The sequence below is a fragment of the Bradyrhizobium sp. WBOS07 genome (genome assembly GCF_024585165.1).
Lineage (GTDB): Bacteria > Pseudomonadota > Alphaproteobacteria > Rhizobiales > Xanthobacteraceae > Bradyrhizobium > Bradyrhizobium japonicum_B.
This window is the reverse complement of sequence record NZ_CP029008.1, coordinates 3,098,793-3,154,665: the sequence shown is the minus strand read 5'-3', so window position 1 is coordinate 3,154,665 and position 55,873 is coordinate 3,098,793. Positions and strand designations below refer to the sequence as shown.

The following is a 55,873-nucleotide window of genomic DNA, read 5'->3' as shown; positions in this document are numbered from 1 at the left end:
GCTTCCCGCGCCCGATCCTGCACGGCATGTGCACCTACGGCATCACCTGCCGCGGTGTGCTGCAGACCTATGCCGACTACGACGCCAGCGCGTTCCGCCAGCACGTCGCGCGGTTCTCTTCGCCGGTCTATCCCGGCGAGACCGTGACCATGGATCTCTGGAAGGACGGCAACACGATCTCGTTCGAGGCCAAGGTGAAGTCCCGCGGCGTCACCGTGATCAAGAACGGCAAGACCGTGCTGGGTTAGGGACGATCTCGTGCCCCGGACGCAGCGCAACGCCCCTGGCGATGCGAAGCATCGTCCAGTGCGGTGCGCTGCGTCCGGGGCCCAGAAAGCCCAGGCGAAGAAAGAACTGGGTCCCGGCTCTGCGACGCAGCGTTTCACGCTGCATCGCGTCCGGGACACGCAAAAAATAAAAACAAACAGGGAGAAGCCACCATGGGACTGCTCGACGGCAAGGTTGCGCTGATCACCGGTGCGGGCGGGGGGCTCGGCGAGGCCTACGCAAAACTGTTCGCGCGGGAGGGGGCCTCGGTGGTCGTCAACGACCTCGGCGGGCCCCGTGACGGTTCCGGCGCCGACAAGTCCATGGCGCAGCAGGTCGTGGACGCGATCAAGGCCGAGGGCGGCAAGGCGGTCGCCAACGGCGCCGATATCTCCACCATGGAAGGTGGCCAGTCGGTGTTCGACGACGCCATCAAGCATTTCGGCCGTGCCGACATCCTCGTCAACAATGCCGGCATTTTGCGCGACCAGACCTTCGCCAAGGCCTCCGAGGCCGACTGGGACAAGGTCATCAAGGTTCATCTCAAGGGCACCTTTTGTTGCACCCTGCCGGTGTTTCGCTGGATGCGGGAAAACGGCGGTGGCGTCATCGTCAATACCTCCTCGACATCCGGGCTGATCGGCAATTTCGGCCAAAGCAACTACGGTGCGGCCAAGGGCGGCATCTGGGGCCTGTCCAACGTGCTGGCGATCGAGGGCCGCAAGTACAACATCCGGGTCTGGACCCTGGCCCCGGGCGCCCTGACCCGTATGACCGCAGACCTGCCCCGCTATAAGGAGAACCCGGGGGCGGCGCTGGGGCCGGACGGCATCGCGCCGGCCGTGCTATACATGGTCAGCGATTTGTCGGGCGACCAGACCGGCAAGGTGCTGGGCGTGTCCGGGCCCCGCGGCGTGCGCGAAATGCGGATGATGGAGATGGAAGGCTGGAAACCGCCGCATTCGGGCTGGAACGCCCAGGACATCGTCGATCACGCCAAGGAGATCTTCTTCTCCGAGGAGCAGATCAAGATGGGCGCGCGGCGGTTTTAGCTACACTGTCATTCCGGGGCGCGACGAAGTCGCGAGCTATGATACGCAATTGCGTATCTGAGAATCCATAACCCCGACTTGTGGTTATGGATTCCGGGCCTGTCCCTTCGGGCCATCCCGGAATGACGAGCAGAGAAAGACGAGACTGATGAAACTCACCGCCGACGCCAAGGGCACTTTCGCAATCGCGCCGACGCCGTTCCATGACGACGGCCGCATCGACGAGCGCTCGATCGACCGCTTGACCGACTTCTACGAGGAAGTCGGCTGCGACGGCGTCACGGTGCTGGGCATCCTCGGCGAGGCCCCGAAGCTCGATGCTGCCGAGGCCGAGCAGGTGGCGGTGCGCTACGTCAAGCGCGCGAAGAAGATGCAGGTCATCGTCGGCGTCTCTGCGCCGGGCTTTGCCACCATGCGCTCGCTGGCCAAGGCTTCGATGGACGCAGGCGCCGCCGGCGTGATGATCGCGCCGCCGCCGAGCTTGCGCACCGACGACCAGATCATCGGCTACTTCAAGCAGGCGGCCGAGGCGATCGGCCCCGACGTGCCCTGGGTGCTCCAGGATTATCCGCTCACCTTGCAGGTGGTGTTCACACCGTCCGTGATCCGCAAGATCGTCATGGACAATCCGAACTGCGTGATGCTCAAGCACGAGGACTGGCCGGGCCTGGAGAAGATCTCGACGCTGCGCGGCTTCCAGAAGGACGGCTCGCTCCGTCCGCTGTCGATCCTCTGCGGCAATGGCGGCACCTTCCTAGACTTCGAAATGGAGCGTGGCGCCGACGGCGCCATGACCGGCTACGCCTTCCCGGAACTCCTGATCGACGTCGTCAACCTCTCCATGGCCGGCAAGCGCGATGCCGCGCATGACATCTTCGACGCCCATCTGCCGCTGATCCGCTACGAGCAACAGCCCGGCGTCGGCCTGACCGTGCGCAAATACGTGCTGCAGAAGCGCGGCATCATCGCCTCCAGCGCGCAGCGCAAGCCTGGCGCGACGATCACGGCGACGGCGAAGGCCGAGGTCGACTATCTCTTGTCGCGCGTCGCCCGTTTCGACAAGCGCGCCAATCTCGGCCCGCAATCCAGCGCCGCAGGCTAGTTGCATGGCCGAGACATCAGCATCACGCCCGGCCTCGACGATCCTCCTGCTGCGCGATGGCGCAGAGGCCGGCGGCAACAGCCGCGGCGAGATCGAGGTCTTCATGATGGTTCGCCATCATCAGATCGAGTTCAACTCGGGCGCGCTGGTGTTTCCCGGCGGCAGCGTCGATGCCGGCGACAACGAGATCGTGGCCCATGCGGACCTCTATTCGGGCGGCGAGGGCTTGAGCGAGGCGGACCGCGGTTTCCGTATTGCCGCGATCCGCGAGACATTCGAGGAGAGCGGCATCCTGCTGGCGCGATCCAGGGACACGGGCGCTCCCGTCGATGCCAGGCGTGCCGGCGAGATCGCCGACGCGCACCGCATCCCGCTCAACGAGCACAAGATCAGCTTCCTGAACATTCTGGCCGACAACAAGCTTCAGCTGGCGCTCGACACGCTGGTGCCTTACGCGCACTGGATCACGCCGGAGGGCATGCCGAAGCGTTTCGACACCTGGTTCTTCCTGGCAGCCGCACCGCCGGACCAACTCGGCGCCCATGACGGCCGGGAGTCCACCGACTCGATCTGGGTCTCGCCGCGCGAGGCGGTGGAGGGTGGCGAAAGCGGCCGCTTCAAGCTGCCGTTCCCGACCACGCGCAACCTGATCCGGCTGGCAAAGCAGCCGACGGTGCAGGCCGCGATGGAGCACGCCCGCAGCCTGTCCATCGTTACGGTGATGCCGGTCATGACCAAGACCGATACCGGCCGTCAGCTCCGTATTCCCCGCGAGGCCGGCTATGACGGCGAGGTGTTCGAGGTCGGGGCGCTCGGCTAATACACTTCGACGTCTGCCGAAGTATTGAGGGCCGCGGTCGCGCTAGGTTCCGTCCATCATGAAGGACGGAGCCAGTCGATGAATGTCAGGCAGGACACCCACATCGCCGTCGAGCTGGCGCTGCTGGTCGCGCTTGCGACGCTGTGGGGTGGCTCCTACACGTTCATCAAGCTGGGCGTTGCCACCATTCCCCCGATCACGCTGATCGCGGCGCGAACCGCGATCGCCGGCCTCCTGCTGCTCGGCGTCATGGCGGCACGTGGCATCAGGATGCCCAGCGACGCCGCGACCTGGCGGCGCTTCGCCTTCCAGGCCGTGCTCAACAGCGTCGTCCCCTGGACGCTGATCGCCTGGGGCGAGCGCCATGTCGATGCCGCCCTCGCCACCATCCTCAACTCGGCCGGGCCGATCTTCACCTTCCTGCTCACGGCCGTCGTCACCCGCCACGAGGCGACGCCTCCGCGGAAACTGTTCGGCGTGGTGGCGGGGATGGCCGGCATCCTGCTGATCGTCGGCGTCGATGCCTTCCACGACGTCGGCGACAGCCTCCTCGCAGAGGCCGCCATCGTCGCCGCCACCATCTGCTACGCATGCGCCGCGATCTTCGGCCGCAGCTTTGGGCGCCTCGATCCGATGGCGCCGGCTGCCGGCTCGCTGCTGGCCGGGGCCGCCGTCCTGATCCCGGCCTCGCTCGTGGTCGAGCAGCCCTGGACGCTGTCGCCGTCGCTGAGCTCCGTGCTGGCGTTGCTTGCGCTCGCCGTGTTCTCGACGGCCGCGGCGTTTGCGATCTACTTCCGCCTGATCCAGACCCTGGGTTCGGTCGGCACCACCGCGCAGGCCTATCTCCGGGTGCCCATTGGCGTGGCCATCAGCGTCGCCTTCCTCGGCGAGAGCCTGAGCCGGACCGCCTGGGTTGGGCTGGCCTGCGTCGTCCTCGGTGTCGCCGCCATGACGATCCCGGCCCGGCGGCTTGCGCGCGTCAAACCGTCATAGGGCGGGAAGGGGCTCCGGGACCGCGATATTAAGCATCATCGGCCTCCGGAGGCATGTTCCCCCCGGGCGGCAATACGTCGTATATTGGGCCTCCAATAGCTCGGTCCTCTCATCACCCCAATGTCCGCCGAATTGACGCCGATCCCTGAGAAAAAGCGAACCTTCTCGCTCTCCATCGGCCAGCTCACCTTCGGCAGCTTCCTGTTGGTGCTGGCGGTGATCATCGTCACCTCGACCGCGAGCGTGATCGCGATCCGGCACATCGACACGACCTTCGCCGAGCTGCAGCGGCTCCAGAGCGTCGGCGACCTTGCCGAGGACATTGACCGCCGCATGAACGAGCTGCGGCTCGCCGCGCGCGACTTCGTCACCGATCCCGGTGCCGGCATCCAGTTCCAGCAGGTGGGCGAGGCGGCCTCGACGCTCAGCGACATCCTGAAAAAGACCCGTATCGAGCTCGCGCCCGAGCAGCAGGACATGATCGACGGGGTCACCGAGCGCCTCGCGACCTATCGGACCGGCCTCGAGCGGATCTCGACCCTGATCGACCGCCGCGCCCAGCTGCTCGCCGGCCTGCCGCCTTTGCGCGAACGGTTCGATGCGGCGGTCTCCGGCACCGCCGATCGGGAGCTGGCCTCGCGCCTGTCGGAGACCCAGAGCCGCATCGCGCTCGGGCTGCTCGCGCGCAACCCGTCCGCCGCGGAGCAGGCCGCCCAGAACATGCGGGCACTGGACATCGGCGATGCCAGGCTGAAGGAAGCGGTGAACGACTATGCCGAAGCCATCATGGCGGTGGCCGTCCGCGAGCGGCAGATCGCCGATATCGACCGCGAGGTGCTGGGAACCGAGGGGCGGCTGATCGGCCGCGTCACCGAATTGCTGCGCGAAGTCAGCGACCGGCGCGGCCATGTGCTGTCGCGCGACTTTGCCCGCACGCTGACGGAGGCGCGATGGCAGAGCATCGTGCTCGGCAGCATCGGCGTTCTGATCGGCATTCTCGCGGCCGGCTTCGTGGTGCGGCGGACGGTTCGTCCGCTCGCTCAGATCGCACGCTCCATCCGCGCGCTTGCGGCGGGCCGGAAAGACACCTCGATCCCGTCGGCCGACCTCGACAACGAGATCGGCGACATCGCGCGGGCCGCCGAAGTCTTCCGCCGCGCGCTGGAGGAGGCCGACACGGCACGCGAGGCGGCGGTGCACGCGCTCACCGAGCAGCGCCTCGCCGAAGAGAGCTACCGGAAGCTGTTCGAGGGCTCGATCGACGGCATCTACGTGACGACTCCGGCCGGCGAGCTCCTCAACGCCAATCCGGCGCTGGCGCGGATGATGGGCTACGACAGCCCGCAGCACCTCATCGCCAGCATCAACGACATCGCCCACACGATCTACGTCCATCCCGAGGCGCGCGCCGAATACCAGCGGCTGATGGCGCGTGACGGCATGGTGCGCGAATTCGAGTATCAGGTGCGCCAGCGCAGCGGCGACATCCTGTGGCTTTCCGACAGCGCCACCGGCGTGCGGGACGAGGCGGGCAACATCGTCCGCTACGAGGGCACGCTGCGCGACATCACCGACCAGAAGCGGGCGGAAGACGCCATCGCCGAAGGCCGGCGCCTGCTCCAGCAGGTCATCGACACCGTTCCGGCGGTGATCAATGTCAAGGACCGCGACCTGCGCTACGTGCTGATGAACCGCTACATGGCCGGCATCTTCGGCATCGAGCCCGGCGATGCGCTCGGCCGCACCACGGCGGACCTGATGTCGCGCTATGGCGCGGCCAAGACCGACGAGAACGACAAGCGCGTGCTGGCGCTGCGGAAGGGGCTCGGCTTCTACGAGGAGGAGTACAAGGACGTCTCCGGCAACATGCGGCAATGGCTCGTCAACAAGCTGCCGCTGCTCGATGCCGAGGGCGAGATCGAGCGCATCGTGACCGTCGCGCTCGACATCGGCGAGCGCAAGCGCGGCGAGCAGGAGATGCGCAAGGCCAAGGAAGCCGCCGAGACGGCGCTGCGCAATCTGCGCGAGACCCAGGCCTCGCTGATCGAGGCCGAGAAGCTCGCCGCGCTCGGGCGCCTCGTTGCCGGCGTCGCCCACGAGGTCAACAATCCCGTCGGCATCAGCCTCACCGTCGCCTCCGCGCTGGAGCGCAAGACCGCGATGTTCACCGCCGAGGTCGAGCGCGGCGAGCTCCGCCGCTCCACGCTCAACGATTTCCTCAGCACCAGCCGCGATGCGTCCTCGCAGCTCGTTTCCAATCTCAACCGCGCCGCCGAGCTGATCCAGTCGTTCAAGCAGGTCGCCGCCGACCGCAACTATTCGGACCAGCGCACGTTCGATCTCGGCGACCTCACCGAGCAGGTGGTGATGAGCCTGCGACCAGGCCTGCGCAAGCACAATCTGACGCTCAATGTCGAGTGCCAGCCCGATCTCGCCATGAACAGCTATCCGGGCCCCTATGGCCAGGTGCTGACCAATCTGTTCCTCAACTCGGTGGCGCACGCCTTCCCGGACGGCCGGCCGGGAACGATCGACATCCAGGTGCGGGAGTCCGGCAAGGACAATGTCGAGATCATCTTCTCCGACAATGGCTGCGGCATGTCGCTCGACGTTCGCCGCCGCGCCTTCGATCCGTTCTTCACAACGCGGCGCGACCAGGGCGGCACCGGCCTCGGATTGCACATCGTGTACAGCATCGTCACCAACCGGCTCGGCGGGCGGCTCGATCTCGATTCCGAGCCGGGCGGCGGCACGCGCATCCAGATGATCTTGCCTCGCGTGGCGCCGCTGGAGCAGGCGGCCGAATAGCTAGTCGACGTCAGCGAGCTTGTGCAGGGTCGCGCCGAAGATCAGGCTGGCCTTGCCGACCAGCGCCGTGCCCGTCATCTCCGCGCGCGTGTCGGTGTAGGTGCCGCTGACACCGATGCCGACCGGGGCTGGGCCGCCGAACAGCGGATTGTCGTCACCCCGCGGCGAGGTGTGCCGCTGCACCAGCACCTCGCCTTTGAAGGTGGTGTCGTCCTTCACCACGTAGCTGCCGGTGTAATAGAGGTAGGCATCGCCGCCAAGAATCTTGCCGTCGCGAAAAAGGATCACGCCGCTACCCTTGCCGGCTCGACCATCGAGCAGGGTCACGTGAATCGAATAAAGGCCGTTCTTCATAACGTCCCACGGGCCGGCCGCCATCGCCCAATGGCGTAACCGGTCCGGCATTTATGCCAAAGCGTCTCGCAACGCGCAACGCGGCAGTTTGCCGGCCGGCCGCGGAGGGTTGTCGCCGTGAGCCGTAATTGTCCCGACTTGTGCGTGACGCCGTCATGACGGCCTGATGATGCGGCGGGGCCGGTCGTTGCGAATCAGAGTTGGCCCGCAGATCTATTCGGAAAACCGCTGCGCAATTATCCCGATCATGCTTTAGCCGCGTTGGCTGCATGTTGCCCGGTGGGTCGACGCGGCATGCGCGGTGTCAGGTATATTTTGTGTCCCGCTCGAGCAGCTCGATGGAGATGCCTTCGGGGCCGCGGATGAAGCAGATGCGCACCCCGGGCCGGATCGTGGTCGGCTCGCGCGTGAAGGTGACGCCCTTGGCCTTGATCTCGGCCGCGACGGCATCGATGTCCTTCACCGTCAGCCCGAAATGGTCGAGGCCCTGATGCGGGTGCGGAGGCGGCGGGTTGACCGCGCCGTCGCCCTCGAGCGGCGCGATGAAGATCCTGGCACCGCCAAGATTCACGTCGATCCGTCCCGGCGCGTGGACGATCTCGCCACCGAGGATGTCCCGCAGCCAGGCTGCGGTCGCCTCCGGATCGGGGCTGCGCAGGTGGACGTGATCCCAAGTGACGACTGGCATTTCGATGTCTCCCGATGCTGCTTCGCGATATTGCAGTGCATGTTAGCGGCCGTGGTCGGCGATCGCCACCGTCCTTGCCGGATTCGCAAGCGGGCGGGAACCTTAGGTCGTCTTCCGGATTAAGGTAAGCAGTGGCCCATTCCGTCGTCCGACGGCTTCGGCTGCGATCGGTGAAGCAAATGAACGCCAGGCTCGACCGGATCGGATTGGGGCGCTTTGCCGGGACCGGCGAGCGACTGGCGCGGGCCGTCACGATCGCGAGCGTCTCATTCGGCCGCAGCCTGCTGTGGATGCTGGCCGCCATCATCGTCGGCTGCGGCGTCTGGATGCTGCTGCCTCTGTCCAAAGGCAACAGCGCCGAGCAGGTCAGGTCGGAGGTGGCAGCCGTCGAGACGGCTCCTTCGGACGATCCGGCCGCGTTGGCGTCGCTGGCTTCCGAAGCTCAGGTCCCGGCCATGGCGGACCTTGGTCGTCTCAGGATTTCTTCGCAGACCTGGCGTCGCGGCGGCCTCGGCTCGAAAGCCTTGGTGACGTTCACGCTGCGAAACGACAATGACTATGCCGTAAAGGATGTCGAGATCGTCTGCGCCTTCGCGCGGCGTGATGGTAGCCATCTCACCGATCGCAGTCGCGTGCTGGCCGACCCTGTCGGCATGAAGAGCCGCAAGACCTTCGCGCGGATACCCGTCGGCTTCGTCAACGTGAATGCTGATCAGGCGAAATGTTCGTTGGTTGCGGCACGCCGCGCATAAAGGCCGCATGTTCCGGTAGCGGAAAAGTTACCCTCCGCGGCACTCCGCGACCCCTTGGCCAAGAAACTTCGCGTCGCCATTTGAACCGAACGGCTGGGCCAGGAACCAATTGAGAGATCGCCTGTTGAGGCGGAGAGCCCACGCGGGGATGCGGGGGGCGGAGCGCGGCCAATGCCAATCTTTCGATATTTCGTCTTCGTCGGTGGAGCTTTGCTCGCACTGCTGCTCGCAGTGGACTTCGTTCTGCCATCGCAGCCGGTCGCGCAGGCCGTCGCCACAACCGTAAGCAATGACCAGCCGCTGATCCGGATTCGCTCCAACCGCCACCTGCCCGAGCGCGTCGTGCTCGACACCACCCAGCCCACGATCAGGCCGCCTGCGGTGACAACCGCCGCTGTCGTTGCGCCTCAGCCGCCGGTGCAGGACAGCACGGCAGCCCTCGCCGAGATGTCGGCCAAGGCTCGGGTGCGCGAGACGTTCGCCCAGTTCACGCCGGGAGCACCGAAGGCGGGCGCCGCCGCAGCGACCAAGGCGGATGCCAAGCCGCAGGTTCAAGCGAACGCCCAGCCTGCTCAGGCGCCTCAGGCGCAGCCGCCGAAGCGCAAGACCGCCAGGGCGTATTCGGCACCGCAACAGCAGGACCGGCCGATGATGGTCGCGCAGCGCCCGCAATTCGGCTTCTTCGGCAACACCTGGTAAGAACGCTACGCCCCGCTTCGAAACGAGGCGGGGAGGGCTTTTTATTGGTCAGCCTCTCTGCTAATTCCAATCCATCCGAACGCCGATCGGAGCGCTGGCTTGGCCAGCCGCGGTGCGGCGTTTCCCGGTTCTGGCCCGATCGGGCCCAGGCGCTCGTAGCTCAGCTGGATAGAGCATCGGATTTCGATTCCGAGGGTCGGAGGTTCGAATCCTTCCGAGCGCGCCAGACCTCATTGGCGTTCCAGATATGTCCCGAACCGGAGCTGAGGGGCCGCGCACCGTCGCAAGGGCTCGCTGGGTCAGTCAGCCCTAGCGGACGCCGCTTTGCCGTCCACGCGCCAGCGTGTCGGAGGGCATCTCGTGGAAGATCGCGCGGTAGGCCGCGGCAAATTCACCCAGATGATGGAAGCCCTGGGCGCGCGCACACGTGGCGACCGTGGCGCCGCCGCCCCTGAGGAGGCGGGCGCGGGTCGCCCACAGCCTCTTGAGCCGGATGTACTGGTGCAGGCTCATGCCCCGCACCCTGCTCACCGCCCCGCCGAGCGTCCGGATCGAGACGCCGAACTCGCCGGCGAGATCGGCGGTATAGATCGGCGCGGTGGGACGGGCCGCGACGTACTCGTCGATCCGCTGCACGAGCTTGATCGCCCGCTCGGCCTGCACCGAGGCGCTCAGGTCCGACATCGAATCGATCCGAAACAGATCGTCGAGCGCGAGCAGCAAGCCCTCCTGGAGATGGAGCGCAACCTCGGTGGTTTCGAACAGGAGCGGCTGCACCGAGGCGGTCCGCAGGATGTCGAGCAGGAGCTGCCGCGTGTGGAGCAGGGCGGGCCGGTTTGCGACACGGGCCCGCAGATCGTCGGCGCGATCGAGCCAGCCCCGGTCTTCCAGCTCGGGGGAGAAGATGATCATGGCATAATGATTGGTCTGCGGCTCGACGAAATGGCATTCATCGCTGCCGCGGAGCGCAATGAAGAAGCGCGCATCGAGATCCAGGCCCTTGAAGTTGGCCTGAAGATCGTCGGTCATCGGCAGGATCACCATCCCGCCTGGCATCCGATAGGCCGTGTCCAGGATGCGCGCGAACGATCTCATCATGATGATGCGGCACGCCGGAAGGGAGACGACGGCACGGACCGCGGCGAAGCTCGGGATGTCGAGCGGAATGCTTCGGGCGTCCTCCATCGACTCGATCGGTCGAAACGCGTCGACGTCGGCAAAGCCGATCAGCTGAAGCGCTGAGGACGGAGTGAGAGCGTCGAACAACATGGGTCTGGCTGCCGCCGAAATGTGACAATCAAATGAACGTCGATGCATCGCCATCAATGGCGAAACATCGCGTTCCAGTAAATCGAATTTCAGGCCGTAGTATTGCGGACATCATGCCATAATGTCCATCGGATCAATGTCACGGTCCACGCTCCTGGCCCATCGGCCTTCCGGTAGCGAGGTCGACGAAGTGCAGCCGCGGGCAGACGGGGCAGGCAAAGGATGCAAAGCTTCGCCCCTCCGTTCTCTCCTGCTTCTCTAGATGCGTCTGCACGTTCATGCCCGTCTCGGGGCATCGAAAGACGATCAACTCGGCCATCGCCATAGAATGACGGTGTGGGCAGTTTCATCTTTGATCTGGATCAGTCTTGCCATCGCCCCGGGGCTGGCGACAACGGCGCAAGATGTTATCTCGCAAAAGCGAGGGGCCCCGGAGGGCCCCTTCACATGTTACCAGCGGCGATAGCCGTAATAGCGCGGGCCGTAATAGCGTGGCCCGTAATAGCGCGGCGGCCCATAATATCGAGGCCGGTAATACGGCCGGGGCCCGTAATAGCCATAGTAGTTCGGGCGCCACCAGCAGCGCCCCCAGACGTCGCAGACCATACGCACCTGCTCGACGCCGGCGACGTCAGGTGTTGCAGGCTTGGGTGCGATAGGCATGGCGGACGCCGTCGGCGATGTCGCCAGGGCACCGAGCAGGGCACCGAACAGGCTTGCGGCGACGAGGCCAATCTTGCGAGTCATGATGTCTTCCTCCGCTTACGGACAACAGGATATCGAAGGTGTTCGGATCAAATTGTGGCGGAGCCGAAATGTAATGCTGATGAACAGATCTTCAGCAGACCCGCCCGGTCGGGCTGGCCCTGGCCGCATGGCCAATGCCGTGCCGACCTTGATCCTGCGCAATTCGCAAGTCTGCCTCGGCTCATAGTGTTGCTGCGTGGCAGCGGCATGGGGCTACTGCGGGGCAAGGTGAATTGGATGAGAGTCATTCCAAATCTGTCGATCTCGCCGGAGAAAGTCTTCTTCGTCATCTCGAAATCGCGCCGGTCCGACAGCGAGGCGGCCGGAGGTGGCGTCATCCTGGACTCGGGCGACGATGACATGAGCTACGGCCGCAATGGGCGCGGCGGGACCACAGACCGTGCGGAGCTCGCGGGCTTTATCCGCGATCTCAATGTCGACGAGCAGATCGATCTGGTGGCGCTGACCTGGCTTGGTCGCGGCGACGGCGATCTCTCCAATTGGCGCGAATTGCATGTCCAGGCCGCGCAGGCGCACAACGAGCGCACGGCGTCCTACCTGATCGGCACGCCGATGCTCGCCGACTATCTGGAGGAGGCGATGGCGCAATTCGGCAAGTCGTTCGAGGAATTCGAAGAACATCTCTGATGCCGGATACGGCGTCGGCAAGTTTCAAGGAGAGCTGCAATGGATAAAATGAGAATCGACAAGGGCGACTGGCTGGTGGTGTGCGACGGGCGCAAGGCGCTGATTCTGGAGAACGTCGGCGACGGGATGTTTCCCAACCTTCACACCAAGGAGGTGCACGAGCAGCCGAACCCGTCGACCAGCGCGCAAGGCAGCGACGCGCCGGGACGATTGCATGCCGCTGCGGGCGGCGCCCGCAGCTCGGTCGAGCAGACCGATTGGCACGACGAGGCCGAGCGCGCCTTCCTGCGAAGCCTGGCCGGCCGGCTCGATGCCGCCGTCAGCTCCGGCGAGACCACGGCCCTGACCATGGTCGCCTCACCGCGTGCGCTTGGCATGATCCGCGCCGACTATTCGGACCTTGTGCGCAAGGCGCTTCAGGGCGAGGTCGGCAAGGATCTCGTCAAGCTGCCGGTCTACGAGATCGAGAAGCAATTGCTGCTGTCGGGCACGCCCAAATAGGCGCGCCCGGTAACAGGCCGCGCCGGCGCCCTCAGTAGCAGGGGTGCCGGCGGCGGTCCTGGCCGAGATAGGCGGCCGCGCTCTGGTAGCAGTGGTTGGTCGAGGGGCCGTCGTAGTAGGCGAAGGTGCCGGGGGTGATGCCGGGCCCGTAATTGTGCAGATAGCTGATCGGGTAGGGCAGCGGGTTGGCATAGGCGCGGTGGTGCCGGTGACGACCCCCTGCCTCCGCCAGGCCAGGGGCTAGGATTGCGGCCGACAGGGCCGCAACCGCGGCGACTAGCGTCAACTTGCTCATCTCGATTCTCCGGGACCCGCGCGAATAGGTCAGCCATCTATAGCCATTTCGGACCGCCGGGGCACCCGTCCGGCGCCTGGAAATCCCGGATAAACCCGCGGATTCCCGGGTGGGTGTGACAGAATTGCCGAGATGGCGGCCAGGCCTGCCCATTTTTGGCCTTCTCAGGATGCTTAACGAATTCCCCACACAAGTATGACCAAAAACTATTCGGTTAAGAATCCTGTCGCCGGCCTTTTGGGGGCTCCTTCGAGGCCGGTGCATTCCTGAAGGCCATCGCCGTCACCTCGCCATGCGCATCACGCTTCTGAGCCTGCTGTTGCTCTGTCTCGCCGCCGCCACGCCGGCGCGGGCCGAGCTGCATATCACCCGCGACCACGGCGGCTATGTCGAGGAATACAAGGCCAAGTACAAGCGGGTCCGCGAGAAGGGCGAGCGGGTCATCATCGACGGCATCTGCAATTCGGCCTGCACGCTGGTGCTCGGCATCGTGCCGATGAACAAGATCTGCGTGACGCCGCGTGCAAGCCTTGGTTTCCACCAGGCCTATTACGACAAGGCCTTCACCTTCGGCATCAAGGTCACCAGCTCCGAGGGGACCTCCGACCTGATGTCCTACTATCCCAATACGGTGAAGGACTGGATTCGCCGCAATGGCGGGCTCACGACGGACATGAAGAAGATCAAGAACGGCGTCGAGCTCTGGAAGATCGTCGATCCCTGTCCGGAAGAGTGGTGAGCGGCTGCGCTGAGCCGCACGTTTCCGTCGCAACGCAGCATCGTCCGGACGAAATTCGCATTGCCGCATAGCCCCCGCTGGGGCAATGAGGGCGGCAATGAACCATAATCAAGAAGCCCTGACCGCCCGCGCCGCGCCGATCCTGTTCGTCCTGCTCTGGAGCACCGGCTTCATCGGCACCAAATACGTCGTCGACAACGCCGATCCCTTGACCTATCTCGCCATCCGCATGGCGATCGTGGTCGGCCTGATGGCGATCATCGCCGGCCTCGCGCGGCCGAAATGGCCTGACAGCACCGGCATCGCGCATAGCGCGGTCGCGGGCATTCTCGTCCATGGCTTTTATCTTGGCGGCACCGCGATCGCGATCGCGCATTCGATTCCTGCCGGGCTCTCCGCGCTGATCCCGGGCCTTCAGCCGATCCTGACCTCGACCATCGCCAACCGCTGGCTCGGCGAGAAGGTGACGCCGGTGCAATGGGCCGGGCTCGTGCTCGGCCTCGGCGGCGTGGTGATGATCCTGCACAACCGTCCCATGACCGGGGACGCCGGGCTGGGCTGGCTCGCCTCGGTGGTCTCGCTGATCAGCATCACGCTCGGCACGCTCTATCAGCGCCGCTATTGCAACCAGATCGACTGGCGCGCCGGCAATCTCGTGCAATATGTCGCTGTCACCATTTTCTTCACGATCGGCGCCTTCCTGTTCGAGGACCGTGTGGTGCACTGGACGCGGGAGTTCGTGCTCGCGCTCGCCTGGCTCGCTGTGGCGCTCTCGATCGGATCGATCGGACTGCTCTACTGGCTGATCCGCCACGCCGCGGCGACCTCGGTCGCGAGCCTGTTCTATCTGGTGCCGGCCGTGACTGCGCTGATGGCCTACCTGCTGTTCGGCGAGAAGCTCGATGCGCTGGCGATCGCCGGCATGGCGATGTGCGCCGCTGCGGTGTTCGTGGTCAACCGCCGCTTCTAGCGTGAAGAGGAAAGAGTCTCCGGAGGCGCTCGCATCCGGAGACCCTGCTGAGCGCCGATCAGCGCTTCGCCTTCTTGGCTTTCTTCTTCGTCTTTGCAGCTTTCTTGGCGGTCTTCTTCACGGTCTTCTTGGCCGCTTTCTTCGAGGATTTCTTGCCGGCCTTCTTGGCGGCCTTCTTCGAACTCTTCTTCGCGGCCTTCTTGGCCTTCTTCTTGGAAGCCTTCTTCGGCGCTACTTTCTTCGCGACCTTCTTGGCGGCTTTCCTGACCTTCTTGACGGCGGTGACTGCCGCGTCCTTGGTCGCCTCCACGGCATTGGTGATCGTCTCCATCGCCTGTTCGGTGATCGGCTTGTCGTCGTCCATATCGTGTCCCCCACGGTTTGTATGGCGCGACGACGATAGCGCGTTTCATAATTGTGTCAAAGCAGCGCTCAACCTTTGCGAATCTTCGCGTAGGCTGCGAGCGCGCGTTCGCGTCCACTGGCATGATCGACGATCGGGTGCGGATAAGTCTTGCCGAGCGTGATGCCTGCGCCCGCAAGCTCGATCGGCGTTGCCTGCCAGGGGCGGTGGATCAGCTTGGCCGGCATCTGTTTCAGCTCCGGCACCCAGCGCCGGACATAGGTTCCATCCGGATCGAACTTCTCGCCCTGCAGCTGCGGATTGAACACGCGGAAATAGGGCGCCGCGTCGGCGCCGCAGCCGGCGACCCATTGCCAATTGGCGGGATTGCTGCCGGCGTCCGCATCGACCAGCGTGTCCCAGAACCAGGCCTCGCCCTCGCGCCAGTCGATCAAGAGGTGCTTGACCAGGAAGGAGGCCACCACCATCCGCACCCGGTTATGCATCACACCGGTGTGCCAGAGCTGGCGCAGGCCGGCATCGACGATCGGATAGCCGGTGCGGCCGCGTTGCCAGGCGGCGAGCGCCTTGATGTCGCGCTTCCAGGGAAAGCCGTCGAAATTCGCTTGCAGGTTTTCGGTGGCGAGGTCGGGGTGATCGTGGAGCAGGTGACGGCAGAACTCGCGCCAGCCGAGCTCGCTCATGAATTTTTCGATGCCGGGCCGGAGTGCCGGATCCTGGTCCGCCGCGAACCGTGCCGCATGCCAGATCTGGCGCGGGCTGAGTTCGCCGAACCTCAAATGCGGCGAGAGCCGCGAGGTCCCGTCCCGGTCCGGACGGTCGCGATCGCCGACATAGGCGCGCGCGGCGTGCTCGAGGAAGTCGCGCAGGCGCGTCCGGGCCGAGGCCTCGCCCGGGGTCCATGTTTCGCGCAGGCCGCCCGCCCAGTCCGGCTTGCCTGGTTCCAGTCCCCAGCTCTCCAGCACATCGCCGGCGATCTTCGGCGCGGGGCGCAGCTGTTTCGGAGCAGGCAGCGGTTTTGCCGGATCGCCGAGCGACAGCACGCGCCGCCAGAACGGCGTGAACACGCGCAAGCCGCGGCCCTCCTTGGTGCGGATGGCCGAGGGCGGGGCCAGGAGATCGCCGGGGAAGCTTCGCGAATCGACACCGAGCTTTGCCAGCGCCGCCGCGAGCCGGCTCTCGACGGCCTGATGCGGCGCCTGCGCAATTCCGTTCCAGTAGACGGCGCGGGCACCGCTTTCGCGCGCCACGTCCGGAATGATCCGGGCCGCCGGTCCCTTGCGCAGGATGAGCGATCCGCCGCGCGCAGCGATTGCGGCACCGAGCGCCCGCAGCGACTGCGCCAGCCACCAGCGCGTCGCGGCGCCGGGCGGTCGGGCGAGGGCGTCGTCGAGCACGTAAAGGCAGACCACCGGCGCACCGGTCTTCGCAGCGGCAAGCAGGGCGGGATGGTCGGACAGGCGAAGGTCGTCGCGGAACCAGACGACGATAGGCGGCACGCTCGGCTCGGTCAGGGGAATCCTCGTTTACGATTTGGAAAGCATGCCGGGGGCGGCGGTATAATCATCATTAAGGGGACTGTAATACCACTGCACGATTATGCAGGGATTACGGGGGTAGTTCCATTCATGTCCAAGATTTCGACTGGGAAGTTCCTGCCGCAGTTCAAGCTGGGCACCAAAGCGGTTCTGTGCGCCGTGTTGCTGATCGCCGTGAACACGGCCCTCGTGGTCGGCGCCGGCTATTGGTCGCTGACCTCCGCCTTCAATGACCGCGCCTTGCGCGACATCGAGGTCAACCTGCGCACGCTGGCGCTGGCCTTCACCGAGATCGTCCCGGCCGCCAAGATCACGATGCGGGACGGCGCGGTGGTGCGGGCCGAAATTCCGACGATGCCCGAGATCAAGGATCACGCCATCGTCGACCGCGCGGTGTCCTATGTCGGCGGCAATGCGACCCTGTTCGTGTTCGACGATGCGAGCGGGCAGTTCGTCCGCCGCTCCACCAACGTGAAAAAGGAAAACGGCGACCGCGCCGTCGGCACCCAGCTTGCCGCCGACCATCCGGGACAGGCGCCGCTGCGCCGCGGCGAGGCCTATAAGGGTCCGGCCACGCTGTTCGGCAAGACCTTCATGACCGCCTATTTCCCCATCGCGAACGCGGCCGGCAAGGTCGTCGGCATTCTCTATGTCGGCATCCCCATGGTCCAGTACGAGAGCATGCTGGCCCGCGCGATCGAGAGCATGGCTGCGGCCGCCGGACTTGCCGCGCTTCTGGTGCTGGGCCTGACCCTGCTGGTCGTCCGCCGCGTCACCCGACCGCTCACCTCCGTGACGCACTCGCTCACCGCACTAGCCAACGGCCAGAGCGACGTCACGATCGAATGCGAGGACCGCGCCGACGAGATCGGCGAGATCGCGCGCACAGTCGCCGTGTTCAAGAGCAATTCGCTGGAGCGGGCGCGCATGCGCAGCGAGCAGGCGGCGGCCGCGGCCGCGGCGGCCGAGCAGCGCAAATCCGACCTGCGCAACTTCGTCGAGGAGTTCCGCGGCAGCGTCGGCGGCATCCTCGACAAGGTGCTGACATCGTCGGGCGAGTTCGAGCGCGTGGCGCGACAATTGACCGACGTCGCACGCTCCACCGCCGATCTGTCGGCGCAGTCCGCGGGCGCTTCCGACAATGCCTCCGAGCACGTGCGTTCGGCGGCCTCGGCCTCCGACGAGCTGTCTCAGTCGATCACCGAGATCACCCGGCGCGTGCAGGAATCGAACGAGATTTCCGCCGAGGCCGTGCGGCAGGCCGAGGCCACCGACCAGCGCATCGCGCAGCTCTCGGAAGCCGGCGCGCGCATTGGCGACGTCGTCAAGCTGATCACCTCGATTGCCGAGCAGACAAACCTCCTGGCGCTGAACGCCACCATCGAGGCCGCGCGCGCCGGCGATGCCGGCCGCGGCTTTGCGGTGGTGGCCCAGGAGGTCAAGACGCTGGCCGGTCAAACCGCGAAGGCGACCGACGAGATATCGAACCAGATCGAGAGCATGCAGCTTGCGACCGAGGAATCGGTCGCCGCCATCAAGGCGATCAGTCAGACCATCGAGCGCATCAGCGGGATCGCCGGCTCGATCTCGGCTGCGGTCGAGCAACAGAAGGGCGCGACCCAGAACATCGTGTCGAGCGTCCGCGCGGCGGTCTCTGGCACGGCCGAGGTCGCCGTCAACGTCCGGCACGCCGCCAAGGGCGCCAGCGAGACCGGCGAGACCTCGAGCCGGATGTTTGCCTCGGCCCAGGCACTGTCCGGCGAGAGCCTGCATCTGAAGGCAGAGGTCGACGGTTTCCTCGACCGCGTCAGGACGGCCTAATTCAGCGTTGTCATCCCGGGGCGGTGCGAAGCACCGAACCCGGGATCTCGAGATTCCGGGCTCGGTCCTTCGGACCGCCCCGGAATGACTGTCGACTATTTCGGCTGCGGCACGATGCGCAGGTAGGGCTTCGGCTCTTTCCAGCCCTGCGGGTAGATCGTCTTGGCTTCGTCATTGGAGACCGAGCCCGCGATGATGACGTCGTCGCCCTGGGTCCAGTCGGCAGGGGTCGCGACGCGATGCTTGGCGGTGAGCTGCAGCGAGTCGATGACGCGCAGGATCTCCTGGAAGTTCCGGCCCGTGGTCATCGGATAGACCAGCACCAGCTTGATCTTCTTGTCCGGCCCGATGATGAAGACGTTGCGGACGGTCTGGTTGTCGGCGGCGGTGCGCTTCAGGGGATCGCCCGAGATCGCGGCCGGCAGCATGCCGTAGAGCTTCGAGACGTTGTAATCGGTGTCGCCGATCATCGGGTAGTTCGGCGCTGCGCCTTGCGTCTCCTTGATGTCCTCCGACCAGCGGGCATGGTTGTCGACCGGGTCAACCGAGAGGCCCATCAGCTTGACGCCGCGCTTGTCGAATTCCGGCTTCAACCTGGCGAGAGCGCCGAGCTCGGTCGTGCAAACCGGCGTGAAGTCCTTGGGGTGCGAGAACAAGAGCGCCCAGCTGTTGCCGATCCAGTCGTGGAACTTGATCTTCCCTTCGGTGGTCTCGGCTTCGAAGTCGGGCGCGGTGGCGCCGATCGGAAGTGTCATGATTTTACCTCATCGCATTGAACTGACTGGGAAATTCGTCTCTGGCCGTCACCCGCATTATAGGGGCCTTGCCAGACCAAGTGAACGCCCGCTGAACCGGTTCGAGTAAAATGTGAATTCCTTCCTTGAAGGCCCGATTTCCTAGCAACTTATTGTTACAGCAGCGCCTGCGGCGAAACATCTCCACCCGGGGTCGCACGGCCTCGCTCGCCCCGATAATGCCTTTTATGACTTTCATCACGCTCGCCCGGCGCGTCCGAGAACCAAAACGGTCCTGACAGCGACCAATTGGCAACCATCTCGAAAAGTCGCGATCGCCGTATCGAATCGTTAACCACCCCTTTACGCCGGCATGAAAATGCTGGCCGGTCAGAAGAAGTCTGGAAGTGAACTATGTCTGCCGCTGCGCCTAAATCTGTCGAACCCTCGTCCCTCGAACCGTCCTGCCGCGATACCGCGGCCCATGCACTCTCCATCGTGCGTGACGGCGTGATCACCGGGGAGGGGCCGACCACCAAGGGAAGGGTGCACTTCTCCCGTTCGCTCGATGCCGATGACACCGCCTGGTGCACGCGGATCCTGACGGCCACCGCCGTCAACGACCAGCCGGTCAGCCGCGCCGAGGCCGAGGTCCTGTTCGAGATCAACGAGGCCGCGACCGAGCGCAGCGATGGCGGCCGCTTCGACGATTTGCTCGCCAAGGCCGTTGCCCATTATGCCGCCAGTGCCTCGGGCCTGAAGGTGCCGCCGCGCAGCGTCGCGCTGTCGGCCGATACCGAGATCGAGAGCTGGGCGCCGTCCTATGCCTCCAAGGTCAACAGCGAGATGCTGGAGTGGATCGCCGGCCAGATGCGCGGCAAGCGCCACAACAACCGTCGCCTGATGGCGATGGTGGCGACCTTCCTCGGTGCCACCGCGCTGCCGCTGGCGGGCCAATTGCCGAACGTGTTCGACATCGGCATGTAAGACTTTTTGCATGTAAGACTCAGGCATGTAGCATCCACGCGTCTGTTGATGAGGACGCGATCGAACGGCGGGGTCATTTCCCCGCCGTTTTTTCTGTGCCGGCGTCCTGCTCGAGGCCGACGGCGCATGTGGTGATTGCGCGCGTCTCTCGCGTGTCCCGGACGCGCTGCAGCGCTCTTGCGCTGCTGCGCAGAGCCGGGACCCAGCGAGCCGCGTGCTCGCTGCTGCATGGGCCCCGGCTCTGCAGCGCATCACTTCGTGCTGCGCAGCGTCCGGGGCACGAGAGTGGTGAATGATTGACATGGGATCGCATCCTCGCGGCGCATGTTGCCCGAGCTTTGCTTGATCGCTTCGCCCTCTGAACGAGGGCGCAGGGAAGGCCGGGCGCCGGTGGCTCCCATGGACCGCCATGCCAAGGGCAGACTGCGTGTGCTGCTGCATAGCGGAGAACAGGGCAACCGGGACATCCCGGCCTTCCCTGCGCAGTGGTTTGACGGCTTATGTCGTGCTCTCCCCGGGGAGCGTTGCACTATTGCCCCCGTCGCCTTGCGGATGATCGATGCGCGGCCCGGTCGGGCCGCCACATCACCGCAACACTTGGCGCACAGACCCCGGGCGCCAGGACCACACGATTTTGCCGTACGCCGATTGCACCGGTCGTGTGCGCGAGGCGCCTTGCTCACGGTTGCCCGCCCTGCAAAACCCTTCGCGCCGATGCCATCGGCGTCCACCGCCGCCCGGCCCGCGTTCGTGACGATCGCGATACGCCCCTCTTCCTTGGGCCGGGTTGCGCGACACATACGTCATTTCCGAAATTCGGTAAAGCGGAATATTTTCGGCGAGGACGATTGACCGAGGGCTTGGGTGTTTTGCCGTCGGATAGCGCAAGGGATAGGGGAAGAACGCTCGATCCGGCGCGCGGTCAGCTGCGCCGGAAGCTGCTGACGCACGAAGGCCCACCGTCCGGTGTGGACGGTGGGCCTCACGCGTTCGCGGCTTGTGTCGGGGGCCAATGGTGGCACTGCGGGAGCGTTCCGGAACCTGGTTGGCGGAGGCGATCAAGTCCGATCAACTGGTTGTGAGACGCTGTTTTGGAGCGAAGTGCCCATCGGCGGCCATCGGGGCGCTCTTTGCCGCACCGGCTCCCCGGCTAATCCCGTGCCTTAACCAATAATTAATTATACGTTTGCGGCTGGGCGACGGCCCGGCCTAGCGTAGCTGCGGGGAGCCGCCGAAGCCAAACGAGTTGGTGCGTATCATGACCTACACAATGCATGGGGCGATGCTCGCCTCGCTCAGCGCAGCCGCGCTGCTCCTTAGCCTCAGCGATAGTTCTGCTCAACCCGGCGGCGCTGCGCCGCACGGGCTGAGTGCGGCGCCGTCCGGCGCGATCGCGCGTCCGCCCATCGCGCCGGGCGCCCGGTTCCACCGGCGCAACACCCCCTTCGTCTACTGGCCCGGCGGCGGCTTCTTCCGCGACAGCGGCGGCAACAGCCAGTCTTTCGTCGATATCGCCCAGTCGCTCTCCGCCGACGTGCGCTACACCTACACGTATGACGTGCCCTGGGATTGGACGCATCGTTTCCCGCCGAACGTCGTGCCGTCCGACCGGCCCTACGTGCCGAGCTGCCCGACGGAGCAGGTGAGGGTGCCCGGCCGCGGCGGCAGCGAGCACACGGTCAACATCACGCGCTGCTACTGAGCGGTGCCAAGGCATGATCCGGAAAACTGCGCAGCGGTTTTCCGGAACGGATCATGCGCAAAGCTTTAGCCGAGCTCGAAGCTGCACACGCCGAAGACGCGATCGATGCGCAGCGGCGGGATCGCGCCGGTGTACATCCGCGCCGTCTCGAACACCGGCTTGAGCCCGAGCGCCTCCGCGAACGCGATGGCCTCGCGATTGACGGCGGGGACGTCGAGAAACACCTCGCCATGCGCGCTTGCCAGCAGGGCCTGCACGATCGCCTCGGCCGCCGTGCGATCGTCGGCGACCAGCGGGCCGATCTTGGAGCCGGTCCGGCACGGCCGGATCACGCCCCAGGCGGCGAGCTTGCCGTCGCGCCATAGCGCGCGGCCGACATGGCCTGGCGTGTTGATCCAGGCGCGCAGGAAGGCGCTGCGCCGCGCCGGGAAGACGGTGGTGTCGTCGGCTTCCACGAGCGCAAACGGGATCGTGTCGAGTGCGACGACATCGGCTGGCGGCTTCACGGGCGCGGCGACGACGCCGCCATAGCGGATGTTGGCGTAAGCGAGCTGGAACCCGGACTTCCTGTAATTGTCCTGCTGCGCCACCACGCCGTCGAGCCCGATCACGCGGGAGCCCGCATGCGCGATCGCCGTGTTCCAGATCCTCAGGCCGTGGCCGGAGCCGCGAAGGTCTGCACGCACCATATAGAACCCGAGGAAGGCGAAGCGGTCGTCGTAATTGACGCAGGAGACGGTTGCGGCCGGCTCGCCATCGATCTCGCCGACGAAGAAGCCTTGCGCGTCGGGGATTGCGAAGCAGGCGGCATCGTAGCGGCCGGGATTCCAGCCTTCGGCTGCGGCCCAGTCGATGGCGAGGGAGATTTCCTCGGGGCGCAGATTGCGGATCTGCAAGTCATTCATCGCGCGTTGCTCATCGGATGCGTCCCTTCGACCATGGACCTGCCGACAGGTCTGGCTGTAGAAGGCCGCATGATAGGCCGAGCCTGCGGCTCGCCTCAACTCAAGGGGATGATGGCTCATGGCAGCAGAGAAGGTTGCGCTCGTCACCGCCGGCGGCAGCGGCATGGGGGCAGGGGCTGCGCGGCGGCTGGCCGCGGACGGATTTCACGTCGCGATCCTGTCGTCCTCCGGCAAGGGCGAGGCGCTGGCCGCCGAGCTCGGCGGGTTCGGCGTCACCGGCTCGAACAAGGAGAACGACGACCTCAAGCGTCTCGTCGACGGGGCCATGGCGAAGTGGGGAAGGATCGACGTGCTCGTCAACAGCGCCGGCCACGGGCCGCGCGCTCCCGTCACCGAGATCACCGACGAGCAATGGCACGCCGGCCTCGACACCTATCTGCTGAACGTGATCCGCCCGACGCGGCTGGTGACGCCGCTGATGCAGGCGCAGAAGGGTGGCGCCATCATCAACATCTCGACCGCCTGGGCGTTCGAGCCAAGCGCGATGTTCCCGACCTCGGCGGTGTTCCGCGCCGGCCTTGCCGCCTTCACGAAGATCTTCACCGACACCCATGCGGCCGACAACATCCGCATGAACAACGTCTTGCCGGGCTGGATCGACAGCCTGCCGCAGCAGGACGCGCGCCGCGACAGCGTGCCGCTGAAGCGCTACGGCAAGGTGGAGGAGATCGCGGCGACGATCTCGTTTCTGGCCTCCGACGGCGCCGCCTACATCACCGGCCAGAACATCCGCGTCGACGGCGGCCTGACGCGCTCGGTCTGAGCCGCGGATCCGCCGGGGTCCAACCGGCGATCCGGATAAAGTTAGCCTGACGGATAAGTATTTCTTGACGCCCGCCGTTATGGGAATATAGTTAGCTTCATGGCTAACCAATTGACCCACCTCGACCAGGTTTTCGCAGCGCTTGCCGATCCGACCCGGCGGGCGATCGTGATGCGGCTGTGCGCCGGCGAGGCTTCGGTCGGCGAGCTCGCCAATCCCTTCGACATGGCGCTGCCGAGCTTCATGAAACACATCCATGTGCTGGAGACGAGCGGTCTCGTTCTGTCGGAGAAGACCGGCCGCGTGCGCACCTGCCGCCTCAGCCCGGATGCGCTGCTCGGCGCCGAGGACTGGTTCCAGCAGCAGCGCGCGATCTGGGAGGCGCGGCTGGACCGCTTCGAAGCCTACGTGATGAAGCTCAAGAAGGAGAGGGCGGCCGCCAAGCGGCCGTCCCGAACAACCAGACGGAAAGGTTCTGAGTCATGACGAAGTCTGCCAATCCCGCTTTGTCGCAATGGTCGCTCGACCGCGAGATCGTGATGTCGCGCGTGATCGACGCGCCGCGCGATCTGGTGTTCGAGGCCTGGTCCGACCCGAAGCATCTGCCGCAATGGTTCGGGCCGAAGGGGTTCAAGGTCGAGACCTTCGAGATCGACGTGCGCGTCGGCGGCGTCTGGCGCTTCAACATGATCGGCCCCGACGGCACGGTCTATCCGAACCGGATGCACTTCCGCCGCATCGAGCGGCCGTCCCTGATGGAGATGGATCACGGCCACGACCAGGACGACGATCCCGGCATGTTCCGCTTCACCGTTACCTTTGCCGAGCAGAGCAACGGCAAGACCGTGCTGATGATGCGGCAGCTGGCCTCGAGCACCGAGCAGCGCGACGGCATGATCGGCTTCGGCGCCGTCGAATACGGCTATCAGACGCTGGACAAGCTCGCGGCCTATGTGGCGGGCATGAAGCGGTGAGCTACAGTCTTGGTCGTCATGCCCGGGCTTGTCCCGGGCATCCACGTTATTCGTGCTGCGCGGTTAGGCGTGAATGGCCGGGACAAGCCCGGCCATGACGAGAGGTGTGGGGGAACGGCGCCTAACCCGGGTCCTCACTCCTTCGCCTCGTCCGACACGATGTCTCCGAGCTTCTGCCAGCGCTGGCCGTCGAACTGCACCATCTGGAACTGCTTGTTGACGCGGTAGTCGGTCGGCGTCGTCGTGACGGAGATTCCGGGAAGCGTCAGATCGAGCACGACGTCCCTGAGGCTCGCGGCCTGCCGCATCACGTTCTCACGGGTCAGATCGTCGCCGCATTGCTTCAGCACCTGCACCAGCAGCTGGGCCGTGATGTAGCCGTAGACGTTCAGGTTCGAATCCCTGTCGCCCTCGGGATAGTACTTCGCCATGAAGGCGAGGTAGCGCTTCATGCCGGCATCGTCCTTCCATTCCGGATCGGCGGCATCCTTGACGTAACCGACGCTGATGACGCCCTTGGAATTGTCCAGACCCGCCGGCTTCAGCACGGCGCTGAGCGAGGAGGCGTTGATGTCGATGATGTGCAGCGGCTTCCAGCCGATCTCGGCGACCTTCTTGATCGCCTGCGCCGCCTGCTTCGGCGTCGTGGCGCTGAACAGCACGTCGGCGCCGGCGTCCTTCAACCGCAGGATCTGCGAGTCGATGGTCGGTTCTGAGATCTCGTAGGAGGTCTCGGCCACCACCATCTTGGCCTTGTCGCCGAGGCCCGCCTTGAGGCCGGCGAGATAATCCTTGCCGAGGTCGTCGTTCTGGAAGAGCACGCCGATCTTGGCGTTCGGATAATTCTTCAGGAGATATTGCGCGTAGATCCGGCCCTCGACGAGGTAGGAGGGGTTGAAGCCCATGGTCCAGGGGAAGTTCTTGGGATCGGTGAAGCGGGCCGCGCCGGTGGCCGCGAACAGCTGCGGGATCTTCTTGGCGTTGAGATATTTCTGCACGGCGACGTTCGGCGCGGTGCCGATGATCTGGAACGTCAGCAGCACCTCGTCGCTTTCGACCAGCTTGCGGACCTGCTCGACCGTCTTCGGCGGCGAATAGGCGTCGTCATACTGGATCAGCTCGACCTTGCGGCCGTTCACGCCGCCCTGGTCGTTGATCATCTTCATGTAGGCCGCCTGGGTCTTGCCGATCACGGCATAGGCCGAGGCGGGGCCGCTCAGCGGCACGGTCTGTCCGACCTTGATCGCGGTGTCGGAGGCGCCGGGATCGTATTTCTTCTGCGCGTGAGCCTGTGCGATCGACAGCGCCAGAGCGAGGGCGGAGGCGGCGATGCGTTCGAGAAGACGGTTCTTCATTTTCATGCCCTGTTCGCACACTGTCATTCGCCCTTGAGCCCGGCATCGCGGATCAGCTTGGTCCACTTCTGCGTCTCGGCATCGATGAACTTGCCGAACTCGGCGGCGGTGCCGGCGCGCACCTCGAGGCCTTGAGCCGTCAGCTTGTCCTTGATGGCCGGCTCGGCGAGCGCGCGCAGGACTTCGGCCTGGAATTTGTCGAGGATCGCACGCGGCGTCGTCGCCGGCGCCATGAAGCCGTACCAGCCGGCGGCCGCGACGTTGGGAAAGCCTTGCTCGCGCAAGGTCGGCGCCTGCGGATAGAGCGCGCTGCGCTCGGGCGAGGCGACGCCGAGCACGATGAACTTGCCGCTCTGGATGTAGGGCAGGGCGGTCGGCAGCGCCGTCAGCGTGGCATCGACGCGGCCGGCGAGCAGCTCGGTGTAGGAGGCGGCATCGCCCCGGAACGGGATGTTGAGGCCCTTGACGCCGGCGTCGCGGAACAGCAGCTCTCCGGCCAGGTGCGGCTGCGAGCCGGCGCCGGGAGAGGCGAAGGTCAGCCCGTCGGGCTTCGATTTGCCGTAGGCGATCAGCTCGGGAAGCGTCTTGAACGGTGCGTCCGCGCTGATGATGAGAAACAGCGGCGCGACCACGACCATGGCGACCGGCTGCAGTTCCTTGCGGTCATAGGTCAGCTTGCCGAACAGCGCCTCGGCGGTGGCGTAGGGGGCTGCGGCATACAGAAGCGTGTAGCCGTCGCCGGGCGCATGGGCGACCATGTCGTTGGCGATGCGGGTGCCGGCACCGGGCTTGTTCTCGACGATGAACTGCTGACGCAGACTGCGGCCGAACTCTTCGGCCAGCAGGCGCAGCGAGATGTCGTTGGAGCCGCCGGGGCCGTAGGGCGAGATCAGCCGCACCAGGCGCGACGGCCAGGCGTCCTCGGCATGCGCTGCCAAGCCCGATCCTGCTGCGAGGCCGCCTGCGATCGTGCCCAGCAGGGTTCGGCGTGAGACCTTGAATGATGCCACCGTTTTCGTCCTCCCTTTTGTCGTTGGTCTTCTTGTGTCGTTGGTCTTGTTGCGGCGTCAGATCACCTTTCGTTGGGTGAGCCGTTCAATCTCCTGGTCCGACAGGCCAAGCCAGTCCCGAAAGACCTCGTCATTGTCCTGGCCGACGTCGCCTGCGGCGTGACGCATTCGCGTCGGATCGACGCTGAAGCGAGGAACGACATTGGCCATGGCAACCGTGCCGAAATCGCGGTCGGCCACGCGGGTGATCACCTCGCGCGCCTTCACTTGCGGATCGTCGGCGATCTGGTCGATCGAATAGATCGGCGCCAGCGTTCCCTGCGCGGCATTGAACCTCGCCAGGACCTCGTCGAGGGAATGGGCGGCGCACCAGCCGGCGAAGATGTCGTTGAGCTCGGAGGCGTGCTTGACGCGGCGGTCGTTGGTGGCGAAACGCGGGTCATCGATGAGGTCGGGCCGCTCGATCGCCCGGCAGTTCGCCGCAAACAGTGCGTTGGTCGAGCCTGCGAGCGTCACCCAGTGACCGTCGCTGGTGCGAAACACGGCGGCCGGCGCCGAATAGCCGTTGGCGTTGCCGATCCGCTCTCGAACCGCGCCGAGCTGATCGTGCTCGATGGCGAGAACGTCGAGCAGGCGGAAAGTGGCTTCAGTCAGCGAAAGATCGATCTCCTCGCCGGGGGCATTGGGGTCTCGTGCCCGTTTCCACAGCGCCGCGAGCACGCCGACGGCGCCGAACAGGCCGCCGATCGAATCCCCGATCGGATATCCCGGATGGGTCGGCTCGCCCTCGCTCTCGCCGGTGATGTAGGTGAGCCCGCCCATGGCCTCGAAGATGCGGGCAAAGCCGGGCCGCTCGCGATAGGGGCCATCCTGTCCGAAGGCGGTGGCGCGCAGGATCACGAGGCGCGGCTGGATCGACCACAGCACCTCCTTGGGCAAGCCCCAGCGGTCGAGCGTTCCCGGACGGAAATTCTCGATCAGCACGTCGAAGCGCGGAAGCAGCTGCTTGAACAGCGTAAGTCCTTCCTGCGTGCGCAGATCGAGCGTGGCGAACTTCTTGTTGCGATTGGCCGCTTTCCACCACAGCGGCTTGCCGTCCTTGAACGGCGGAAACGACCGAACGCCGTCGCCTTGGCCGGGCATCTCGATCTTGAGCACCTCGGCGCCGTAATCGGCCAGCAGCGTTGCGGCAAAGGGCGCTGCGATGATGGTCGCGATGTCGAGAACCTTCAATCCTTCGAGCGGTCCAGCCATGTCACGCCCCGGTCCTTGCGATCTTCTTGGTCTTGCGCGGCGGCGCGAGCTCAGCCTGCCCGACGATGGCGCGGATGCTGTCGGCGAGCGCGGCGATGCGCGGACCGATCTCGGCTTCCAGCTGGCCCGGCTGGAGGCGGAACGCCGGGATGCCGCAATTGATCGAGAACGACTGCTTGGATTCGCCGGCGTGAAACAGCGGCGCCGCGACCGCATGGATCGAGGCCATGTACTCGCCCCAGCAGGTGCAGAAGCCGCGGCTTCTGCATTGCGCGATTCCGGCGCGGTACTTGTCGCGAAAGACCGACCATAGCTCGGCGTCTTCGGCCGCGATGTTCCGCTCGAGCCGGTCGGCATCGGCCGCCGGCAGGGTTGCCGCCGCGGCGCGTCCCATCGCGGTCAGCACCACGGGAATCGGCATGCCGATGTCGGGCACGTGCGGTCCGACGTCACCGGAGCGCGCGGTCTCGACATAGATCATCGAGGTGGCGTCGAGCAGGCCGATCGAGACCGTGCCGCGGACGCTGAGCGCCAGCTCCTGCATCATCGGCCGCGCCACCTGGCGGAACTGCATCCCGGCGAGCAGAGGATGCGCGATCCGCAGCGCCCGCGCACCGACGCGGTACTTGGCCCGTTCGGCGTCGTAGCGGAGGTAGCCGAGCTCGGCCAGCGTGTGGGTGAGCCGCGCCACCGTCGGCCGCGGGATGCCCGTCAGCGTCGACAGCTCCATGTTGCCCAGCAAGGTGCTCCCGGTTCTGAACGCTTCGAGCACGACGAGGCCCTTGGCCAGCGTCGTGGCGAAGGCAGCGTCATCGGCGCTCTCCGCCAGCACGGCGGCGGCAGAGGAGAGCGGATGTCGCGGCTTGGATGAGTCTGTCGGCGCCATGACCTAACTATCAGACGAGGCGAGGAGCTCTGTCCAATAGATTCGACGATCCCGACAGAATTGTCCGATATGTGGACAGGCGCGTCGACCCGGGCATTCCGCTGGAAAGCGCGCGCGACAGACCCAGCACACAGATTTTTTGTCGTGATTGCATGCCGTCTTGTGACAGGATTATTACGACGACATGTCAGATCGATTATTTGCGGAGCGGCTCATGTTGCAGTGGCAGGCGCGGTCAAATCCCCTCGCGTGGTGGTGGGGATCGCTCACGCTTGTGAGCGGCGCCAATATCCTCGTCTGGTTCATGCTGTACCGCGAGTTCTACGCGACGCCGTCGGGCAATCTCAGCGGCGGCTCGGACATCGGGCTGATGTTCCTGCTCTGCGCCGGCTATGTGTTCGGCTGCGCCTTCCGCTCGTTCCTGCCGCGCGCCGACGTGCAGCGCATCTGCCTGTTCGACACCTGGCTGTCGAGCGTCGTGGTCGGCCGGACGGTCGCGACCGTGGCCGAGCTCTGCTTCGTGGCGCAATGGGCCATCATCCTGCATCAGCTCGGCAAGATGACCGGCGCGGAGACCGCGGTGAACATCGCGCTCGTGATCGTGCCGATCATCATCATCGCGGAGTGCTTCTCATGGTACGCGGTGGTGACGACCAACTTCCTCTACAACGCGATCGAGAACTCGCTGTGGGCGGTGACCTTCTTCCTCGCCGGCATCGCATTGTGCCGCCTGATGCCGGAATTCCAGGGCGTGGTGCGCTGGGCGCTGATGTCAGGCATCGTCGGCATCGCCTGCTTCCTCGCCTTCCTCGTCACCGTCGACGTTCCCATGTATCTCAGCCGCTGGCGGGCAGGGCACGCCGAAGGCAATACGTTCCTCGGCTTCCTCGAGGGACTGCATGACGTCTCGACCCGCTGGGTGGTGACCCACGACATCGCGCATTGGAAGGGCGAGCTGACCTGGATGTTCCTGTATTTCAGCGCCGCGGTGTGGTCGAGCCTCGCGCTCTGCGCGCTCTATGCGATGCAGGGCTATCTGGCGCTCTATCTGGCGTGAACGATTGGCGAGACGTGGTCAGGCCGGCTCGGCGATGACCGTGTTGCGCAAGATTCCGATGCCGGAAATCTCGACCTCGACAATGTCGCCCGGGCGCATCCACAAGGGCGGCGTGCGCCTGGCACCGACGCCGCCGGGCGTGCCCGTCACGATGACGTCGCCGGGATCGAGCGGGCAGATCGTGGAGATGTAGGCGATCAGCTCGGGAATGGCGGTGATCAGGAGATCGGTGGTGGTGTCCTGCACCACGGTGCCGTTGAGGCGCGTCTGCAAGCTGAGCTTTGAGGGATCGGGAATTTCGTCGGCCGTCACCAGCCACGGACCGAAGCTGCCGCTATCGGCAAAGGTCTTGCCGGACAGGAACTGGCTGGTGTGGCGCTGCCAGTCGCGGACGCTGCCTTCATTGTAGCAGGAATAGCCGGCGACGTGCCCGAGCGCGCGGTCAGCGGGGATGTGCCGGCCCTGCTTGCCGATGACCAGCGCGAGCTCGCCTTCATAGTCGAAATCGTCGCTGACCTTCGGCTTCACGATCGGCCGGAGATGGCCGACCTGGCTGCAGGCAAAGCGCGCGAACAGCGCCGGCTTCTCGGTGACTGTACGGCCCGTCTCCACGACGTGGTCCCGATAATTGAGGCCGACGCAGATGATCTTGCCGGGATCGGGGATGACGGGAAGGAAGGTGATGCGGTCGAGCGGATGATCGGGCGCGGTGGACGCGACCAGCTTTGCCGCCTCGGCCACGCCGCCGGTTTCGAGCAATTGCCGCAGCGTCGTGCAACCGGTCATCCGCGCGCCGAGATCGACAACGCCATTGTCCTTGACGGCGCCGAACGAGGTGCGGCCGTCGGCGATGAAAGAAAGCAGCTTCATGAGATCATCCCTGGGAAAAAGTTGGGTCAGGCCGCGGACGGCACGCAGGTTAAAGGCTGTGTCGCCGCGATCAACTGGTCAAGCTCGGCTTCGTTGCGGGCGGTGCCGCGCACATAGCGGTCGGGGCGTAAGAGCGCGGCGATGATGTCGTGCTTGCGCAGCCAGTCGCCGATGGCCGGCGCGTCATCGCCAGTCAGGATCTTGAGTCCTGCCTGGGCAAGCGCCGCGCATGCGGAGGGGGCGACCGCGTTTGCGACCAACAGCACGTGGCCGTAGCCGACCTGGTCGTCGCTGCGACTGCCGTCCCGCAGCTCGAACTGCGGCGCCAGGTCTCCGGCGAGAGGCACCTCGCGCGGTGCCAGCCCGGGGCCGAGCTTGGGCTTCTTCACCTCGAGCTTCACCGGCGCGTTCTCGCGCGGCTCGCCCGCAGCCAGGCCCGCTTCGATCGCCTTGGTGTTGATCAATCCGCCGAGACGAATGGCGAGCTCGATGAATTCGCGCACATGCGGCAGGCGCTCGCTCTGATAGGTGTCGAGCAGCTCTGACCCGGCGCCGCCCCGGATGACCGCGTCGAGCTTCCAGGCGAGGTTCGCGGCATCGCGGATGCCCGCGCACATTCCCTGGCCGAGGAAGGGCGGGGTCTGGTGTGCGGAATCGCCCGCGAGCAGCAAGCGTCCATTCCGCCATTGCTGGGCAATCGCGGAATGAAAGGTGTAGACCGCCGCGCGCTCGATCTCGGCGTCGTCGGGCGTGATCCAGCGCGACAGCAGGTTCCAGACCTTTGCGGTCTGCACGACCTCCTGGGAATCCTCGTCCGGCAGGATCGTGATCTCCCAGCGCCGCCGCACGCCGGTGCCGCGCACATAGGTCGCCGGGCGCGCGGGATCGCAATGCTGCAGGCTGTAGTCGCCGAGATCGTCGCGCGCGCGCTTGAGCAGCACGTCGATCACCAGCCAGCGCTCGTGGAAGCCGAGATCGTGCATGCCGGAGCCGATGAAGCGGCGGACCAGCGAGCGGGCGCCGTCGCAGCCGATCACATAGGCTGCGTGGACTTCCTTGAGTTCTCCAGTTGAGAGGTCTTCATAGCGGACGCGCACGCCGCGCTCGTCCTGATCGAGCGCGAAGACGTCGCAGCGATTGCGCATGGCGACGCGGGGCCAGCGGCAGAGGCCGCCGATCAGGACATCCTCCAGATCGGGCTGGTGGAAGCGGTAGCTGAGATGCCAGCCCATCGGGGTCAGCGTCTGCGGACGGGACCAGTCCAGCAGCATGCGGCCGTCGGCGTCGAGAAACAGCATCCCCGGGCTCAGGATCACGTGCGGCAGGATGGCGTCGGCGAGGCCGATGCTCTGGAACACGCGCATGCATTCGTCATCGAAATGCACCGCGCGCGGCAAATGATAGGTCCGCGCCTCGCGCTCCAGCACCAGCGTGCGCACGCCGCACAGGCCGAGCAGGTTGGCGAGCGTGGCGCCGACCGGGCCGCGGCCGACGATCACGACGTCGAAGTCTTCGGGGGTGGAGCTATCTTGCATTGCTTATCTCTTCCCCGAGCTGCGCCGCAGCATCAACGCCGCCGGCCGAAGTGTCCGCCCAGCGGACGCCGGTCCCACCTTCTCCCACTGTCCACCAGCCGGACAATTCGACGATGGCGCTAAGCACTTCAGGCTCCATGTGGCTAAGGAGGGTCAGTGCAACAGCAATAAAGTGCAGGCCGTCCGCGAGGCGGCCGCCGGGAGGAGATGGCGATGCTGCGATCGATGCTGGGCGTGTGCCTGGCGGTGCAACTCTGGGCCGCGCCGGGTTTCGCTGCCGATATCAATGTCGGGATCATCCTCTCGGCAACCGGACCGGCCGCAGCGATCGGCAATGCCGAGCGCAACGGCACGGCTTTCGGCCCGACCGAGATCGCCGGCAGGAAGGTCAACTATCTCTTCCTTGACGAAGCCTCCGACAGCACCGCGGCGGTCAGCGCGCTGCGCAAGCTCTACCAGGAGAGCAAGATCGACATCCTGGTCGGGCCGACCTCGACGCCCGGCTCGTTTGCCGTGATCGACCCGGCGGTCGAATACAAGCTTCCGGTGATCACGCTTGCGCCCGTCAATGCCTTGGTGGCCCCGGTCGATGCCAGGCGGCGCTGGATATTCAAGACCACGACCAATGACGATCACGAAGCCGCGCCGCTGTTCGCGAACATGAAGAAGACCGGCGTCAAAAGGCTCGCGCTGATCGGCTTTGCCGATTCCTATGGCGATGCCTGGAGCAAGGTGAGCGCCGACATGTCCGCGGCCGCGGGGATCGAGCTCGCCGCCAACGAGAAATACGCCCGAACGGATACCACGGTCGTCGGGCAGATCCTCAAGATCATCGCAGCCCGGCCGGATGCGGTTCTGATTGCGGCCTCGGGCGCACCGGCAGCCCTTCCGCTGCTGCAATTGCGGGAAAAGGGATATGAGGGGCAGATCTACGGCACGCTCGGCGCCACATTCGGCGATTTCCGCAAGCTGACCGGCACGCAGGGCGACGGCATTTTCGTGCCGCTGAGCCCAGCCGTGGGCGCTGCATCTTTCCCGGACGATTATCCCGCCAAGAAGGCGGCGCTCGAATTCATTCAGCGCTACGAGGCCAAGTTTGGACCCGGCAGCCGCAACATCTTTGCCGGTTCGGCCTACGACGCGTTGATCCTGATCGAGCAGGCGGTGCCCGCGGCATTGAAGACGGGAGAGCCGGGAACCGCGGAATTTCGCGAAGGTCTGCGCAGCGCCATCGAGGGGCTGAAAGGCGTGGCGGGATCACGCGGCGTCTACAATTACGGGCCGAACGACCACACCGGGCTGGATCCGAGCGCGCTCAGGCTGGGCAAGCTCGACAAGGGCGAATGGATTGCAGTGCGCTGAGCGGCAGAACGGAGCGGGGTCATGGCTGTCGCGGAATGTCCGGTCTATGACGTCGATCTCTACGCCGACGACGTCCTGCGCCAACCTTATCCGCACTATCGCGCGTTGCGCGATCTGGGGGCAGCCGTCTGGCTCCCGCGCAACGGGCTCTACGCGGTCGGCCGTTTCGAGGACGTCCGCGCAGCCTTGCGCAACCCCGGCCTGTTCTCCTCGGCCCAGGGCGTTGCCGCCAACGATCACGTCAACGAGATGTCGCGGGGCACGACGCTCGCGAGCGATGCGCCGTTGCACGATCGCTTGCGGGCGATCATCGCCGCTCCCTTGCTGCCGAGAGCGCTGGAGCAGATCGGACCCGAGATCAGGAGGGAGGCGCGGCGGCTCGTCGAGGACCTCGTGAGCCGGGGGCGGTTCGACGCCGTGACGGATCTGGCGCAGCACCTGCCGCTGACCATCGTATCCAAGCTCGTGGGCCTGGAAGACTATGGACGCGGCAGCATGCTGCGATGGGCGTCGGCGACGTTCAACGTGCTCGGCGCGATGAACGATCGCGCCTGCGCGGCCATGGCCGATGTGCAGGAGATGCGTCACTATCTCGGCGGCTCCGCCATCCGCGAGCGCCTGCGGCCGGGCAGCTGGGGCGACAGGATTTTCGCGGCCGCGGACCGCGGCGAGGTCGAGCCCGAGCGTTGCCCGGTCCTGATGCGCGATTATCTGGGACCGAGCCTCGACACGACGATCTTTGCGACGGCCAACCTGATCCTGTTGTTCGGCAAATATCCCGATCAATGGGATCTCGTGCGGCAGGACCCCGGCTTGATCCCGGGCGCGATCAACGAAGCATTGCGCCTGGAATCTCCGATCCGGGGATTTACCCGCCATCTGAGCGATGACGCGACGATCGGGGAGGTTACCCTCCCGAAAGCAAGTCGCGTGCTGCTGCTCTATGCATCGGCCAATCGCGACGAGCGGAAGTGGCAGGATCCGGAGCGCTTCGATGTGCGTCGTCGCGCCAGCGATCATCTCGGGTTCGGCAATGGCACCCACATGTGCGCCGGCCTGCATCTGGCCCGGTTGGAGATGACCGCGCTTCTCGAAGTGTTGGTCGAGAAGGTCCGGCACTTCGACATCGGCGAGCCCGTGCTGGCGCTCAACAACGTGTTGCGGGGCCTGGCATCCTTGCCGGTGCGGGTGAGCTGATCGCATCGCGCTTCAGGGGTTGACGGGGATCGCCTCGGAGGTGTCGCGCATCGGCCCGACGAACTGCGCAATCGCGTCCTCGATCGCCAATGCCGAGCGGATCCAGATGATGGAGATGCAGCCGAACACCGCGCCGCCCCGCACGATCGGCACGGCAATCGACGCGGTCTTCGCATTGTACTCTCCTTCGCTGCGGATGGCGTAGCCGCGCGATTGCGTCTCGGCGATCATGCGGTCGAGCCGACCGGTCTCCAGGAAGGGGCGGTCGTCGGCCTCGTCGATGCGGCGCAGGTGATTGAGGATCAGCTCGCGCTCGTGGTCGGGGCAGGCGGCGAGATAGGCGCGGCCGGCCGAGGTGCGCAGCATCGGGAGGCGCTTTCCGATCATGCCGCGGTCGATCGAGAGCGGGCTGCGTGCGTGGGTGGTCTCCTGCACCACCATCGCGGCGTTCTCGTAAGTGGAGAGATCGACCGGCCAGACCAGGGTCTTGCTGAGCTCGGCGAGATAGGGGGCCGCCGCCTGGCAGATCACCACGCCGGGATCGTAACCGTCGCCGAGGCTCAGCGCCCGCCGGGTCACGCGAAACCGGTCGTCGCTGGCGCTGCGGGCGATGTAGCCGAGTTCCTCCAGAGTTTCGAGCAGGCGATAGACGGTGGGGCGGGGCAGGTCGAGCGCGCGGGCGACGTCGCCGGCACGGATGCCGCCGGAGCGATTGACCTCCCGCAGCACGTCGAGCCCGCGCTTGAAGGCGCGGACGCCTTCCGACTGCCGCGGCGCTCTCGGCCCCGTCCGCTCCTTGGACACTTCGCATTTCCTCCCTTGTGGTGCACGGTCCCGCGATTATCGTTGCGAGCGCGAAGCGATTGCGGAACGCCACGTTAAGATCGTGCGCGGCCGGTATCAAGTTCGCCGCATGACGGCACACGCGATGCCTTCGGGAGGACTTTCGATGGAAATCACCGCGCTCGGCTATATCGGAATCAAGTCGTCGCAGCTCGACCAGTGGGGCCGGATGGCGACGGAGCTGCTCGGCATGCAGCAGGTCGACCGCGGCGGCAAGATGCGCGCCTTCCGGATGGACGACCGCAAGCAGCGGCTGATCGTCGACGGCAGCAGCGATGCCGGGCTTGCCGTGATGGGGTGGGAGGTGCCGTCAAGCGCAGAGCTCGACCGTCTCGCCGGCCGGCTGGAAAGCCACGGCGTCAAGGTGACGCCTGGATCGCGCGCGCTTGCCGATGAGCGGCATGTCACCGAGCTGATCTCGTTCGCCGATCCGGCGGGCAATCGGCTCGAGGCCTTCTGCAAGCCGGAGCTTGCGAGCGAGCCCTTCAGGCCGGGCCGGCCGATCTCGGGCTTTCGCACCGGCGCGCTGGGCATGGGGCACGTCGTGCTCAACGTGGAAAATGTCGAGCTGCTGTTGCCGTTCTACCGCGACGTGCTCGGCTTTCACGTCTCCGATTACGGCTTGAAGCCTTACGGGCTGTACTTCTTCCACGTCAACGGCCGCCACCACAGCTTTGCGATGGTCGGCTCCGGGCGCAAAGCGATGCATCATTTCATGGTCGAGCTCGGCAGCCTCGACGACGTCGGTCAGGGCTACGATCTGGCGCAGCTGGACGAGGGGCGTGTGGCCTACACGCTGGGCCGCCATACCAACGATCACATGACGTCGTTCTACGTGAACACGCCCTCCGGCTTCTTCATCGAATATGGCTGGGGCGCACGCGTGATCGATCCCGAGACCTGGCAGCCGCACGAGACCTTCGACGGGCCGTCGCTGTGGGGCCATGAGCGGCTCCATATGCCGGAAGAGCAGCGCAAGCGATTGCGCGACATGCGGCTGGATGCAGCCGCGCGCGGCGTGCGTGTCGCCGATCCGCGCGTGCCGCCGCTGAACTGCGCGTGGCTGGACCAGGTGGTCGCGCGCGAATGACCGTGGCCGCCTGCGGCGCCTGAACGATCAGGTCTCGCCGAGATCGGGCTCGGTCAGCAGGCCCTGGCGGAGCGCGAGGCGGACCAGCTCGATATCGGAGCCGACGCCGAGCTTGTCCTTGATCAGCGAATGCAGGTTCGCCACCGTCTTGGGGCTGACGTGGAGCGTGCCGGCGATCTCGTCCGTCGTCTTCTCGGCGAGCAGCAGCCGCAACACCTCGAACTCGCGCGCGGTGAGGACGTCGGCGGCCGAGCTTTCGCCGCCGAGCCGGCTCAGCGCGAGCTCGTGGTCGATGTCGGGACTGATGGCGATCTTGCCGGCGAGCACGTCCATCACGGCGCGCACCAGCGTTTCCGGCGGGCTGGTCTTGGTGACGTAGCCCCTGGCACCTGCGCGGATCGCCTGCACGGCGAAGCCCGCATTCTGGTGCATGGTGAAGATGAGGATCCTGGCGCCCTTGTCCCATTGCCTGATGCGCCTGACGGCCTCGATGCCGCCGATGCCGGGCATGCTCAGATCCATGATGACAAGATCCGGCGCCTCGGACTTGTACAGCCGGTAGGCCTCGGCGCCGTCGGCCGCTTCGGCGATGACGCGCAGGCCCGGCTGCTTCTGGAGCACGGAGCGATAACCCTCGCGGACGACGGAATGGTCGTCGACCAGCAGGATCGACGCATCGGCCACGCTCATGCCGCGTGCTCCAGCACCTGCGGCCCCGTGGCGGCGAGCGGAATGACGACGCGCAGCGCCGAGCCGCCGTTGGGGCCGACCTCAAAGCTCATCCGGCCGCGCAAGGCCGCAACGCGCTCTCGCATGCCGAGCAGGCCCATGCCTGACTTGCTCGAGGCATCGCCGGGCCGGCCGTCGTCGTCGATGGCCAGCGCGATCTCCTCTCCGGCCATCGTCAAATGGACGCCGACCCTGGTGGCGCCGGCATGCTTGGCGGCGTTCGTGAGCGCCTCCTGCACGATGCGGTAGAGATTGGCGCTGATCGCGGCGGGCAAGGTCTCGAACGCGCCATCGAACTGGATTGTGAAGCGCGTCTCGCCGCGGCTGCGGCCGTTCCAGCCGGCCACAAGGCCTTCCAGGCTCGCAACGAGGCCGAGCTCCTCGACGTCGGGCGGCCGCAGCCGGAACAACGCGCCGCGCAGCGTCTCCATCATGCCGGTCGCGGTGCGCGCGATGCCGTCGCATTCCGACAGCAAAGCCGGGCAGTCCTGCGCCGCGGTGTGGCGGGCAGAGGAGGCCAGAGCGCGGATGGCGGCCAGCGACTGACCGAACTCGTCGTGCAGCTCGCGGGCGAGATGGCGGCGCTCATCGTCCTGCAGTGCGATCAGCTTGCGCGTCAGCTCGTTGCGTTCGGCCAGTGCGGTGTCGAGGCTTTCGGCGAGATGGTTGAAGCCGTCGCGGATCGCCGACAGCTCGGCGAGATCGAACGGCGGCAGCCGCGCCGTGAGGTCGTTGGCCGCGATCCGGTCGAGGCCGGTGCAGATCAGGCGAGTTGGGCGCAGCGCGCGCGCCAGCGCGGCGTAGACCAGGAGGCACAACAGCGGCAGCGCGATCGCAAGCGCGATCGTCAGACGGCCGGCGTCGTGCCAGGCCTCCGCCGTCCGCACCGCCGGATCGACCGACACCACAATCTCGCCGAGCCTGACGCCGCGCACCATCACGGGCCGTGCCGCCTCGCGGCCCGGATCGAACAGGCTGCGATAGAAGGCCGCGAAGGCCTGCGGCGGCGGGCTCTCCGGGGCCGGCGCACCGCTGCAGAACCGCTGGAGCATCTCGCCGCTCGCGCCGCGGAATGCTAGGCACAAGCCGGGTGTCATCACATAGGCCGCGACGGGATCAAGGTTGGGAAAGTCCGAGCGCGGACCGGCCACCCATTGCATCTTGCCTTGCTGCAGCTCCAGCGACTTCGCCACGATCGCGGCGACGCCGTCGATGCGGGCATGGGCGTCGCGGTCGGCGGCGATCAGGAAATAGGCGGAGATGACGGCGAAGCAGGCCGCGGTGATGGCGGCCACGCGCAACGTCAGACGGACCTTGAGATCGAATCTCGGGCGGTTCCACATCGGGGCACCTTGCGCGAACGGTTTGTCGCCTCGGCATTAAACGGCAGAACGCCGCCCGCGGAAAGCGCCGGGCGCTACCGCAGTGCAACGTCGTGAAATTTTCCCGGGCCTCGCCGGGACGGTCCCCGTTGCGGGGGCTCGGGCTGGCCGCCGAGATTTCCCGATCGCGCCAATCTGCGAGGCCCCGCTCATGCACGTCTCCCGGTCGATCCTTGCTGCCGTTCTCCTCTTCGTCCTGCCCTATGCTCCTGCTGCCGCCGAGGCCGCCATTGGCGTTGCCATGGAGGATTTCAGCTATACCGACACGTCGGGCGAGCCGACCAACCAGATTGCGGCCCACGAACGGCGCCTTCAGGCGTTCATGGCCGCGCTCAGGCGGGATATCGGCGAGGGTGGGCGCTATCGGCTGGTGCCGTCCGCCCAGGACGGCGCCGCGTTCAAGGTCATCGGCGGCATCCAGAAGACGAGCACGCTGGTGCAATGGGCCAAGGTCGCGGTGATCGACGTCGGCGCCAAGAGGCTGGTGATGGACAAGCTCTACAGCTTCCGCGGCGACAATGATGAAGCCTGGGAGCGCGCCGAGATCTTCGTCTCGCGCGAGGTCATGGCTGCGCTGGCAAGCCCTGTGCCGGTCGCGCTGGCGGTGTTCGAGTTCGAGCTCGAGGATACGACCGCAGCCTCGGTGGGCGCGTCGGCTGCCTCGGACGCATCGCACCTCGCGGAGGTCACCGGCGCCGTGCGCGAGGCGCTCGGCCAATCCGGCCGTTACCGCATCGTCGATGTCGGCCGCGAGGCGGCGACGGCGGGCGACTTGCGCGACTGCGGCGGCTGCGAGGCGGCAATGGCGAAGAAGCTCGGCGCGGATCAATCGCTGATCGGCGTGGTGCGGCGGGTCAGCCGCACCGAATACACGCTCGGCTTCCAGCTGCGCGACGCCGGCACCGGCGCGGTGCTGGCGCGCGGCGACAGCGGCCTGCGCCTCGGCGCGGATTATTCCTGGAAACGCGGCGCGGTTCGGCTGGTCAGCGACCGGCTGATCGACAGCCAGCAGGCTGCCGAAGGGATCAGAAAGTAAGCTGCACCTTCATCGACCGCGAGCGGTCGCTGGCGAGGTCGAAAGCGGCGACCGCGTTCTCGAACGGCATGGTGGCCGTGATCAGCGGCTTGACGTCGATCAGGCCTTCGCCCATCAGGCGCACCGCCAGCTCGAACTCGGGGTCGAAGCGGAAGGTGCCGCGCAGCTGCAATTCCTTGGCGACGATGGAATTGATCGGCAGCGTCATCTCGCCGCCGAGGCCGAGCTGCACCAGCGTGGCGCCGGGCCTGAGCACGTCGAGCGCGGTCCGCAGCGCCGCCTGGTTGCCGGAGGCTTCGAACAATGTGTCGAACACGCCCTTGCCGGCGCGCCAGGGGTCGAGCGCTGTGGCATCGGCCGCGACGTTGATGGCGTGACTGGCGCCGAGCTTTCGCGCAACTGCAAGCGGCGCCTCGGCGACATCGGTCACCACGATCTCGGCGGCGCCGCCGAAGCGCGACACCAGGATCATCAGCGCGCCAATCGGGCCGCAGCCGGTGATCAGCACGCGCTTGCCGAGCAGGGGGCCGGCCTGCTTGCCGGCATGAAGGCACACTGCCAGCGGCTCGGCGACCGCAGCCTCCGCGAGCGAGAGCTTGTCCGCGATCGGTACGGCTTGCGCGGCGTCGACCGTGATGAACTCACGGAAACCGCCTTGCACGTGGGGAAACCTCATCGCGCTGCCGAGGAAGCGCATGTCGAGGCATTGGTTGCGCATGCCCTCCTGGCAATGCAGGCACTGCCCGCACGGTCTGCTCGGATTGACTGCAACGCGCGCGCCCGGCTTCACGCCGGTGACGCTGTCACCGACGGCGGCGACGACGCCGGCGATCTCATGCCCCAGCGCCATCGGCTGCTGGATGCGGACGACGCCGAAGCCGCCGTGATGGTAGTAATGCAAATCGGAGCCGCAGATGCCGCCATTGGCGATCTTGACGCGGACCTCACCGGGGCCGGGCGCCGGATCGGGATAATTGTCGATCCGCAGGTCTTTCGGGGCGTGGATGACGACGGCGCGCATGGGTTCGGTCCTTGTTCGCGATTACATCGCGGCGATCATGCCGCCATCGACATAGATGATTTGGCCGTTGACGTAGGTGGAGGCGTCCGACGCCAGGAAGATCGCGGCCCCCACCAGCTCGTCCGGCCTGCCCCAGCGCTTGGAGGGGATGCGGCCCATCAGCCAATTGTTGAAGTCGGTGTTGTTGACCAGCGCCTCGTTCATGTCGGTCAGCATGTAGCCGGGGCCGATCGCGTTGGCCTGGATGCCGTGCTGGGCCCATTCCACCGCCATCGAGCGGGTCAGGTTCCTGATGCCGCCCTTGGCCGCGGTGTAGGGCGCGATGGTGGGGCGGGCGAGCTCGCTGCCGAGCGAGCCGATGTTGATGATCTTGCCGTGCTTGCGCGGGATCATGCGCTTGGCCGCCTCGCGGCCGATCACGAAAGCGCTGGTGAGGTTGGTCTCGATCACCTTGCGCCATTCGTCGGTGGTGAACTCGACCAGCGGCTTGCGGTGCTGGATTCCGGCATTGTTGACGAGGATGTCGACCGCGATGCCTTGCCTGTCGAAGTCGTTGAACGCGGCGAGGATGGCGGGCTCGTCGGTGACGTTGAACGCAGCGCCTTCGGCCTGATGGCCGGCGGCACGGAATTCGGCGACGGCCTGCTCGACTCGCTTGGGATCGACGCCGTTGATGATGATCCTGGCGCCGGCCTTGGCCATGCCCTCGGCGATGGCACGGCCGAGACCGCGGGACGAGCCGGTCACGAGCGCGGTGCGGCCGGAGAGATCGAACAGGGAAGTGCTCATGTCGAGAGATCCTTAGACGTTGGAGCGGCGCACGGTGAGATCGGAGCGGTCGAATACGGCGGGCAGAAGGTCGACACCGAGGCCGGAACCTTCCATCGGATAGACGAAACCGTCCCTGATGTCGGGCATCGTGGTGAGGAGCTCATAATACCAGCCCTTGTAGAAGGCGCGCACCGATTCCTGAATCAGCGTGTTGGCTGGCTGAACGACATGTGGATAGCGGCGATGAAGCCGATCGGGCCGATGCAATCATGCGCCGCGAAGGGCCGGTGATGGGTTTCGGCCATGGCGGCGATCTTGCGGCCTTCGGTGAGGCCGCCGGTCCAGCACAGATCGGCCATCACCACGTGCATGGCGTCGCGGTCGAGCATGTCCTCGTAGGGGAACCGCGGGCCCAGCGTCTCGCTGGCGCAGACCCAGACCGGCGACTACGGACCCAGGAAGACCGGATCGATTCCCGTGCCATGGCCGAGCAGGCCGATCGCCTGAAGCTGGGCGGAGTGGAGGTCGATCTCCACGATGGCGAACAGGGTGAACAGCACCAATGCGGAGATGACCAGCAGGGGGTGGGCGGTCTCGGCGCCGCTCTCGCTCGATGCGGTGAAGCTCCGGATCGCGCGGCGCAGAAGGGAGCTCCGCGGCAGCGCCTTCGATTGGATCGGCATGATGAACCTTCCTTGCCGCGCGATATCCATCTGATTTGCGCGACGCTGGATTCTTAGCCACGGTGTCGCCACCGGCATTGACGCACCGCAAATAGCTGCACTTCTTTCGAGAGCTGCGTAGAGCATGCCTTACCTGATGGCCGCCGCCAAGGCCGCGATCAAAGCGGGCGGCGTCACCAGGAGGCCGAGCTTGAGGAACGGCCAGGCGCCGACCTCGATCTTTTCCCGGCGGAGCGCGACCAGCCAGAGGATGGTGGCAAGCGATCCCGTCACCGACAGGTTGGGGCCGAGGTCGACGCCGATCAGGATGGCGCTGACCACAGGCGCGGGCAAATGATCGCTGGCCGCGACCGAGCCGGCGACGAGGCCGACCGGCAGGTTGTTGGCGATGTTGTCGGCGAGCGCGGTGGCGATGCCGACGCTCCAGGCCGCCTGCGGGACCGAGTGCGCCACCGCCTGGTGCAGCAATGCGCTGAGCTGCGCGATCACACCGGTCCTGATCAGCGCCTCCACCATGACGAAGAGCCCGCCGACCAGCGGCAGCACGCTCCAGGACACGCCCCGCAGCACCGGCAAGGGCGACTGCCGGCTGAGCAGCAGCACAATCGCGGCCGTCACGCCGCCGCAGATGAAGGTCGGCAGGCCCAATTGCCTGTCCAGCGCCGACGCCGTCACCAGCACGACTCCGATCGCGACGATGCCGACGGCCGTCAGCTTGCCGCCGCGGCCGAGCCTGGGATGCGGCACGCTGCGGGCGATCGTCTCCTCCTTCAGCGCGCGGTGCTGGGTCAGGCGCAGGACCACGTAAGTGAGCAGGATCGAGGCCGCCGAGGGCAGGGCGAACAGGCGCAGCCATTCGGTCAGCGGCGGCATGCGCGCGCCGAACACGACGAGATTGGCCGGGTTGGAGATCGGCAGCACGAAGCTCGCGGCATTGGCGATGAAGGCGCAGACGAACAGATAGGGCAGCGGCTTTGCGCCGGCGGCGCGGGTCGCGGCATAGACGGCGGGCGTCAGCACGATCGCGGTGGCGTCGTTGGAGAGCAGCACCGTCACCAGCGTGCCGACGAGATAGATCAGCAGGAACAGCCGCTGCGACGAGCCGGCCGCATATTCCACCGCGAGCGCGGCGAGATAGTCGAACAGGCCTTCGAGCCGCGCCAGCTCGGCGATCAGCATCATGCCGATCAGGAAGAGGTAGACGTCGAGGCCTTTCTCGATGCCGGTGAGCGCGTCCTGCCATGGCAGCAGGCCGAGCAGCACCAGCGCGCACGCGCCGATCACGGCCCAGACCGCCTCGGGCAGGCGAAAAGGGCGGATGATGACGCAAGCGGTCGCGACGACGATGATGCTCCAGGCCCAGATGGCGTCAGACGGCACGGTTCAGTTCTCGAATGAAGATCGATTCATTCGGCAGCGATAACCGATGCCGGCGCCGCTGTCTTCCCCCGCGGGCGCGGATCGCTGCCGCCGCTTTGCCGCGTCTCGGGCAAGGCGAGGAGGCAGATCGCGGCGCCGATCGCCGCCACGGCGCCGAGCGTGATGAATGCTGCGCTGTAACCGGCGCCGACCACGACGAGGCCCGCCAGCGTCGTGGACAGCGCCGCGCCAATGCTCTGGGCCGTGATGACGGCGCCCTGTGCGACGTTGAAGCGGCCGGTGTTTCGCATGAGGTCGGCGACGATGACGGGAAATATTGCCCCGAAAATGCCGGCGCCGACGCCATCCAGCAACTGCACGCCGACCAGCCAGAACGGATTGTCGGAGAGCGTATAGAGCGCACCACGGATCGGCAGGATCAACAATGCGGCAAGGAAGAACCGCTTGTGCCCCCAGCGGTCGGCCCGTGCGCCAACCAGCATCGCGAACGGCACCATCACCACTTGCGCCGCAACGATGCACGCCGACATCAGGCTGGTGCCGAGGTTCTTGTCCTGGAGCGCGAGCTTTTGCCCGACCAGCGGCAGCATCGCCGCGTTGGAGAGGTGAAACAGGACGACGCAGACCGCGAAGATGAGCAGCGGGCGGCAGGTCAGGAGCACGCCAAGGCCCGAGGGTTGTTCGGGTGCGCTGTGGATACGAGGCTGGTGCAGTCCGCGCGCCAGATCGTGGTCGATGGCCCGTTCGGGGATCGCCAGGATGCTGACGAGGCTCGCGATCGCCATGGCGCCGAGAAGGTAGAACACGACGGTCGGTCCGAACCAGTAGGCGGAGAGGCCGGCGATGCCGGCCGCGACCGCGTTGCCGGCGTGGTTGAAAGTCTCGTTGCGGCCGATGCGCCGGGTAAACGCGGCATGCCCGAAGATGCCGAGCGAGACGGCGGCGATCGCCGGCGGGAAGACCACGGCGGCGGCTTGCGCGATGCCTTGCGAGATCATCACCGGCAGGAGGCTGGGGAACAACGGCAGCGAGAGCGAGGCGAGCGTCACCAGAATCGCAGCGGCCGCCATCACCAGCCGCTTCGCCCGTGTGGCGTCGACCAGTGCGCCGGCCGGCGTCTGCGCGACGATGCCCGCGAGCGTTGCGATCGACATCACGAGGCCGATGCGAGCCTCGTTCCAATGCTGCTCGGTGAGGAGATAGACCGCGAGATAGGGGCCGAGCCCGTCACGGACGTCGGCGAGGAAGAAATTGGCCGCGTCCAGGGCGCGGCCGGCGCGCCTCACCTCGTCGGGATTTTCGCTGGACATCGGTTTCTCGATCGTCGTTGTGTGGATCGCGACCCGCCAAACGCTCAGCTGTCGTCCCGGACAAGCGCAAGCGCCGATCCGGGATCCATAGCCACAGGATGAAGTTGGGCGAAGATTGTCGGCTACCAGCTCACGCTACAACGTCCGTCCGGGAGTATGGGTCCCGGATCGGCGCGCGCATTTTGCGCGCTTGTCCGGGACGACGGCGCCTTCTTGGTTCACATTCACCGCGCAACGGATAGCTTCTCCGTGATCGCCTTGCGCAGGATGCGCGACAGCGATTCGACCGAATACGGCTTCTGGATCAGTTCGAAACCGCGATGGGCGTTTTCGGCGAGCACGTTGCTGTAGCCGGAGGTGAGCACCACGGGCAGGCCGGGATAGCGCTCGCGGATGATGCCGGCGAGCTCGACGCCGTTCATGCCGGGCATGATGACGTCGGAGAAGACGAGGTCGACGGCGAATTCGTTCTCGCCGAGGATGGCGAGGGCCGCGTTGGCGTTGGCGACGCGGCGGACGACATAGCCGAGATCTTCCAGCAGCTCGGTCGAGAACTGGCCGACATCGTCATTGTCCTCGACCACGAGCACGCGGTAGCCGCGCCCGGTGGTGGCGGCCTCATGGGTCAGCGCCGCGGCTTCCTTCTCGGCCACAGGGCGGTGGGCCTGCGGCAGGTAGATGGTGAAGGTCGCGCCCTTGCCCTGCGTGCTCGTCACCGCGATGTCGCCCTCGGACTGTTTTGCGAAGCCGAAGGCCTGGCTGAGGCCGAGGCCGGTGCCCTTGCCGACCTCCTTGGTGGTGAAGAACGGCTCGAAGATCGATTCGAGATGCTCCGGCGCGATGCCGCTGCCGGTGTCGGCGACGGAAATGGCGACGTAGTCGCCGCTGCGCGCAGACTGCGCGCGCAAGCCGGGGATGCCAGCGACCTTGCGCACGGCGATGGTGAGGCGGCCTTCGCCGTCCATGGCGTCGCGGGCGTTGATGGCGAGATTGATCAGCGCGGTCTCGAACTGGGCGATGTCGGCGACGGTGAAGCAGTCGGCGTCGTCGATCTCCACCACGATGTCGATCCGGCCGCCGACCAGCGGCCGGACCAGTTGCGCGACGGCCTCGACCTGGGTGCCGACGTTGAAGATCTGGGGTTTCAGCGGCTGCCGGCGCGCGAATGCCAGGAGCTGCGCGGTCAGCTTGGAGGCGCGTTCCACCGTCTCGGAGATGGCATCGACATAGCGGCGGCGGCGCTCTTCCGGCAGCTCGCGGCGGCGCAGGAAATCGGTGGCCGAGCGGATGATGGTGAGGAGGTTGTTGAAGTCGTGCGCGACGCCGCCGGTGAGCTGGCCGATCGCCTCCATCTTCTGGGACTGCCGCAAGGCTTCCTCGCCGCGGCGGCGCTCGGTGATGTCGACGGCCTCGGGCACCGCGCCGGTGATGTTGCCGTGACGATCGAGCACGGGGCGCATGCCGAAGTCGAAATCGCGCTCGCCGATGGGAAGGCGCAGGCGCATCTCGAGCCGCACCGCTTCGCCCTTGAGCACGGCGTGGAAAGCCTCGCGCACGGCGGCGCTCATGCCGTCGGTGCCGGTGAACCAGGGCGTGTCCCAGAAGGGCTTTCCGATCACGTCCGCAGCGCTCGCCCTGATGCCGTCGAGCGCGGTGCGGTTGGCATAGAGCAGTTCGCCCTCGAGGTTGACCAGGCCCTGATATTGGTTGCTGGTGGCGAGGATGGCGCGGAGCCGGGACTCGTTGGACTCGAGCTCGGCAGTGCGCTCGGCGATGCGCTGCTCCAGCGTCTCGTTGAGTTGTCGCAGCTCGATCTCGGCCTGCTTGGCGACGGTGATGTCGTGGGCCACGCCGATGAAGCCGATATGCTTGCCGGTGGGGTCCCAGCGCGGCTGCGATTCCGAGCGCAGCCAGCGCCATTCGCCGCTGGCGTTCCTGTAGCGCGCTTCCAGCACGAAGGGCTTGAGCGAGGCTTCGCCCTGGACGGATTGCTGCAGCACGTGCGGCAGGTCGTCGGGATGCAGCACCTTGCGCCAGTCGAAGTCGATGGCCTGGTCGTAGGGCAGGCCGACGAAGTCGACATAGGCCTGGTTGGCGAAGGAGCGCTTGCGGTCGAGCTTGGTCACCCAGATCGGCACCGGTGCGCTGTCGGCGATCAGGCGGAAGCGCTCCTCGCTCTCGCGCAGGGTCTCGCGGGCGAGCATCTGGTCGGTGATGTCGATATGGGCGCCGACGAGGCGGAGGGCGCGGCCATCCTTGTCGCGTTCGATCTTGGCGACGACCCGAATCCAGCGGGTCTCGCCGTCATTGGGGCGGATGATGCGGTATTCCGCGGTGTAATCTTCGCTGGTGCCGGCGAGTGAATCGATGAAGTGCTTGACGGCGGCGTCGCGGTCGTCGGGATGGAGACGATTGACCCAATCCTCGTGCGACTCCTCGGCCGCTTCCGGCGGCAGGCCGTGGATGATCAGATACTCGGGTGAACGGCGATTCTTGAAACCCTCGCGGAAGTCGACCTCGACGCCCCCGACCTTGCCGATGCGCTGGATGCGCGCCAGCTCCGCCTCGCGCTCCTGGAGCGCGTGATAGGCGTTGTCGCGCTCGCGCGCGACGTCTTCGAGGTGTTGGCGCAGCCTTTCGGCGGCGATGGTCTCGGGCAAAGGATCGTTCAAGGCATCGGCCGTTGTCATGCGGAGCGCACGTGCCGGACCGATCTTCACACAGACGGCGCGTGATGGCCATTGCCTACGAGGGAGCGCGTCGCGGGAAAATGTGACTTGTGCGGAACGGAAATACTACGTCATGCCAATGCCCGGCCTGGCATTTTGTTCCAGAGACTGGAACGATCAGGCGGCGGACGCGTCGTCGCGAGGCGCAACGAGCAGCTTCCATGAAGCTCTCCTTTCCGAAGAGGCTAAATCTTGAAGCTCTTTCTCTGCCAGTCCTGCGGCAATGTGCTGTATTTCGAGAATCGCGCCTGCGAACGCTGCGGCCATCGGGTCGCGTTCCTGCCGGAGCAGGAGACGATGTCGGCGATCGAGCCGGACGGCGAGGCCTGGAGGATGCTGGCCAGCAAGGGCGAGAGCCGGATGCTGTGCAGGAACGCCGAGTACGACGCCTGCAACTGGCTCACGGACGCGGGCGATACCACCGGCTATTGCCGCGCCTGCCGCCACAACGGGACGGTGCCGAACCTCTCTGATCCCGCCCAGCTCGCCGGCTGGCGCGAGCTGGAGGTGGCGAAACACCGTCTGCTCTATTCCCTGATCCGCTGGAAGCTGCCGCTCCGGACCCGGCAGGAGGACCCCGAGCATGGCCTGATCTTCAATTTCCTCGCCGACGATCCAAACAGCGGCGAGAGAATCCTGACCGGCCACGACAACGGTCTGATCACGATTGCACTCACCGAAGCCGATACCATCGAGCGCGAGCGGCGCAGGCTCGAGATGGGTGAGCCGTACCGCACGCTGCTCGGGCATTTCCGCCATGAGGTCGGTCACTATTTCTGGGACGTGCTGGTGCAGGGCGGCGGCAAGCTCGAGGAATGCCGCGCGGTGTTCGGTGACGATTCCATCGATTACGGCCAGGCCTTGCAGCGCCATTACGCCGAAGGCCCGCCGCCGGACTGGCAGCAGACCTACGTCTCGGCCTATGCCACGATGCATCCCTGGGAAGATTTCGCCGAGACCTGGGCGCACTATGTCCACATCGTGGATGCGCTGGAGATGGCCGGCGAGTTCGGCATGGAGGTGCGCCCCAAGGTCGACCGCGACGGGGAGTTGACGGCGCGCATCCGCTTCAACCCCTACGAGGCCCGCGATGTAGAGGCGCTGGTTGGCGCGTGGCTGCCCTTCACCTTCGCCATGAACAGCGTCAACCGCGCCATGGGCCTGCGCGACCTCTATCCCTTCATCCTGTCGCCTGCGGTGGTCGGCAAGCTCGGCTTCATTCACGGCCTGGTCCGGGACGTGGCCAAGTCTGCGTCCAAGTCTGCGTCCAACTCCGCGCCCAAGTCGTCCAACTCCGCGTCCGGGTCCGGGAAGGCATAGGGTATCTGGGGGGCTCGCCAGCCCCGTTCCCGGCCGGCATCGGTCTTGCGCTGGTACGCCAGGGGGCCGGATTTTGACCGTTGCCTCCGGCCGATTTTGATGTACCACGGAAGCCACACGCCCCGTCCCCCAATAGGCCCCAACGGCCAGGGAAGGGTCCCGCCCAAGGTCGAGACTCAAGAAAAAGCATGTTCAAACGCATCCTGATCGCCAATCGCGGCGAAATCGCCTGCCGGGTCATCAAGACCGCTCGCCGCATGGGAATTGAGACGGTTGCGGTCTATTCCGAGGCCGACCGCGACGCCCTCCATGTCGAGATGGCCGACGAGGCCGTGCTGATCGGCCCGCCGGCGGCTGCCGAGAGCTATCTGGTGATCGAGAAGATCGTCGAGGCCTGCCGCAAGACTGGAGCGCAAGCCGTGCATCCCGGCTACGGCTTCCTGTCCGAGCGCGAGGCGTTTCCGCGCGCGCTAGAGGCGGCCGGGATCGTCTTCATCGGTCCCAACCCCGGCGCGATCGCGGCGATGGGCGACAAGATCGAATCGAAGAAGGCAGCTGCCAAGGCCAAGGTCTCGACCGTGCCGGGCTATCTCGGCGTCATCGAGGACGGCAACCATGCAGTCAAGATCGCCGACGAGATTGGCTACCCCGTGATGATCAAGGCCTCCGCCGGCGGCGGCGGCAAGGGCATGCGCATCGCGCACTCGAAGGCCGAGGTCGCCGAAGGCTTCAATCTCGCCAAGGCCGAAGCGAAGGCCTCGTTCGGCGACGACCGCGTCTTCGTCGAAAAGTTCATCGTCGATCCCCGCCACATCGAGATCCAGGTGCTGGGCGACAAGCACGGCAACGTGATCTATCTCGGCGAGCGCGAATGCTCGATCCAGCGCCGCAACCAGAAGGTCATTGAGGAGGCGCCGTCGCCACTGCTCGATGAGGACACCCGCCGCAAGATGGGCGAGCAGGCCGTCGCACTGGCGAAGGCCGTGAACTACGATTCCGCCGGCACCGTCGAGTTCGTCGCCGGGCAGGACAAGAGCTTCTACTTCCTGGAGATGAACACGCGCCTTCAGGTCGAGCATCCCGTCACCGAGCTCGTCACCGGCATCGATCTCGTCGAGCAGATGATCCGGGTTGCGAGCGGCGAGAAGCTCGCCATCGCGCAGAAGGACGTGACGCTAACGGGCTGGGCGGTGGAATCCCGTCTCTACGCCGAAGATCCGTTCCGCAACTTCCTGCCCTCGATCGGGCGGCTCGTGAAGTATCGTCCGCCGGCGGAAGCCAGCCACGACGGCATCACCATTCGCAACGATACCGGCGTGCAGGAGGGCGGCGAGATCTCGATCCATTACGATCCGATGATCGCCAAGCTGGTCACCCATGCGCCGTCGCGCGCCGCCGCGATCGAGGCGCAGTCGACCGCGCTGGATTCATTCTATGTCGACGGCATCCGTCACAACATCCCGTTCCTGTCGGCGTTGATGCATCATCCGCGCTGGCGCGAGGGGCGGCTGTCGACCGGCTTCATCGCCGAGGAATTCCCCAAAGGCTTTGCGGTGCGCGTGCCGGAAGGCGAGGTCGCACGGCGCATCGCCGCGGTCGGCGCCGCCATCGATCACGTGCTGGGGGAGCGCAAGCGGCAGATCTCGGGTCAGATGGGCGGCCGCGTCGTGCAGCGCGAGCGGCGCCGCGCGGTCTGGCTCGACCGCCAGGAGATCCAGCTCGAGATCGCACGCGAGGGCGAGGCCATCGCGATCCGCTTCATCGATGCCAACGGCAAGGCCGGCAACGCGCATCTGCTGGCCTCGCCATGGAAGCCGGGCGATCCGGTCTGGCAGGGCACCATCGACGGCCATCTCGTCGCGGTGCAGGCGCGCCCGATTCCGAACGGTATCCGCCTCGCGCATCAGGGTGTCGAGGTGCCGGTCTATGTCTGGACCGAAGCGGAGGCGACCTCTGCGCGGCTGATGCCTGTCACGACGGCCTCTGACACCGGCAAGAAGCTGCTCTGTCCGATGCCCGGCCTCGTAGTCTCGATCGCGGTGAGCGAGGGGCAGGAGGTCAAGGCCGGCGAGACGCTGGCGGTGGTCGAAGCCATGAAGATGCAGAACGTGCTGCGCGCCGAGCAGGACGGCACGGTGAAGAAGATCCACGCCAGTGCCGGCGCGACGCTGGCGGTGGACGCGCTGATTTTGGAGTTTGCGTAAGTAAGCCCATTCTCGTGTCCCGGACGCGATGCAACGCTTTAGCGTTGCTTCGCAGAGCCGGGACCCAGAACCTCGGTGTATCACGCAGCAGCATGGCCTCGGCTCTGCAGCGCATCGCTGAGGGGCGCTGCGCTGCGTCCGGGGCACGAGAGTGCCATATTTCCTTCGCTCGCAATGACGGAGTATGTTGCGGCTTGTCGCAACAGTTGAGAGGGCACCCATGGCCTTTCGTTCCCGCCGCGAGAAACTTCGCGCCATTCTGTCGGGTGCAACTTGTGTCCATCCCGGCTCGGTCTACGACGCCATCTCGATCCGCATCGCCGAGGACCTCGGCTTTCCGCTCGGCATGTTCGGCGGTTCGGTCGCCTCGCTCGCCGTGCTCGGCGATCCCGACGTCACGCTGATCACGCTCACCGAGCTCGCCGAGCAGATGCGGCGGATGTCGCGCGCCGCCGCGCTGCCCGTGCTGGTCGATGCCGATCACGGCTACGGCAATGCGCTCAATGTGCGCCGTACCGTGCAGGAGCTGGAGATGGCGGGCGCCGCCGGCCTCACCATCGAGGACACGCTGCTGCCGGCTGCCTTTGGCGAGGCGAAGACGCAGCTGATCTCGCTCGAGGAGGGCGTCGGCAAGATGAAGGCGGCGCTCGGCGGCCGCGGCGATGCCTCGCTGGTGATCATGGGCCGCACGGGAGCGGCTTCGATCACCTCGCTCGAGGACGCGATCCGCCGCGCCAAGGCCTATGAAGATGCCGGTGTCGATGCGCTGTTCTTCACCGGCATCAAGTCGCGCGCCGAGCTCGAGGCGGTGAGCGCTGCGACGCGCCTGCCGATCGTGCTCGGCGGGGCGCCCGAGGACCTGAACGCGCGCGACTACCTCGCGGGTCAGCGCGTCCGCATCGCGCTCCAAGGCCATGCACCGATCGCGGCCGCGACACAGGCCGTGTACGAGACCCTGAAGGCGCTCCGCGAAGGTGCGTCGCCGAAAAACCTCAAAGGGCTCGCATCGTCGGAGCTGACGGCCCGTGTCATGCGCGAGGCTGATGTCAAGGCGCGCAGCACCGAGGTCCTCGGATTGAAGACATGAGCCGGGCGATTCTCCAGGTGATGATCCGCGGGCGCGTGCAGGGCGTCGGCTATCGGGCCTGGGTCGAGTATCAGGCGACGGCGAGCGGCCTCGAAGGCTGGGTTCGCAATCGCCGCGACGGCAGCGTGGAAGCACTGTTCGCCGGCGCGCCCCACCACGTTGCCGACATGGTCGCACTGTGCCGCCACGGCCCGCCATCCTCGCGCGTCGACAGCGTGACGAGCGAGACCGCCGGTGCGGATGAGTTGAATCTGCGCCGGGCAGGGGAAGCGTTTTCGGTGTTGCCGACGGTGTAGGTGCTGTCTGTGCGCCGGTCGCGGAAAAAGGCAAACGTCGCACAACTAAGTTGGTCTCGTAGGGTGGGCAAAGGCGCAATTCCGCCATGCCCACCATCTCTGTCGATTGCGAAAGATCGTGGGCACGCTTCCGCCTTCGCTCTTCGAGCTACGGCGGACAAGTCGCTTTGCCCACCCTACGAGGTGTTCACCGATCGAGGGCCTCACCTCGGCAGCTTGGCGATGGCCTCGCTGAGCTCGTGGATCTCATACGGCTTGCGCAGGATCGGGAAGTCGCCACGCACGCCGGCGGCGACCTCGCTGTAGCCGGTGGCGAGCAAGATCGGCAGGCCGGGGCGAATCTGGCGGAGATGATAGGCGAGGGTGAGGCCATCCATCTTGCCAGGCATGACGATGTCCGAGAACACGAAGTCGACGCCGTTGGTCTCGATCTCGCGCAAGGCCGATTCGGCGTCGGCGACCCGGCGCACCTGGTAGCCCAGCTGCTCCAGCAGGCCGATGCTGACGAGGGCGACGTCCGGATTGTCCTCCACCAGCAACACCGTGCCGCTGCCCCGGAACGCCGGCTCCCCCTGCGTGTCCTGCGATGGCGCGTCTTCTCCGCGCGGCAACAGGACGGTGAAGGTGGTGCCCTTGCCGAGTTCGCTTGCGACTTTCACGGTGCCGCCGGCCTGATGCGCGAAGCCGTGCACCTGAGACAGGCCGAGGCCCGTGCCTTTTCCGATCGGCTTGGTCGTGAAGAACGGCTCGAAGATCTTGTCGAGCACGTCGGAGGGGATGCCGAGCCCGGTGTCGGTGACGTTGATCGCGACGAAGTCGCCGGCGAAGGACGCTTCGTCGAGCACGACATTGCGCGCGCCGATGGTCACCGTGCCGCCGTCGGGCATGGCGTCGCGGGCGTTGATGACGAGGTTGAGCAGCGCGGTCTCGAGCTCGGAGGCGTCGGTCTTGATCGGCCAGACGTCGCGGTCGACGTCGAGTGCCAGCCGGACGGAGCTGCCGACGCCGGCATCGAGTACCTCGCGGATCGCGGCGATGCGTTCGGCGAAATCGATCGCCTGCGGGTTCACGCTCTGCCGCCGCGCGAAGGTGAGCAACTGGTTGGTCAGCGCCGCGCCGCGCCGGGTCGCAGTCTCGATCGCCGAGATCGCGCGCTGGAGCTTGTCCGCGTCGTCGGCGCCTCGCTTCAGCATGTGGAGGCTGCCGCTGATGATCATCAGGAGGTTGTTGAAGTCGTGGGCGACCCCGCCGGTGAGTTGACCGAGCGCGTCGAATTTCTGGGACTCGGCGAGCTGCTTGTGCATCGTCTCGAGCTTGATCTGGGCATTGCGGCGTTCGGTGATGTCGCGCGTGATCTTGGCGAATCCGACCAGTTCGCCGTCCTCGTAGATCGGATCGATCACGACGCTGGCCCAGAAGAACGTGCCGTCCTTGCGGACGCGCCAGCCTTCCTCCTCATAGCGGCCCTTTTCCCTGGCGATACCGAGCGCACGGGCCGGCTTGCCGTTGGCGCGGTCGGTCTCGGTGTAGAAGCGGGAGAAATGCTGGCCGAGGATCTCCTCGGGCGAATAGCCCTTTATGCGCTCGCCGCCGATGTTCCAGCTGGTGATGATCCCCTTGGGATCGAGCATATAGAGGGCGTAGTCCGCAACTCCCTCAACCAACAGCCGGAAACTGCGTTCGCTCTCGAACAAGTCTCTCTGTTGACTGAACTTTTCGACCATTCCCGGACCCCGCCTCGACGGGGGCAAACGCCGCAAGCGGCGAATGGTTCCCTCAAGATGTGACATTTTTAGGCAGGTGTCCCGTAAAGGGTCGCCCGAGCGCCCCTATCGTCAGGTCGCCACGCTCCGGAACGTCGCCGCGACCGTACGCAACGCAGCAAGCTTGGCGGGATCGCTGACCTTCGAATGCAGCATCACCTTCGAGCTGCCGAGCTTGGGCAGTCTATGCGCAGAGCCGATGTCGACCAGACCGGCAGGCGCGATCCGCCGCGCCAGCGGTGCGACGGCAAGGCCGGCGAGCGTGGCTGCGACCACCGCGGTGACGCCGCCGCCGACAAAGCGCTCGCGCCAGGCGATGCCGGCCTTGTCGAGCGCGCGCACGGCGAGGGCGCGGACGCCGCAGGGCGGGGCGAGCGTCGCCAGCGGCAGCGGCTCGCCCTTCGGCAGGGTGAAGTGTCGTGCGGCGAACCAGCCGAACTCGTCCTCGGTCAGCGTCTCGCCGCCGCGGCGGCTGCCTTCCTGGCGGACAATTACCGCATCGAGCTCGCCTGCATCGTAAGCATCCTGCATCTCGCGCGAGAAGCCGATGCTGACGGCGAGGGTGAGATTTGCTGACATTGCGTGCAGGCGTTCGAGCAGCGGCACCAGTTCGGGGCCTGCCGCATGATCGGAGATGCCGAGCGAGAGTGATTGCGCGGCCGGTGCCTGATCCGAGAGCGCGCGGTCATGCGCCGCGATCAGCACACGGGCACGTTCGAGGAAGCTGGCGCCGTCGCCGGTGAGCCGGACCGCGCGCGGCGAGCGCTCGACGAGTCGTCTTCCCAGCAGCGTCTCCAGCCGTTGCAGCTTCAGGCTGACCGCCGCTTGCGTCGTGCCGAGCGCTTCGGCGGTACGCGTGAAGCTCCGGAGGTCGGCGACCAGCAGGAAGGCCCGGACGGTGGCGATGTCGAGCGTGGGCGTCATTATTAAATCTTATCATTGATATCAACAGAGATAAGATACCAAAATGACGAGCGGGGGTCTAGCTTCTCCGTCAACGCCGCCTGACCGGCGCAGCATCTCGAGGAGAGCCACAATGCCCCTGATCACCGTGTCCTACACCACCTCCCGCCAGTCGCCGTCCCTGAAAGCCGACATCGCGAACGCCGTGTCCGAGCTTACTGCCGAGATCCTGCACAAGGATCCCAAGG

54 protein-coding genes, 1 tRNA gene and 1 pseudogene (2 of these 56 only partly in view) are annotated in these 55,873 nt (G+C 66.1%); 29 read left to right on the top strand and 27 right to left on the bottom strand.

Annotated features, from left to right (window positions below; all coding sequences use genetic code 11):
* The 6 genes from DCM79_RS14940 to DCM79_RS14915 all read left to right on the top strand — a co-directional run.
* Positions 1-248, top strand: partial view of a MaoC family dehydratase gene (locus tag DCM79_RS14940; RefSeq protein ID WP_257180505.1) — the final stretch only. 613 nt of this gene lie to the left of the window's left edge; only the last 248 of its 861 coding nucleotides appear in the window; its start codon lies off the left edge, out of view; its stop codon occupies positions 246-248.
* A gap of 192 nt (positions 249-440) precedes the next feature.
* Positions 441-1,319, top strand: a complete 879-nt coding sequence (locus DCM79_RS14935) for an SDR family oxidoreductase (protein WP_257180504.1) — start codon at positions 441-443, stop codon at positions 1,317-1,319.
* 148 nt (positions 1,320-1,467) lie between these two features.
* Entirely contained in the window at positions 1,468-2,421 is a 954-nt protein-coding gene (locus DCM79_RS14930) for a dihydrodipicolinate synthase family protein (RefSeq protein WP_257180503.1), read from the top strand.
* A gap of 4 nt (positions 2,422-2,425) precedes the next feature.
* Positions 2,426-3,241: an NUDIX hydrolase gene (locus DCM79_RS14925; RefSeq protein ID WP_257180502.1), complete on the top strand. Its 816-nt coding sequence runs from the start codon at positions 2,426-2,428 to the stop codon at positions 3,239-3,241.
* A 78-nt stretch (positions 3,242-3,319) separates the two neighbouring features.
* Positions 3,320-4,234, top strand: a complete 915-nt coding sequence (locus tag DCM79_RS14920) for a DMT family transporter (protein WP_257180501.1) — start codon at positions 3,320-3,322, stop codon at positions 4,232-4,234.
* A gap of 120 nt (positions 4,235-4,354) precedes the next feature.
* The gene (locus tag DCM79_RS14915; protein ID WP_257180500.1) at positions 4,355-7,042 is read left to right on the top strand and encodes a PAS domain S-box protein; all 2,688 of its coding nucleotides are present in this window, start codon (positions 4,355-4,357) and stop codon (positions 7,040-7,042) included.
* Here the strand turns inward: DCM79_RS14915 and DCM79_RS14910 are convergent, their stop codons facing one another.
* Together DCM79_RS14910 and DCM79_RS14905 are read right to left on the bottom strand one after the other, a co-directional pair.
* Positions 7,043-7,396, bottom strand: a complete 354-nt coding sequence (locus DCM79_RS14910) for a GrlR family regulatory protein (RefSeq protein WP_028136971.1) — start codon at positions 7,394-7,396, stop codon at positions 7,043-7,045.
* Between the two features lie 304 nt (positions 7,397-7,700).
* Entirely contained in the window at positions 7,701-8,084 is a 384-nt protein-coding gene (locus tag DCM79_RS14905; RefSeq protein ID WP_028136969.1) for a VOC family protein, read from the bottom strand.
* A gap of 179 nt (positions 8,085-8,263) precedes the next feature.
* Between DCM79_RS14905 and DCM79_RS14900 the strand changes: the two genes are divergently transcribed.
* The 3 genes from DCM79_RS14900 to DCM79_RS14890 all read left to right on the top strand — a co-directional run bounded on the left by DCM79_RS14900 (position 8,264) and on the right by DCM79_RS14890 (position 9,761).
* Entirely contained in the window at positions 8,264-8,836 is a 573-nt protein-coding gene (locus tag DCM79_RS14900) for a hypothetical protein (RefSeq protein WP_257180499.1), read from the top strand.
* 171 nt (positions 8,837-9,007) lie between these two features.
* Complete coding sequence (locus tag DCM79_RS14895) at positions 9,008-9,535, top strand: hypothetical protein (RefSeq protein ID WP_257180498.1); 528 nt, start codon at positions 9,008-9,010, stop codon at positions 9,533-9,535.
* A gap of 149 nt (positions 9,536-9,684) precedes the next feature.
* Positions 9,685-9,761 (top strand) — tRNA-Arg (locus tag DCM79_RS14890).
* A gap of 83 nt (positions 9,762-9,844) precedes the next feature.
* Here DCM79_RS14890 and DCM79_RS14885 read toward each other — a convergent pair.
* Entirely contained in the window at positions 9,845-10,804 is a 960-nt protein-coding gene (locus DCM79_RS14885) for an AraC family transcriptional regulator (RefSeq protein ID WP_257180497.1), read from the bottom strand.
* A gap of 450 nt (positions 10,805-11,254) precedes the next feature.
* Positions 11,255-11,551, bottom strand: coding sequence for a hypothetical protein (locus DCM79_RS14875; RefSeq protein ID WP_257180495.1), 297 nt, complete (start codon positions 11,549-11,551; stop codon positions 11,255-11,257).
* Positions 11,552-11,788: 237 nt separating this feature from the next.
* On the opposite strand from DCM79_RS14875, the gene DCM79_RS14870 reads away from it, so the two are divergent.
* Positions 11,789-12,199, top strand: a complete 411-nt coding sequence (locus tag DCM79_RS14870) for a DUF3775 domain-containing protein (protein WP_257180494.1) — start codon at positions 11,789-11,791, stop codon at positions 12,197-12,199.
* Positions 12,200-12,238: 39 nt separating this feature from the next.
* Entirely contained in the window at positions 12,239-12,700 is a 462-nt protein-coding gene (locus DCM79_RS14865; RefSeq protein ID WP_028136962.1) for a host attachment protein, read from the top strand.
* Between the two features lie 31 nt (positions 12,701-12,731).
* On the opposite strand, the gene DCM79_RS14860 is transcribed toward DCM79_RS14865, so the two are convergent.
* Positions 12,732-12,995 carry a hypothetical protein gene (locus DCM79_RS14860; protein ID WP_257180493.1) on the bottom strand — a complete coding sequence of 88 codons (264 nt, stop codon included), beginning with the start codon at positions 12,993-12,995 and terminating at the stop codon, positions 12,732-12,734.
* Between the two features lie 292 nt (positions 12,996-13,287).
* On the opposite strand from DCM79_RS14860, the gene DCM79_RS14855 reads away from it, so the two are divergent.
* Both DCM79_RS14855 and DCM79_RS14850 read left to right on the top strand, forming a co-directional pair.
* Complete coding sequence (locus tag DCM79_RS14855; RefSeq protein WP_028136960.1) at positions 13,288-13,734, top strand: hypothetical protein; 447 nt, start codon at positions 13,288-13,290, stop codon at positions 13,732-13,734.
* A gap of 97 nt (positions 13,735-13,831) precedes the next feature.
* Positions 13,832-14,704 carry a DMT family transporter gene (locus tag DCM79_RS14850; protein ID WP_257180492.1) on the top strand — a complete coding sequence of 291 codons (873 nt, stop codon included), beginning with the start codon at positions 13,832-13,834 and terminating at the stop codon, positions 14,702-14,704.
* Positions 14,705-14,762: 58 nt separating this feature from the next.
* Here DCM79_RS14850 and DCM79_RS14845 read toward each other — a convergent pair whose 3' ends face one another.
* Together DCM79_RS14845 and DCM79_RS14840 are read right to left on the bottom strand one after the other, a co-directional pair.
* On the bottom strand, positions 14,763-15,068 hold the full coding sequence (locus tag DCM79_RS14845; protein WP_257180491.1) for a histone: 306 nt from the start codon (positions 15,066-15,068) through the stop codon (positions 14,763-14,765).
* Between the two features lie 68 nt (positions 15,069-15,136).
* Positions 15,137-16,528, bottom strand: coding sequence for a deoxyribodipyrimidine photo-lyase (locus tag DCM79_RS14840; protein ID WP_257180764.1), 1,392 nt, complete (start codon positions 16,526-16,528; stop codon positions 15,137-15,139).
* 168 nt (positions 16,529-16,696) lie between these two features.
* Between DCM79_RS14840 and DCM79_RS14835 the strand changes: the two genes are divergently transcribed.
* Positions 16,697-18,427 (top strand): methyl-accepting chemotaxis protein, encoded by a 1,731-nt coding sequence (locus DCM79_RS14835; RefSeq protein ID WP_257180490.1) that lies wholly within the window; start codon positions 16,697-16,699, stop codon positions 18,425-18,427.
* Positions 18,428-18,522: 95 nt separating this feature from the next.
* Here the strand turns inward: DCM79_RS14835 and DCM79_RS14830 are convergent, their stop codons facing one another.
* Positions 18,523-19,182, bottom strand: a complete 660-nt coding sequence (locus tag DCM79_RS14830; RefSeq protein ID WP_028136955.1) for a peroxiredoxin — start codon at positions 19,180-19,182, stop codon at positions 18,523-18,525.
* 393 nt (positions 19,183-19,575) lie between these two features.
* Between DCM79_RS14830 and DCM79_RS14825 the strand changes: the two genes are divergently transcribed.
* A complete protein-coding gene (locus tag DCM79_RS14825; RefSeq protein WP_257180489.1) occupies positions 19,576-20,148 on the top strand; it encodes a hypothetical protein in 573 nt (190 codons plus the stop codon).
* Positions 20,149-21,406: 1,258 nt separating this feature from the next.
* Positions 21,407-21,850, top strand: coding sequence for a hypothetical protein (locus tag DCM79_RS14820; RefSeq protein ID WP_257180488.1), 444 nt, complete (start codon positions 21,407-21,409; stop codon positions 21,848-21,850).
* A gap of 65 nt (positions 21,851-21,915) precedes the next feature.
* On the opposite strand, the gene DCM79_RS14815 is transcribed toward DCM79_RS14820, so the two are convergent.
* On the bottom strand, positions 21,916-22,755 hold the full coding sequence (locus tag DCM79_RS14815; protein ID WP_257180487.1) for a GNAT family N-acetyltransferase: 840 nt from the start codon (positions 22,753-22,755) through the stop codon (positions 21,916-21,918).
* Positions 22,756-22,873: 118 nt separating this feature from the next.
* Between DCM79_RS14815 and DCM79_RS14810 the strand changes: the two genes are divergently transcribed.
* From DCM79_RS14810 to DCM79_RS14800, 3 genes are all read left to right on the top strand, one after another.
* Positions 22,874-23,578 (top strand): SDR family oxidoreductase, encoded by a 705-nt coding sequence (locus DCM79_RS14810; protein WP_257180486.1) that lies wholly within the window; start codon positions 22,874-22,876, stop codon positions 23,576-23,578.
* A gap of 99 nt (positions 23,579-23,677) precedes the next feature.
* Positions 23,678-24,064: a helix-turn-helix transcriptional regulator gene (locus DCM79_RS14805; protein ID WP_257180485.1), complete on the top strand. Its 387-nt coding sequence runs from the start codon at positions 23,678-23,680 to the stop codon at positions 24,062-24,064.
* Positions 24,061-24,552, top strand: coding sequence for an SRPBCC family protein (locus DCM79_RS14800; protein ID WP_257180484.1), 492 nt, complete (start codon positions 24,061-24,063; stop codon positions 24,550-24,552). The genes DCM79_RS14805 and DCM79_RS14800 overlap by 4 nt, the downstream gene beginning before the upstream one ends.
* A gap of 134 nt (positions 24,553-24,686) precedes the next feature.
* Here DCM79_RS14800 and DCM79_RS14795 read toward each other — a convergent pair whose 3' ends face one another.
* Genes DCM79_RS14795 through DCM79_RS14780 form a run of 4 tightly spaced genes read right to left on the bottom strand, consistent with a single transcriptional unit; the run spans position 24,687 to position 29,057 of the window.
* Entirely contained in the window at positions 24,687-25,907 is a 1,221-nt protein-coding gene (locus DCM79_RS14795; RefSeq protein ID WP_257180483.1) for an ABC transporter substrate-binding protein, read from the bottom strand.
* Positions 25,908-25,930: 23 nt separating this feature from the next.
* Entirely contained in the window at positions 25,931-26,917 is a 987-nt protein-coding gene (locus DCM79_RS14790; protein ID WP_257180482.1) for a tripartite tricarboxylate transporter substrate binding protein, read from the bottom strand.
* A gap of 57 nt (positions 26,918-26,974) precedes the next feature.
* The gene (locus tag DCM79_RS14785) at positions 26,975-28,171 is read right to left on the bottom strand and encodes a CaiB/BaiF CoA-transferase family protein (protein ID WP_257180481.1); all 1,197 of its coding nucleotides are present in this window, start codon (positions 28,169-28,171) and stop codon (positions 26,975-26,977) included.
* 1 nt (position 28,172) lies between these two features.
* Positions 28,173-29,057, bottom strand: coding sequence for an IclR family transcriptional regulator (locus DCM79_RS14780; protein WP_257180480.1), 885 nt, complete (start codon positions 29,055-29,057; stop codon positions 28,173-28,175).
* 214 nt (positions 29,058-29,271) lie between these two features.
* On the opposite strand from DCM79_RS14780, the gene DCM79_RS14775 reads away from it, so the two are divergent.
* Positions 29,272-30,114, top strand: coding sequence for a hypothetical protein (locus tag DCM79_RS14775; RefSeq protein WP_257180479.1), 843 nt, complete (start codon positions 29,272-29,274; stop codon positions 30,112-30,114).
* A gap of 18 nt (positions 30,115-30,132) precedes the next feature.
* On the opposite strand, the gene DCM79_RS14770 is transcribed toward DCM79_RS14775, so the two are convergent.
* The gene (locus DCM79_RS14770) at positions 30,133-30,984 is read right to left on the bottom strand and encodes a fumarylacetoacetate hydrolase family protein (protein ID WP_257180478.1); all 852 of its coding nucleotides are present in this window, start codon (positions 30,982-30,984) and stop codon (positions 30,133-30,135) included.
* A 26-nt stretch (positions 30,985-31,010) separates the two neighbouring features.
* Positions 31,011-32,519, bottom strand: a complete 1,509-nt coding sequence (locus DCM79_RS14765) for a bifunctional 3-(3-hydroxy-phenyl)propionate/3-hydroxycinnamic acid hydroxylase (protein ID WP_257180477.1) — start codon at positions 32,517-32,519, stop codon at positions 31,011-31,013.
* A gap of 213 nt (positions 32,520-32,732) precedes the next feature.
* Between DCM79_RS14765 and DCM79_RS14760 the strand changes: the two genes are divergently transcribed.
* Together DCM79_RS14760 and DCM79_RS14755 are read left to right on the top strand one after the other, a co-directional pair.
* A complete protein-coding gene (locus DCM79_RS14760; protein ID WP_257180476.1) occupies positions 32,733-33,881 on the top strand; it encodes an ABC transporter substrate-binding protein in 1,149 nt (382 codons plus the stop codon).
* Between the two features lie 21 nt (positions 33,882-33,902).
* Complete coding sequence (locus tag DCM79_RS14755; protein ID WP_257180475.1) at positions 33,903-35,078, top strand: cytochrome P450; 1,176 nt, start codon at positions 33,903-33,905, stop codon at positions 35,076-35,078.
* Positions 35,079-35,090: 12 nt separating this feature from the next.
* Here DCM79_RS14755 and DCM79_RS14750 read toward each other — a convergent pair whose 3' ends face one another.
* Entirely contained in the window at positions 35,091-35,882 is a 792-nt protein-coding gene (locus DCM79_RS14750; protein WP_257180474.1) for a DNA-binding transcriptional regulator, read from the bottom strand.
* Positions 35,883-36,027: 145 nt separating this feature from the next.
* Here DCM79_RS14750 and DCM79_RS14745 point away from each other — a divergent pair, with 145 nt between their 5' ends.
* Positions 36,028-37,011, top strand: a complete 984-nt coding sequence (locus DCM79_RS14745; protein ID WP_257180473.1) for a VOC family protein — start codon at positions 36,028-36,030, stop codon at positions 37,009-37,011.
* Positions 37,012-37,038: 27 nt separating this feature from the next.
* Here the strand turns inward: DCM79_RS14745 and DCM79_RS14740 are convergent, their stop codons facing one another.
* Positions 37,039-37,701 carry a response regulator transcription factor gene (locus tag DCM79_RS14740; protein WP_257180472.1) on the bottom strand — a complete coding sequence of 221 codons (663 nt, stop codon included), beginning with the start codon at positions 37,699-37,701 and terminating at the stop codon, positions 37,039-37,041.
* Positions 37,698-39,083, bottom strand: a complete 1,386-nt coding sequence (locus DCM79_RS14735; protein WP_257180471.1) for a sensor histidine kinase — start codon at positions 39,081-39,083, stop codon at positions 37,698-37,700. Before DCM79_RS14735 ends, DCM79_RS14740 begins: the two co-directional genes overlap by 4 nt.
* Before the next feature lie 190 nt (positions 39,084-39,273).
* Here DCM79_RS14735 and DCM79_RS14730 point away from each other — a divergent pair, with 190 nt between their 5' ends.
* Complete coding sequence (locus tag DCM79_RS14730; RefSeq protein WP_257180470.1) at positions 39,274-40,158, top strand: DUF3280 domain-containing protein; 885 nt, start codon at positions 39,274-39,276, stop codon at positions 40,156-40,158.
* On the opposite strand, the gene DCM79_RS14725 is transcribed toward DCM79_RS14730, so the two are convergent.
* The 7 genes and pseudogenes from DCM79_RS14725 to DCM79_RS14695 form a co-directional block, all read right to left on the bottom strand.
* Positions 40,148-41,179, bottom strand: coding sequence for an L-idonate 5-dehydrogenase (locus DCM79_RS14725; protein WP_257180469.1), 1,032 nt, complete (start codon positions 41,177-41,179; stop codon positions 40,148-40,150). The genes DCM79_RS14730 and DCM79_RS14725 overlap by 11 nt on opposite strands.
* 21 nt (positions 41,180-41,200) lie before the next feature.
* The gene (locus DCM79_RS14720; RefSeq protein WP_257180468.1) at positions 41,201-41,968 is read right to left on the bottom strand and encodes an SDR family oxidoreductase; all 768 of its coding nucleotides are present in this window, start codon (positions 41,966-41,968) and stop codon (positions 41,201-41,203) included.
* A 12-nt stretch (positions 41,969-41,980) separates the two neighbouring features.
* Positions 41,981-42,390, bottom strand: a pseudogene (locus tag DCM79_RS14715) (enolase C-terminal domain-like protein); the annotation flags it as partial.
* A 6-nt stretch (positions 42,391-42,396) separates the two neighbouring features.
* Entirely contained in the window at positions 42,397-42,633 is a 237-nt protein-coding gene (locus DCM79_RS14710; protein ID WP_257180467.1) for a hypothetical protein, read from the bottom strand.
* 129 nt (positions 42,634-42,762) lie between these two features.
* Positions 42,763-44,013 carry an arsenic transporter gene (locus DCM79_RS14705; RefSeq protein WP_257180466.1) on the bottom strand — a complete coding sequence of 417 codons (1,251 nt, stop codon included), beginning with the start codon at positions 44,011-44,013 and terminating at the stop codon, positions 42,763-42,765.
* A 26-nt stretch (positions 44,014-44,039) separates the two neighbouring features.
* Positions 44,040-45,323, bottom strand: a complete 1,284-nt coding sequence (locus tag DCM79_RS14700) for an MFS transporter (protein WP_257180465.1) — start codon at positions 45,321-45,323, stop codon at positions 44,040-44,042.
* A 224-nt stretch (positions 45,324-45,547) separates the two neighbouring features.
* The gene (locus DCM79_RS14695) at positions 45,548-48,013 is read right to left on the bottom strand and encodes a PAS domain-containing sensor histidine kinase (RefSeq protein ID WP_257180464.1); all 2,466 of its coding nucleotides are present in this window, start codon (positions 48,011-48,013) and stop codon (positions 45,548-45,550) included.
* A 231-nt stretch (positions 48,014-48,244) separates the two neighbouring features.
* Between DCM79_RS14695 and DCM79_RS14690 the strand changes: the two genes are divergently transcribed.
* The 4 genes from DCM79_RS14690 to DCM79_RS14675 all read left to right on the top strand — a co-directional run bounded on the left by DCM79_RS14690 (position 48,245) and on the right by DCM79_RS14675 (position 52,959).
* Positions 48,245-49,372 carry a putative zinc-binding metallopeptidase gene (locus DCM79_RS14690; protein ID WP_257180463.1) on the top strand — a complete coding sequence of 376 codons (1,128 nt, stop codon included), beginning with the start codon at positions 48,245-48,247 and terminating at the stop codon, positions 49,370-49,372.
* Positions 49,373-49,560: 188 nt separating this feature from the next.
* Positions 49,561-51,576 (top strand): acetyl/propionyl/methylcrotonyl-CoA carboxylase subunit alpha, encoded by a 2,016-nt coding sequence (locus DCM79_RS14685; protein WP_257180462.1) that lies wholly within the window; start codon positions 49,561-49,563, stop codon positions 51,574-51,576.
* A gap of 220 nt (positions 51,577-51,796) precedes the next feature.
* A complete protein-coding gene (locus DCM79_RS14680; protein WP_257180461.1) occupies positions 51,797-52,663 on the top strand; it encodes an oxaloacetate decarboxylase in 867 nt (288 codons plus the stop codon).
* Positions 52,660-52,959 (top strand): acylphosphatase, encoded by a 300-nt coding sequence (locus DCM79_RS14675; protein WP_257180460.1) that lies wholly within the window; start codon positions 52,660-52,662, stop codon positions 52,957-52,959. Before DCM79_RS14680 ends, DCM79_RS14675 begins: the two co-directional genes overlap by 4 nt.
* Positions 52,960-53,162: 203 nt before the next feature.
* Here the strand turns inward: DCM79_RS14675 and DCM79_RS14670 are convergent, their stop codons facing one another.
* Positions 53,163-54,683, bottom strand: coding sequence for a PAS domain-containing sensor histidine kinase (locus tag DCM79_RS14670; RefSeq protein WP_257180459.1), 1,521 nt, complete (start codon positions 54,681-54,683; stop codon positions 53,163-53,165).
* Between the two features lie 111 nt (positions 54,684-54,794).
* Complete coding sequence (locus tag DCM79_RS14665) at positions 54,795-55,646, bottom strand: LysR substrate-binding domain-containing protein (protein ID WP_257180458.1); 852 nt, start codon at positions 55,644-55,646, stop codon at positions 54,795-54,797.
* Between the two features lie 112 nt (positions 55,647-55,758).
* Here DCM79_RS14665 and DCM79_RS14660 point away from each other — a divergent pair, with 112 nt between their 5' ends.
* Positions 55,759-55,873 carry the start of a 4-oxalocrotonate tautomerase family protein gene (locus DCM79_RS14660; RefSeq protein WP_257180457.1) on the top strand. The gene runs 308 nt beyond the window's last position, so the window shows 115 of its 423 coding nt (coding positions 1-115); the start codon lies at positions 55,759-55,761; its stop codon lies beyond the right edge, outside the window.

Bases quoted from the DNA above. Each gene is read 5' to 3' on its own strand.
- DCM79_RS14735 (WP_257180471.1), bottom strand. From the start codon at position 39,083: ATGTGGAACCGCCCGAGATTCGATCTCAAGGTCCGTCTGACGTTGCGC.
- DCM79_RS14700 (WP_257180465.1), bottom strand. From the start codon at position 45,323: ATGTCCAGCGAAAATCCCGACGAGGTGAGGCGCGCCGGCCGCGCCCTG.
- DCM79_RS14925 (WP_257180502.1), top strand. From the start codon at position 2,426: ATGGCCGAGACATCAGCATCACGCCCGGCCTCGACGATCCTCCTGCTG.
- DCM79_RS14675 (WP_257180460.1), top strand. From the start codon at position 52,660: ATGAGCCGGGCGATTCTCCAGGTGATGATCCGCGGGCGCGTGCAGGGC.
- DCM79_RS14685 (WP_257180462.1), top strand. From the start codon at position 49,561: ATGTTCAAACGCATCCTGATCGCCAATCGCGGCGAAATCGCCTGCCGG.
- DCM79_RS14815 (WP_257180487.1), bottom strand. From the start codon at position 22,755: ATGAATGACTTGCAGATCCGCAATCTGCGCCCCGAGGAAATCTCCCTC.
- DCM79_RS14835 (WP_257180490.1), top strand. From the start codon at position 16,697: ATGTCCAAGATTTCGACTGGGAAGTTCCTGCCGCAGTTCAAGCTGGGC.
- DCM79_RS14770 (WP_257180478.1), bottom strand. From the start codon at position 30,984: ATGAAGCTGCTTTCTTTCATCGCCGACGGCCGCACCTCGTTCGGCGCC.
- DCM79_RS14825 (WP_257180489.1), top strand. From the start codon at position 19,576: ATGTCTGCCGCTGCGCCTAAATCTGTCGAACCCTCGTCCCTCGAACCG.
- DCM79_RS14725 (WP_257180469.1), bottom strand. From the start codon at position 41,179: ATGCGCGCCGTCGTCATCCACGCCCCGAAAGACCTGCGGATCGACAAT.
- DCM79_RS14665 (WP_257180458.1), bottom strand. From the start codon at position 55,646: ATGACGCCCACGCTCGACATCGCCACCGTCCGGGCCTTCCTGCTGGTC.
- DCM79_RS14720 (WP_257180468.1), bottom strand. From the start codon at position 41,968: ATGAGCACTTCCCTGTTCGATCTCTCCGGCCGCACCGCGCTCGTGACC.
- DCM79_RS14780 (WP_257180480.1), bottom strand. From the start codon at position 29,057: ATGGCGCCGACAGACTCATCCAAGCCGCGACATCCGCTCTCCTCTGCC.
- DCM79_RS14760 (WP_257180476.1), top strand. From the start codon at position 32,733: ATGCTGCGATCGATGCTGGGCGTGTGCCTGGCGGTGCAACTCTGGGCC.
- DCM79_RS14905 (WP_028136969.1), bottom strand. From the start codon at position 8,084: ATGCCAGTCGTCACTTGGGATCACGTCCACCTGCGCAGCCCCGATCCG.
- DCM79_RS14765 (WP_257180477.1), bottom strand. From the start codon at position 32,519: ATGCAAGATAGCTCCACCCCCGAAGACTTCGACGTCGTGATCGTCGGC.
- DCM79_RS14740 (WP_257180472.1), bottom strand. From the start codon at position 37,701: ATGAGCGTGGCCGATGCGTCGATCCTGCTGGTCGACGACCATTCCGTC.
- DCM79_RS14900 (WP_257180499.1), top strand. From the start codon at position 8,264: ATGAACGCCAGGCTCGACCGGATCGGATTGGGGCGCTTTGCCGGGACC.
- DCM79_RS14710 (WP_257180467.1), bottom strand. From the start codon at position 42,633: ATGCCGATCCAATCGAAGGCGCTGCCGCGGAGCTCCCTTCTGCGCCGC.
- DCM79_RS14875 (WP_257180495.1), bottom strand. From the start codon at position 11,551: ATGACTCGCAAGATTGGCCTCGTCGCCGCAAGCCTGTTCGGTGCCCTG.
- DCM79_RS14915 (WP_257180500.1), top strand. From the start codon at position 4,355: ATGTCCGCCGAATTGACGCCGATCCCTGAGAAAAAGCGAACCTTCTCG.
- DCM79_RS14860 (WP_257180493.1), bottom strand. From the start codon at position 12,995: ATGAGCAAGTTGACGCTAGTCGCCGCGGTTGCGGCCCTGTCGGCCGCA.
- DCM79_RS14845 (WP_257180491.1), bottom strand. From the start codon at position 15,068: ATGGACGACGACAAGCCGATCACCGAACAGGCGATGGAGACGATCACC.
- DCM79_RS14745 (WP_257180473.1), top strand. From the start codon at position 36,028: ATGGAAATCACCGCGCTCGGCTATATCGGAATCAAGTCGTCGCAGCTC.
- DCM79_RS14865 (WP_028136962.1), top strand. From the start codon at position 12,239: ATGGATAAAATGAGAATCGACAAGGGCGACTGGCTGGTGGTGTGCGAC.
- DCM79_RS14795 (WP_257180483.1), bottom strand. From the start codon at position 25,907: ATGAAGAACCGTCTTCTCGAACGCATCGCCGCCTCCGCCCTCGCTCTG.
- DCM79_RS14775 (WP_257180479.1), top strand. From the start codon at position 29,272: ATGTTGCAGTGGCAGGCGCGGTCAAATCCCCTCGCGTGGTGGTGGGGA.
- DCM79_RS14730 (WP_257180470.1), top strand. From the start codon at position 39,274: ATGCACGTCTCCCGGTCGATCCTTGCTGCCGTTCTCCTCTTCGTCCTG.
- DCM79_RS14680 (WP_257180461.1), top strand. From the start codon at position 51,797: ATGGCCTTTCGTTCCCGCCGCGAGAAACTTCGCGCCATTCTGTCGGGT.
- DCM79_RS14850 (WP_257180492.1), top strand. From the start codon at position 13,832: ATGAACCATAATCAAGAAGCCCTGACCGCCCGCGCCGCGCCGATCCTG.
- DCM79_RS14935 (WP_257180504.1), top strand. From the start codon at position 441: ATGGGACTGCTCGACGGCAAGGTTGCGCTGATCACCGGTGCGGGCGGG.
- DCM79_RS14830 (WP_028136955.1), bottom strand. From the start codon at position 19,182: ATGACACTTCCGATCGGCGCCACCGCGCCCGACTTCGAAGCCGAGACC.
- DCM79_RS14885 (WP_257180497.1), bottom strand. From the start codon at position 10,804: ATGTTGTTCGACGCTCTCACTCCGTCCTCAGCGCTTCAGCTGATCGGC.
- DCM79_RS14920 (WP_257180501.1), top strand. From the start codon at position 3,320: ATGAATGTCAGGCAGGACACCCACATCGCCGTCGAGCTGGCGCTGCTG.
- DCM79_RS14670 (WP_257180459.1), bottom strand. From the start codon at position 54,683: ATGGTCGAAAAGTTCAGTCAACAGAGAGACTTGTTCGAGAGCGAACGC.
- DCM79_RS14910 (WP_028136971.1), bottom strand. From the start codon at position 7,396: ATGAAGAACGGCCTTTATTCGATTCACGTGACCCTGCTCGATGGTCGA.
- DCM79_RS14800 (WP_257180484.1), top strand. From the start codon at position 24,061: ATGACGAAGTCTGCCAATCCCGCTTTGTCGCAATGGTCGCTCGACCGC.
- DCM79_RS14930 (WP_257180503.1), top strand. From the start codon at position 1,468: ATGAAACTCACCGCCGACGCCAAGGGCACTTTCGCAATCGCGCCGACG.
- DCM79_RS14870 (WP_257180494.1), top strand. From the start codon at position 11,789: ATGAGAGTCATTCCAAATCTGTCGATCTCGCCGGAGAAAGTCTTCTTC.
- DCM79_RS14805 (WP_257180485.1), top strand. From the start codon at position 23,678: ATGGCTAACCAATTGACCCACCTCGACCAGGTTTTCGCAGCGCTTGCC.
- DCM79_RS14755 (WP_257180475.1), top strand. From the start codon at position 33,903: ATGGCTGTCGCGGAATGTCCGGTCTATGACGTCGATCTCTACGCCGAC.
- DCM79_RS14895 (WP_257180498.1), top strand. From the start codon at position 9,008: ATGCCAATCTTTCGATATTTCGTCTTCGTCGGTGGAGCTTTGCTCGCA.
- DCM79_RS14810 (WP_257180486.1), top strand. From the start codon at position 22,874: ATGGCAGCAGAGAAGGTTGCGCTCGTCACCGCCGGCGGCAGCGGCATG.
- DCM79_RS14695 (WP_257180464.1), bottom strand. From the start codon at position 48,013: ATGACAACGGCCGATGCCTTGAACGATCCTTTGCCCGAGACCATCGCC.
- DCM79_RS14820 (WP_257180488.1), top strand. From the start codon at position 21,407: ATGACCTACACAATGCATGGGGCGATGCTCGCCTCGCTCAGCGCAGCC.
- DCM79_RS14855 (WP_028136960.1), top strand. From the start codon at position 13,288: ATGCGCATCACGCTTCTGAGCCTGCTGTTGCTCTGTCTCGCCGCCGCC.
- DCM79_RS14785 (WP_257180481.1), bottom strand. From the start codon at position 28,171: ATGGCTGGACCGCTCGAAGGATTGAAGGTTCTCGACATCGCGACCATC.